Origin of the sequence: Barnesiella sp. An22 (genome assembly GCF_002159975.1) — a bacterium.
Lineage (GTDB): Bacteria > Bacteroidota > Bacteroidia > Bacteroidales > Barnesiellaceae > Barnesiella > Barnesiella merdigallinarum.
The window spans coordinates 230687-288357 of record NZ_NFJR01000003.1; the positions used below are offsets into that span (position 1 = coordinate 230687).

The window sequence follows — 57671 nt, forward strand, 5'->3', positions numbered from 1 at the left end:
GATGATAAAATACAAGGCCATCGTGGTTCTCGAAGACTTGAATGCCGGCTTCAAACGCAGCCGACAGAAGGTAGAAAAACAAGTCTACCAAAAATTTGAAAAGATGTTGATTGACAAGCTCAACTATCTGGTATTCAAAACAGCCGAAGCCGACCAACCGGGCGGACTGCTTCATGCCTACCAACTGACCAACAAATTCGAAAGTTTCAAAAAAATGGGAAAACAAAGCGGCTTCCTCTTCTATATCCCGGCCTGGAACACCAGCAAGATAGACCCGACAACCGGTTTTGTCAATCTGTTTGATACCCGCTATGAAAACGTAGACAAGAGCCGGGCCTTCTTCGGCAAATTCGACTCGATTCGTTACCGCGCCGACAAAGGGACTTTTGAGTGGACATTCGACTACAACAATTTCCATAAAAAGGCCGAGGGAACTCGCTCATCGTGGTGCCTGAGCTCTCACGGGAACCGTGTGCGAACATTCCGGAACCCCGCCAAAAACAACCAATGGGACAACGAAGAGATTGACCTCACCCAAGCTTTCCGAGACCTTTTCGAAGCGTGGGGCATCGAGATAACCTCCAACTTGAAAGAAGCTATCTGCAACCAGTCGGAGAAAAAGTTCTTCTCCGAACTGTTCGAACTCTTCAAGCTGATGATTCAGTTGCGAAATAGCGTGACAGGCACCAACATCGACTACATGGTGTCGCCCGTAGAAAACCATTACGGGACATTTTTCGACAGCCGCACCTGCGACAGCTCCCTGCCGGCCAATGCCGATGCCAACGGGGCATACAACATCGCCCGCAAAGGGCTCATGCTTGCCCGACGCATACAAGCGACTCCCGAAAACGACCCCATATCCCTAACCCTCTCCAACAAAGAATGGCTGCGGTTTGCACAAGGCTTGGACGAAACGACGACCTATGAATGAGCCTATTGCCATCTCGCAGTTGAATGACTTTATTTTCTGTCCGTACTCCATATATCTACACAATGTATATATGGAGTCGGACGAAAGTCTGTATCATGCCTCCCCACAAGTAAAAGGGAAAATTGCTCACGAAACCATAGACGCCCCAAAAGCCTCGGCACAAAACCGCGACATGGTAGCAATAACCGTATGGAGTGAGACTCTGCAAATCTATGGAAAGATAGATATTTACAGAGCCTCGACCCAAACCTTAATCGAGCGGAAATACATTCTGAAACAGATATTTCGAGGACAATTATATCAATTATGGGCGCAGTATTTCTGTATGAAAGAGATGGGCTATGATGTGAAAAGACTGGCTTTTTACGAAAGCTCTACTCACAAAACCTATCCTATAAGCCTTCCCAATGAACAAGAACGAAAAGAATTGGAATATTTTATAGCCTCATTTCGAAGGTTCAATCCCTCACAACCGATTACCGTAAATCCCAACAAATGCCGACATTGCATCTATTGCAGTCTCTGCGACAAAACCAACTTAGGCCATGTATACGAGTAAAGACATAGAAACCCGTACCATCTTTGTAATAAATTGTATCGAACACAATCGCAATATGCGTGTATCCAATGGCGAGCTTTTATTGGAAGAGAAACAAGATGACGTATACCGCACACTCACCAAAATTCCATTCCAAAAACTGTTAGCCCTGTTCATAATAGGTCATATCACAATAACCACCCCCCTGATAGAGAAATGTAAAAAATTCAATGTCGCATTGGTGGTACTCAAACCCAATTTGAGACCGGTTTTTTACTGGGCCAATTCGGCCGAAGCAAACTATCTTTTACGTCAAAAGCAATATGAATACGCCAACAACGATTTATCGATAGCCAAAACCATCATAAAAAACAAAATCCACAACCAACAAATCGCCTTAAAAAAGACCCGAAAAAAAGATACATCGACCACCTCGGCAATAGACTCGTGCCGATTGGCATTAAACACCATCGACGACATTACCGAATACAACCAACTATTGGGCCTTGAAGGTTTTATTTCCAAAAACTATTTCAGCGCATACTATCAAGACCTCGGCTGGAAAAGCCGTATGCCGCGAACCAAACAAGACATCATCAATGTAACACTGGACATCGGCTATACCATTTTATTCAATTACATGGAGTGTTTTGTGCGAATGTTTGGATTCGATTTATACATAGGCGTATACCATAGGGCTTGGTTTAAACGAAAATCACTTATATGCGACTTAATAGAGCCATTCCGATGTATCATCGACCACGCTGTCCTATTAGCGTTTAATCACAAACAATTTGTAAAATCCGATTTTATTTATCGAAAATCGGAGTACCATCTAAAATTGGACTGCTGCGCAAAATACTATAATGTTTTTTATAAAGCGCTTATAGGATACAAAAAAGAGATTTTCTCTTATATACAGGCCTATTACCGCTGCTTTATGCAAAAAAAATCTCAAAAAGAATATCCAATATTTGATTTTGAAAAATGATAATAATAAGTTACGATTTGGCCGACGATTTACTCCGAAGCCGATTTCAAAGAATGCTAACCAAAAACGGTGCCATACGTTTACAGTATTCTGTATACGAGGTTGTTAACACCCGACGAGTTCTCGACAACATAAAAATAAAAATAAATGCCTATGCCAAACATTTCTCTCCGGCAGACAGTGTAATCCTTTTCGAAGTCGACAATAAAAACCTGATAAAATATGGACACGCCATTCACCGCGATACCGATATCGTCTTTTTTTAATCGCTTTATGACGCCATTGACAAGTGTTCGTTTCACCATTTTCGCTATCGAACCCCATAAACGCCTGTTTATCTGCATTATAAGCCCCTAAAAACAAACACATAGAGAAAGAGGGGGGATAAAATAACCCCAAAAAATTTTATGATAATACTTTGATTATTAAAAAATAAACCCGATATTTGTATGGAATAGAGTCTATACAGACACTTTAATTTCTACTATTGTAGATTAGAGATAAGCGGCTTCTCTACATTCCATTGTCTATACAGACACTTTAATTTCTACTATTGTAGATCTCAACCTGCGGCAAGCCATACCGACGTCTATACAGACACTTTAATTTCTACTATTGTAGATATTGTTGTTTTATTAACGATATTTGGCGTTGTCTATACAGACACTTTAATTTCTACTATTGTAGATACGGAACTAGGGTGACACAAAAAGAAAGTCTATACAGACACTTTAATTTCTACTATTGTAGATAATGTTGGGAATTTGTTTTGCACTCATGAGTCTATACAGACACTTTAATTTCTACTATTGTAGATTATGAACCGTCACTTACGGCGATGCGGTGTCTATACAGACACTTTAATTTCTACTATTGTAGATAAGACCGACTGTACCGGCACCTAAATGGTCTATACAGACACTTTAATTTCTACTATTGTAGATTTATATACTCTTTTTCGCACAGGTTTTTCGTCTATACAGACACTTTAATTTCTACTATTGTAGATGCTGTCATTTTGCTTTTTCGCTTTTTCGTCTATACAGACACTTTAATTTCTACTATTGTAGATCAATATGGAAAAAACAACCATCACTACGTCTATACAGACACTTTAATTTCTACTATTGTAGATCAAGCTCCTGCTTTACGGGTATGCTTACAGTCTATACAGACACTTTAATTTCTACTATTGTAGATATAACGTCCACATATTTGTAGGTCTCAGTCTATACAGACACTTTAATTTCTACTATTGTAGATGAGATGATGCTCTGACGGTAACGGGCTTGCGTCTATACAGACACTTTAATTTTTGCTATTGTACTTACGGGAGGGCAGGCGATTTATACGGCACAACCGTTTGCAGCATTCTACACGTAATGCAGGGTTTTTAACGGGCCAAAGAATCTGACCTTGCATTTCTTTTTTACCCCGCATCTGGGGGCTTATGGCTTAACGACAATATTGCCCGATTTTCTCTGGGGAAGAATCTCCCGACAGGGGCATACAGACATAGGGTCAAATAGCGGTATGGCCCCGATATACCGCACCTTCTCCCTTTTATTTCACGGGTACCGTTCTTTGAGGTTTTAAGGAATGTAGTGCAGGCTTTGCAGCACGGCGCGTATCTTCTCGTAGGTGGTGATGCGCGTAGGCACGAGCGGCAGGCGCAGTTTGTTCTCGATGTAGCCCATGGCGTTGAGCAGACACTTCACACCGGCGGGGTTGCCGTCGACGAAGAGCAGGCTGAAGAGCTCGGTGAAGCGGTGGTGTATGGGCAGGGCGTTCTTGAAATCGCCGTTGAGCGCCAGGCGCACCATCTTGCTGAACTCCTTGGGAAAGGCGTTGCCGATAACCGAGATGACCCCAACAGCCCCCAGCGTGAGCAGCGGGAAGGTGATGCCGTCGTCGCCCGAGATGACCATGAAGTCGGCGGGCTTGTTCTTGATGATGTCGTCCATCTGGGTGATGTTGCCCGACGCCTCCTTGATGGCCACGATGTTGGGATACTCCTTGGCCAGCCGCAGCGTGGTCTCGGCACTCATGTTCACACCCGTACGACCCGGCACGTTGTACAGGATGACCGGCAGCCGCGAGGCTTGCGCGATAGCGCTGTAATGTTGATAGATGCCCTCTTGCGAAGGTTTGTTATAGTAAGGTACAACCGACAGGATGGCGTCGTAGCCCGTGAAGTCGTCGTGCTTCAAATGCTCCACAATGCCGCGCGTGTTGTTGCCGCCCAACCCCAGAACCAGGGGGATGCGACCCTTTACCCGCTCTACGACAAAACTCTTGATGGCTGCCTTCTCCTCCTCGGTGAGTGTGGGAGTCTCGGCAGTAGTACCTAAAACAACCAGATAGTCGGTGCCGTTTTGTATCAGATGTTCAATCAGTCGGGAAAGGGCCTCGAAGTCGATACTCTCGTCTTCTTTGAACGGCGTGATAAGTGCCACACCCATTCCGCTTAAATTGATTCTTGCCATATTTCTACCCTCTATTTATTTTCGCTTCCAAAATTACAGATTATTCTCTTTTACGCCAATTTTCTTCCAATAAAAAAGCGCATTCTTCAACAATTCGCCTGCATCGAGGCCTCTTTTCCCCGAAGCCGGAGCATCGCCATCGGCCTCTTTCCCAGGGTGATGAGCGGGTACCAGTATCTGCAGGTGGAAGGGGTTGGCCTCCTCCTTGGGCACCCCTATCTTGAAGGTCGCCCGCGAGTGCACGGCCAGGCAAAGCAGCGGCAGCGACCGGGCGGTAGACACGTCGATGAGCACCTCGCCGTCGTGCCGGTCGAAGTTCTCGAGGAACTGCCGGGTGGGCCTACGCCACAACCACGAACTGCGCAGGGACAACACGGGGTCGCACCCCGGTATGGAGGCGGGAAGCTCGCTTTTGCTGCGCGCATCGACCACCAATGTTATCTTTTTGCCGGCGGCCGCCAGTTCGGCCAGCACGGGCCGTAGCGACGGTATATCGCGCCCCAGTGCCAACATGACCAGCCTATCGGCCTCGTCGAAGGCCCGAAACCTCTCGGGCGCAGGTTGCTGCAACCTGCGCCTCACTCGCCATCCAGTAATCCACGAAAGACACATATCACACGCTGTTTATCGAATCATCTCCAAAAATTCATCTTCCGACAAGATGCGCACCCCCAGCTTGCGGGCCTTCTCGAGCTTGGCCGGACCCATGTTCGCACCGGCCAGCAGATAGGTGGTCTTGCCCGATACCGAGCCGGTATTCACCCCGCCGTGCTGCTCGATCATCGCCTTGTACTCGTCGCGCGAGTGGTGGGCAAAGGTACCGCTGATGACAATCGTGGCACCGGCCAGCTTGTCGGTCCGCTCCGAGAGCCGCTCCTCGGTAATCTGCATCTGCACGCCATAGCCGCGCAGCCGCTCGATGAGCCGCAGGTTGTCGGCATCGGCAAAGTAGGCCACCACGCTCTGGGCGATGCGTTCGCCGATGTCGCCTATCTGGGTAAGCTCCTCGACCGTAGCCTCGCGCAGCCGGTCAATCGAGTGCAGGGCCAAGGCCAACTTCTTGGCTACGGTCTCGCCCACATAGCGTATGCCCAGGGCAAAGAGCACCCGCTCGAAGGGCACCTCGCACGACTGCCGCACGGCATCGACGATGTTCTGGGCCGAGCGTTCGCCCATACGTTCGAGCTCGGCTATCGCCGGGGCTTGCAGGGTATAGAGGTCGGCCACGTCTTTCACCAGCCCGGCGTTGTAGAACTGGTTCACCGTCTCGCTGCCGATGCCGTCGATATTCATTGCCCGGCGGCTGATGTAGTGCTCGATACGGCCCTTGATTTGCGGCGGGCACCCCTTCTCGTTGGGGCAGACCCAGGCGGCCTCGCCCTCGATGCGTTTCAGCGGCGTGCCGCACTCGGGGCAGTTGCGTATGAAGCGCACCTTCTCGCCCACCAGCACGCGGGCCGAGGTATCGACGGCCGTAATCTTGGGTATGATTTCACCTCCCTTCTCGACATAGACCATATCGCCTATGTGCAGGTCGAGGGCGTTGATTATATCTTCGTTGTGCAGCGTGGCCCGCTTGACAATGGTACCCGAAAGCAACACCGGGTCAAGATTGGCCACCGGGGTAACCGTGCCCGTGCGCCCCACCTGGAACGACACCGAGTTGAGCCGCGTGAGCGCCTGCTCGGCCTGGAACTTGTAGGCAATGGCCCACCGGGGCGACTTGGCCGTGTAGCCCAGGTTCTTCTGCTGGCGCAGCGAGTTGACCTTGAACACCATGCCGTCGGTAGCCACCGGCAGATGCTTGCGCTCAGTGTCCCAATAGTTGATATACTCCTTCATCTCGTCGACCGAGTGGAGAATGCGCATGGCGTCGGAAATCTTGAAGCCCCAGGCGCGGGCCCGCTGCAGATTTTCGTAGTGGGTATCGGCCGGCAGATTGTCGCCCAGCAGATAGTAGAGGTAGGCATCGAGCCCCCGGGCGGCCACCACGGCCGAGTTTTGCGACTTGAGGGTACCGGCTGCCGCGTTGCGGGGGTTGGCAAAGAGGGGCTCTTCCTGCTCCTCACGCTCCTTGTTCAGCGCCTCGAATACGGCCCAGGGCATGAGTATCTCGCCCCTGATTTCGAACGAGTCGGGATAGTCGTTGCCCCGCAGTTGCAGGGGAATGCTGCGTATGGTCTTCACATTCTCAGTCACATCGTCGCCCCGCGTGCCGTCGCCCCGCGTCACCGCCTGCACCAGCCGGCCATGCTCGTAGATGAGCGAGATGGAGGTACCGTCGAACTTCAGTTCGCCCACCAGTTCGAACTCCTCGCCCATCAGCCCCGTGCGCACCCGGTCGTAGAAGGCGGACACCTCTTCGATCGAATAGGTGTTGCCCAACGACAGCATGGGGTAGCGGTGCTCGACCTGCGTAAAGGCCCGGTTGATGTCGTTGCCCACCCGCTGCGTGGGCGAGTTGGGGTCGAAATACTGGGGGTAGGCCTCCTCGATCTGCTGCAACTCGTGCATCATCTCGTCGAAGGTGCGGTCGTCGATGGTCGGGGCATTCAACACATAGTAGTTATAGTTGTGCTCGTCGAGCTCCTTGCGCAGGCGAGCTATCTTTTCCTGGGGAGATTCCATGTAACAGTGAGGTTTTTAATTCTACACAAATGTAAGATTTTTACCCAGAAAATCGGGTATAATTTGCCAAGAATGTTATACGCCGATAGCCATAAATAACTTATCTTTGCGGGTAAAATCATCAAGCGCAAAAAAATGCTGCAAACAAAAAATTTGTGTGGAGTGACGCTGCAATACAACGTCGAAGGCGAAGGCCTGCCCGTGATACTGATGCACGGCTGGGGGTGCAACCACACCACCGTGGCCTCGATCGAACGGCTGTTGACGCCTCACTTCAAGGTCTATAACCTCGACTTCCCGGGATTCGGCGGCAGCAGCACGCCGCCGGCCGTGTGGGGCGTAGAGGAGTATACCCGCCTGGTCGAGGCTTTTGCCCGGGCCGAAGGCATCGAACGCCCCATCCTCATCGGCCACTCGTTCGGCGGCCGGGTGTCGATACTCTTTGCCTCGCGCAACGCCACCCGCAAGGTGATTCTGGTCGATGCCGCCGGCGTGAAACCCCGCCGTCCGCTCAAATACTACGTGAAGGTCTATTCGTTCAAACTGTGGAAACGGCTGCTCCCCCTCGTCGTGGGCCGCAAACGGGCCGACGAAACCATCGAGGCCTATCGCCGCAAATCGGGGTCGGCCGACTACAACGCCCTCACCGGCACCATGCGCAACATTCTGGTCAAGGTGGTGAACGAAGACCTCAAGGCGGTGATGCCCCGCATCCAGTGCCCCGTGCTCCTCATCTGGGGCAAGAACGATACCGCCACCCCCCTGCGCGACGCCCGCACCATGGAGCGCCTCATCCCCGATGCCGGGCTCGTGGCCTTCGACGATGCCGGACATTACAGCTTCCTCGACAAGCCCTACGAGTTTAATGCCGTGGTACAAAACTTTTTACAGCCCGATATAAAACAAGAATCATGACTCAGATACTCTCCATCATCACCTTCCTGGCCCTGCTCTTCTACACCGCAACCGAAGTGAAATTCCAGTTGCAGATGATGCAGCAGAACACCTACCGCAACGACCGCTACAACCGTTGGCTCAAAGGCGAATCGTTCGCCTCGGTATCGCGGCTCGTCGACCTGTTTCTGCTCCTGCTGCTCTCGACCAACTTTCTGCCGCTCTTCGTGCAGATTGTCGCCATCACGGTCGCCCTCTACAAGAGCGTGAACCACCTGAAGGCCAAGTACAAAAAGCCGTTGGTATTCACCCGCCGGGCCACCCGCCTCTATGTGGCCGCCCTGCTGCTGACCCTCGTCATTGCCGGCCTTGCTGCCGCCACGACCACGCTCGACAACGGCAGCCGCGCCCTGCTGGCTCTGGCCATCCTGGCCCCCTACCTGATGATGATTGCCAACTGGCTGATGCAACCCGTCGAGAAACAGATCAACCGCAAATATTACAACGAGGTCAAGCAAATACTGGCCCAGATGCCCGGCCTCACCATCATCGGCATTACCGGTAGCTACGGCAAGACCAGCACCAAGCACTACCTCTACCGCATCCTGTGCGAGCGGTACAACGTGCTGATGACCCCCGGCAGCTTCAACACCCCCATGGGCGTGATACGTACCGTGCGCGAGCAGATGAAGCCCTACCACAACGTATTCATCTGCGAGATGGGTGCCAAGCAGATAGGCGACATCAAGGAGATTTGCGACCTGGTGAATCCGCAGATAGGCATCATCACCGCCGTGGGCGAGCAGCACCTCGAGTCGTTCAAGAGCATCGAGAATGTGCAGCGCACCAAGTTCGAGCTGGTCGACGCCCTGCCCGCCTCGGGCTTTGCCGTGGTCAACAACGACTTCCCCTACATCGCCAACCGCCCCGTCAACAACGTGCCGGTGAAACGCTACACCATCGCCGACACCGGTGCCGACTACCACATCGAGAACATCCGCTACGACAGCGACGCCACCCGATTCACCGTGGTGGGCGGCGGCGAGCGCATCGAACTGAGCACGAAACTCATCGGCGAGTGCAACCTGTCGAACCTCATGGCCGCCGTCATCGTGGCCCGGCACCTGCAAGTGCCCGTGCAGTCGATACAATACGGCGTGAGCCGCATCGAGCAGGTGGAACACCGCCTGAACATGAAACGTACGCCGGGCGGAATCTCGATTATCGACGACGCCTTCAACTCCAACCCCGACGGCGCCCGCATGGCACTCGACGTGCTGCGCCGCATGACCCAGGGCAAGCGCATCGCTATCACCCCGGGCATGATCGAGCTGGGCGACAAACAGGTCGAATACAACCGCACGCTGGGCCGCCAGCTCGCCACCGCCTGCGACTACGTGATGGTGGTGGGCCGCTACAACCGCGACGCCATTCTGGCCGGATTGCAGGCCGAGAACTTCCCCGAAGAGAAGCTCTTCGTGGCCGACTCCTTTGCCGAAGCACAGGCCCGCCTCGCCCAGGTAGCCGAAGCCGGCGACACCGTCCTCTACGAGAACGACCTGCCCGACACCTTCAAGTAAACCCGATTATTCACAACACAACAAAACATATCGTTAGCACAGAAAGATTATGAAAACTACCGTTGGTGTTTTTTTCGGAGGCCGCTCGACCGAGCACGAAATCTCCGTCATCTCGGCCCTGCAGGCCATCAATGCCTTTAACAAGGAGAAGTACGAAATCGTCCCCATATACATAACCAAACAGGGCCGCTGGTTCAGCGGCGACGCCCTGCTCACGGTGAAGAACTACCGCGACATGGCCGCCCTGCAAAAGATGTGTACCGAGGTATACATGATTCCCGAATACGGCGACTACAACGTCTACCGCAAGAAGAAACCCCTCTTCGGGAGCGACATCTGGGCCAAACTCGACGTCGTGGTGCCCGTGCTGCACGGCAGCAACGGCGAGGACGGCATCTTCGAGGGAGTGCTCGAGTCGATAGGCATCCCCTATGCCGGTTGCAATACGCTGGCCTCGGCCAACGGCATGGACAAAATCACCATGAAGATGATTATGCAGCAGAGCGGAATCCCCATCGTCGATTACGTGTGGTTCACCGACAAGCAGTGGTTTGCCCAGCGCGACCAACTCATCGCAGAGATTGAATCGAAACTCGGCTACCCCGTCATCGTGAAACCGGCCAACCTGGGCTCGAGCGTGGGTATCTCGCATGCCGACAACCGCGAGGAGCTCATCGCCAAAATCGACGTGGCCGAGAAATACTCGACCCGCATCGTCATCGAAGATATGGTCGAGGAGCTGAAAGAGATCAACTGCTCGGTACTGGGCGACTGCGACGACTACCGCACCTCGGTATGCGAAGAGCCCATCAAGAGCGGAGACATCCTCACCTATGAAGACAAGTACATGGGCGGCGGCAAGTCGAACAAAGGCATGCAGGCTACCCAGAAACGCATCCCGGCCGACCTCACCCCCGAGGAGACCGCCCGCGTGCAGTTCCTGGCCGGCGAAACCTTCCGAGTGCTCTCGTGCCACGGCGTGGCCCGCGTCGACTTTATGATCGACGGCAAGAGCGGCAACATCTACGTGAACGAAATCAACACCATCCCCGGCTCCCTCTCGTTCTACCTGTGGGAGGCATCGGGCATCCCCTTCGACCAACTCATGGACCGTCTGGTCGACCTCGCCCTCAAACGCAAGCGCGAGTCGGCTATGAAGACCGTCAGCTACGACCAGAACATCTTCAACCTGGGCAAAGGGCTCAAGGGCGGCAAGATGGGGGCGAAGTAAGAGGAAAAGACGAAAGTGCCTTCTGGTTTAACAAACTCAACAAGAGGAAATATACACGACAGGAGCAGCCATCAGGATTATTGCTTTGACTTCATTTCATGATATAAAGCAAGTCCTTTGGCCGTCAACAAATATTTCTGTCGAGGATGATGTGGCCTGTCTGGATACAGAGACTTGAGAATACCGGCTTCTAAAGCAGGAGCCATGTAGTTTTCCAAAAACGACGGGCGATGCTTTAGGCCGATTTTCTCCATCAGACTCTTCAAAGACAATTGCTCGTTTGACAAGGCAAGCAATAAAGTACGAACTTGTTCGGATACTTGTACGGTAGGTTGTTCGGTACTTGTTCGGTTCATAGGCTGCACTTGTTCTGCTGCCAGTTCTTCAGGGGCATTGACTACCATATACCTGTTCCGTAACTCGTTGTTTTCGCCCAATAACAAATTACGGAAGAATCGTTCCAGGTATTCCGAATTACGCATAATGCCTTTCTGTACGTTTTGGTAGTTGGCCCGTACCAGTGCATTACGGAAGTACCACGAATGGTTGGCAAACAAGTCGTTCGTTACATCGAAGCCCATAGAACGGAGATAGAGAATTGTAAAAACGGCAGTTGTCCGCGTATTTCCTTCTCCAAACGGATGAATCTGCCACAGTCCCGATACGAATTGGGCTATATGGCTCACCAGACCGTTCCTCTCCACTTTGGAATAGTCAAATTGCCGTTCCTGCTCCAAGTCATATTCGACAGCCTTACGGATATCCAAGGCAGAAACATAGAGCACCGTATCCCCTCGAAGCACCCACTCCTTTTTCGTGATGTTGTAATCGCGTATCTGACCGGCAAATTTGAATACGCCATCGAATATACGACGATGAATCGATGTTAGCCCGACAAACGTAAAGGCAAATGTTTTCTCGGTAAGCAGTCGACGAATATTGGTCGATACCATATCCGCCTCATGCATATCCGCCTCTTCTGGTGTACGTGCTTCTTTCGACAGATAATAACTCTTTATAAGTTGTTCCGCCTCATCGATAGATATTTCGCCCTCAATATCCTTACGAGCCGTTTCAATCAGATAGTCGGATGGTTTAAGTCCATCGACAGCCTGCAAGCCGATGGCCGTCTGCCACGCATAACCTTTCTCACGCTTTTGCGGATCGCCTTGGCGTATATATTCGTCGAAGTTAATCATTCATGTTAATCCGTTATATCAGTTTACAAAGATATAAAAATATCATACGATAAAAAGATAAAAGCGAGGTGATTCTGTAATCGGTATCAGGGAAAAAAATCTCCACTTTAAAACAAAAATTGCCCGAGGTGCAAGACTGATGTCACCCGGGAGACATTGCGTTGAATACCTAAAACACCTATTTTATCTTTTATCGAAAGAGAGTTTCTACATTTTTTGGGCCTGGCCTGCCCGGTCGGTCTGGTTCGGGTTTGAACCGGAAGGGAGCCATCACCTCATCTTCGAGCCTGAGCCACTGCTCATACTGACCCTTGTCGAGCACCTTCTTCAGCTTCTTGTCGCGCTTCTGAGCCGCTTTCGTCAGGTTCTTGGCTATCTTTTCGGGGTCGGGACGGTCGTCACCCCAATCCATTTCTCGAGGAGGCATGGGAGGCCGACCGCCTCCCATACCTTCAAAACCGCCACCTCTGTGCGGTCGGCCGCCTTCCATACGATGGCCCTGGAGCGGCATTTCCCCTAAATCTTTTTCTATACCCCTCTGTGGAGTTGGCTTGTATTTGAATATGGTCTTCTGTTCGACAAGCTGAATCTTGTACACCTTCTTGTACTGCTTTTCGGTAAGCCCCAACCGGCTCTGCATGGCCTCGGTGATGAGGCGGGCATTCCGCTCGGGCGAAGGTATATCCTTGTACGATTTGAGCGGGGCATCGGCCCAGACTGCCATCCAAAGGGTCGACAGCACGACGAGTAAAGCTCCTGTTTTCAATCGACTGTTCATCTTGGTTTTCCTTTTCCTTCGCTACAAAGAAATAACGAGCATACGGCTTTTGAAAATAGTTTAGACAACTGGCTCGATTGTCACGACAAACCGTCCCGGGAAGGCCGCAAAACGGGGAATGAAGCCATTCCCCACACAGGCGCCCAATATAACCAAGAGGGCCGTACCCTCAACATAGGATACAGCCCTCTCGCCCTATTCAACAAAAATTATCTACAAAACCACTTTGACAGTCTGCCGTGCTACTTTTACCAGATACATGCCAGAACCCGGGAGTTCGATATTCGAGGCTTCACCCCGATATACCAACTGGCCACCCAAACTGTACACCTCGACCGGCAGGTTGTCGGCAGCGCCCTCTATGCGAATGCGGTTGCCATCGACTACCACCTGCAGGGCAGCATCGGCGCAATTGTCGATACCCGAGGGATTGTTTACCTGTATATTCTTGAACAGTTTCCAGCCATCGCTTGTCTTGTAGGAGTCTACCGAGCCATCGGGCACAAGCAGCTCGGCGGTGTTGTAAACGGTTTCGTCGAAGGCCGACTCGCTCAACACCGGAGCTGTGGTACTCAGCGATACCACCGATGTGATGGACGGACAACCGGCAAACGCCTCGAAACCGATCGCCGTTATCGTCGAGGGCAACTTAACCGTGCGCAAGCCCGTGCACTCGTAGAATACCGAAAAGCCTACCATGGTCGTACCCTCCGGCAACTCGGCCATGGTCAGTCCGGTACACCCGTCGAAGGCTCCGTCGCTGATTACCTTCACCGTCGAAGGCAGTTTTATCGAGGTAAGGGCCACACAACCCTTGAAGAGTTCGGATGAAATTTCGGTTACTCCCTCGGGGATATTCACGCTTACGAGGCTGCTGCATCCTTCAAAGGCGTGCGCACCTATCGACTGAACGGTTTCCGGAATTTGCAGCGAGGTCAAAGCGCTGCAATCGACAAACATATACGACTCGATTGCCGTAAGCGGTGCCTGAATGTCGACCGATTTCAGAGCGCTGCAACCGTTGAATACCGAATAACCCAGCGAACTTACTCCCTTGGGAATTACAATCGACTCCAACTTCGTACAGTTGGCAAAGGCCGACGCACCGATAGAGGTAACCGTAGAGGGAATCGTTATCGACTCCAGCTTGGAACACCCCACAAACACGTTGTAGCTGATGGTCTCCAGCCCCTCGGGCAGGTCGATGCCGGCCAAAGCCGAACAATTCTCGAGCGACGAATACTCCAGTGACTTTATATGAGCAGGCAAATTGATGGAACTCAGCCGGGTACAACCGTAAAAGGTGTGATGCTCCAGGCTGGTCAGCTGGTCGGGCAGGTCAACTTCGGTCAAAGCGATGCAACCGGCAAAAGCCCAGTTGCCTATCGCCGTCACCTTATCGGACAACTGTATGGATTTCAGACTCCGGCACTCGTAAAAGGCCCACTCGCCAATCGAGGTAACCGACTCGCCCATCTCGACCGACTCCAAACCCGTGCAATAATAAAAGACTTCGTCGCCTATCGAGGTAAGGTTTTCAGGGAGCACAATCGACTTCAAACCGGTGCAATCGTAGAAGGCCGAATTGCCAATGGTTCTGATCGAAGTCGGAAATTCGATTTCTTCCAAACCGCTACATCCGCTGAAGGTAGAGGGGGCAATGTGGGCAATGCCATCGGGGATGCGAAAGGTGGTGAGGCCACTGCAATCCCACAAGGCATACTCGCCTATCGAGTCGACACTGGCCGGGAACACCAGCTCGGTGAGCGAACTACAGCCCGAGAAGGCATAATTACCAATCAAAGAGACCCCGTCGGGTACGGTTACATCCGACAGGTTGCCGCAAAATTCGAACACCGAGTCTTCGATTTTCGATACCGTCGACGGCACGGTCACCTTCGTCAGGCTACTGCAACTGGCAAACATCGAGGTGCTAAGCACTTCGATACCCGTGGGCAAAACAACCTCTTCCAACGCCCGGCAGCTATAAAAGGCCGATGGACCTATCGAGGAGACGGCTGCCGGAATGTCCAGAGAGACCATATTGGTACACCCCGAAAAGGCCGACTCGCCAATCGCGGTAACCGACTCGGGAAGGATGACACCAAGCAACGATTCACAATCTTGGAATGCCGTTGCCCCAACTCCCGTTACCGTATACGTTTTACCCTCGAAAGTAACCTCTTCGGGGATTCGCACAGTTCCGGAATAGGCCGGAATCGGGCCCGGGGCCACTTCTACCGTAAGGTCGTCGGCCGAAAGCACATTGTAATATACACCATCGGTCGAGAAGTCGGACGCATTTACAAAAAATCCGATTGACAGGCAGACAGCCACGGAGAACATTTTCAGAATAGATTTTCGCATAATTCAACAATTTAAGGTGGGTTTAAAATAAAGGGGAAATATCTAGCTGAGGATTAGGTTCATAGTATAGAGATTTAGATTTCAATATTTCAAATTAAAATGTTTAGATGATTATTACTATTCTTTTCGATGCCTAAATCTACAAAAAATTATCGAATTGCAAATAATTTTTGTAAAAAAACTGCATTAAGTCAAAAGAAATATACAATAAGACTAAATAATATGAGACTTTCGGGGCCGTATCGGGTGAAAAAAAGATTGAACAGCCACCCGAAAAGGCCGGCCGGAAAGAGCTGTCTCCACAGGGTGAAGGCAGCCATCGGTCCCCTCAAATCCTCCCCTCCCCCCAAAAACAGTCACGGCGAACCTTGCGGCCCGCCGTGACTTTATGCGGTATATAAAACGTATATTTATGCCATAAACTTGCGATAGCGCACCCGGTGGGGCTCCACATCGCCCAGGCGTTTCTTCTTGTTCTCTTCGTACTCGGAATAGGAACCCTCGAAGAAGAATACCTTCGAATCGCCCTCAAAGGCGAGTATGTGGGTACAGATGCGGTCGAGGAACCAACGGTCGTGCGAGATGACGACGGCACAGCCGGCAAAATTCTCGAGACCCTCCTCGAGTGCCCGCAGCGTGTTCACGTCGATGTCGTTGGTAGGCTCGTCGAGCAGCAGCACGTTGCCCTCCTCCTTGAGCGCCATGGCCAGGTGCAGGCGGTTACGCTCGCCACCCGAGAGCACCCCGATGAGTTTCTCCTGGTCGGCTCCCGTGAAGTTGAATCGCGACAGATAAGCCCGCGCATTCATGTCGCGACCTCCCATGCGGAAGGTGTCGAGACCGCCCGACACTACCTGATAGACGGTCTTGGCGGGGTCGATGTCCTTGTGGGTCTGGTCTACGTAGGCAATCTTCACCGTCTCGCCCACCTCGAACGAACCCTTGTCGCACTGCTCCTGCCCCATAATGAGCTTGAAGAGGGTGGTCTTGCCGGCTCCGTTGGGACCGATTACCCCCACGATGCCGTTGGGCGGCAGCACAAAGTCGAGGTTGTCGAAGAGCAGCTTGTCGCCGTAAGCCTTGGCCACACCGTGAGCCTCGATCACCTTGTTGCCCAGACGGGGACCGTTGGGGATAAAGATTTCGAGCTTCTCTTCGCGCTCCTTCTGGTCCTCGTTCAACAGTTTGTCGTAGGAGTTCAGACGAGCCTTACCCTTCGACTGGCGGGCCTTGGGAGCCATGCGCACCCACTCCAGTTCGCGCTCGAGGGTCTTGCGACGTTTGCTGGCCTGCTTCTCCTCCATCTCCATGCGTTTGGTCTTCTGCTCGAGCCACGAGGTATAGTTGCCCTGCCAGGGGATACCCTCGCCGCGGTCGAGTTCGAGAATCCAGCCGGCCACATGGTCGAGGAAGTAACGGTCGTGCGTGATGGCGATAACCGTACCGGGATACTGGTGCAGGTGCTGTTCGAGCCAGTCGATCGACTCGGCGTCGAGGTGGTTGGTAGGCTCGTCGAGCAGCAGGATGTCGGGCTGTTGCAACAGCAGGCGGCAGAGGGCCACCCGGCGGCGTTCACCCCCCGAGAGGTATTTCACAAGCTGGTCTTCGGGCGGACAGCGCAAAGCATCCATCGCCTGCTCCAGCTTGTTGTCGATATTCCAGGCATCCGAGGCGTCGATATGGTCTTGCAGTTCGGCCTGGCGAGCCATGAGGGCATCCATCTTGTCGGGATCCTCGAGCACTTCGGGGTCGCCAAACGACTCGTTCACCTTTTCATACTCGGCCAGCAGGTCGAGGATAGGCTGCACGCCCTCCTGCACCACCTCCTTCACCGTCTTTTCGGGGTCGAGCTTGGGCTCCTGCTCGAGGTAACCCACCGAGTAGCCCGGCGAGAATACCACTTCGCCCTGGTACGACTTCTCCACCCCGGCGATGATTTTCAGCAGGGTCGATTTTCCCGAGCCGTTGAGACCGATAATACCGATCTTGGCCCCGTAGAAAAACGAGAGATAAATGTCTTTCAATACTTGTTTGTGGGGCGGGAACATTTTGCTCACGCCCACCATCGAGAATATAACTTTCTTGTCGTCGGCCATATAAAAGCAGATAAGAAGATTTTGAAATGAGTTTTATTTTTTGACGGGTGCCGCTTTCACCCGATAGTCGCAACGTACGCGTCCCTTGATGATGTTGACCAGCTTCGACTTGATGAGCTGCTTGCGTATGGGCGAGATGCGGTCGATGAAGACCTTGCCCTCCAGGTGGTCATACTCGTGCTGTACCACACGCGAGAGATAGCCCTCGATCACCTCGTCGTGAGCCACAAAATCCTCGTCGAGCCACTTGAGGTGAATCTTCTCGATGCGGGGCACCGGCTCGTGAATGCCGGGCAGGCTGAGGCAACCCTCCTCGCGGGTCTGCTTGGGACCATCCTCGAGCACCTCGAGCACGGGATTGATGAGGGTCAGCTTCTTGCCCTCGCAGTCGGGGAAGTATTCGGCCATGGGGCTGGCATCGATGACGATGAGCCGTATCGACAGACCTATCTGCGGAGCTGCCAACCCGATACCCTCGGTGGCATACATCGTTTCATACATGTTGGCAATCAGCTCCTTGAGCTGGGGGTAAGAAGCATCGATCTCTTCGGTCTCCTTACGAATGACGGGGTGTCCGTACAGGTAAACAGGTAATACCATATCTTATTGTTTTTTACTTTCCAAATAATCTCTGAGGATAATCGTAGCGCTTATCTCGTCGACAAGCTCCTTGTTGCGGCGGGCCATCTTGGGCAGACCGCCGTCGAGCATGGCCCGATGAGCCAGCACCGAGGTGAACCGCTCGTCGAAAAACTCGACAGGCACCTGCGGGAACAGTTTCTTGAACCGGTTGACAAAGGGGGTGATGTAGCGCATGCTCTCCGACGGCTCGTTGTTCATCTGCCGCGGCAGCCCCACGACCACCCGCTCGACCTCCTCGCGCTGCATGTATTGCGTGAGGAACTCGATGAGTTGCGACGAAGCGACGGTAGTCAAACCGTTGGCGATAATCTGCAGCGGGTCGGTCACCGCGATACCCGTGCGTTTCTTGCCATAATCTATTGAAAGTATTCTGCCCATAATGCTGGTGCAAAGATAGTGAAAGGCGAGAGCAGAGGCAAATGGAAAACAAAGTTTTCAACATTTGACTATGCCGAGCCGAATCCTATCTTATGAAAAGATAGTGAAAGGCGAGCGGAGAATAAAATATCGAAACTCTGTTTCAAATATTTTTTATCCTGAGCCGACTCCTGTTTTCGTGGAACAAAGATAGTGAAAGGAAAAAACTGAAACAAACAGAAATCACCGTTTTCATTTGCCTCGGTTCGTCTCTTTCATTATCTTTGAACACTCGTTTGCGGTTGCCTGCCAAGGGGACGGCCACCCAACGGGTAACCATATCGTACACTTTGCTTATTTATTTGAAAACATACACACAATTATCACGCCATGAAGCGACATTCGATCTATCGTAAATTGTTTTTTATCAGTGCTATCTTCTGCGGGCTTCCGCTATTTGCCAAGTTTTCGCCCGTCGACTATGTGAACCCGCTCGTGGGTACCCAATCGAAATACGAACTCTCTACCGGCAACACCTACCCGGCCATTGCCATGCCGTGGGGCATGAACTTCTGGACCCCCCAAACCGGCGATATGGGCGACGGCTGGACCTACACCTACACGGCCGACAAGATAAAGGGCTTCAAACAGACTCACCAGCCCAGCCCCTGGATGAACGACTACGGACAATTCTCCATCATGCCGGTGACCGGCGGCGTGGTCTTCGACCAGAACCAGCGGGCCAGCTGGTTCTCGCACAAGGCCGAGGTGGCCAAACCCTACTATTACAGCGTCTATCTGGCCGACCACGACGTAACTACCGAGATGACGGTGACCGACCGGGCGGCTCTCTTCCGCTTCACCTTCCCCGAGGAGGCCAACTCGTACGTCGTTGTCGATGCCTTCGACCGGGGTTCGGCCGTGAAAATCATTCCCGAGGAGAACAAAATCATAGGCTACTCGACCCGCAACTCGGGCGGTGTTCCCGAGAATTTCAAAAACTACTTTGTCATCGTCTTCGACAAGCCGTTCAAGTTCACGGCCGTGGCTCTCGACAACGCCATCAAGACCAACCAAAACGAGGCCCGGGGCAACCACGCCGGAGCCATCGTGGGATTCTCGACCCGCCGGGGCGAACAGGTGCACGCCCGGGTGGCCTCGTCGTTCATCAGCCCCGAGCAGGCCGAACTGAACCTGAAGGAGCTGGGCGACGGCAACTTCGACCGCATGGTCAAGCTGGGTAAGAAACGGTGGAACCAGGTGCTGTCGCGCATCGAAATCGACGACACCCGCATCGACGACCTGCGCACCTTCTACTCCTGCCTCTACCGCTCGGTACTCTTCCCCCGCACCTTCTACGAAATCGACGCCGTGGGCCGGGCCGTCCACTACAGCCCCTACAACGGCCAGGTATTGCCCGGCTACATGTTTACCGACACCGGTTTCTGGGACACCTTCCGCTCGCTCTTCCCGCTGCTCAACCTCGTATACCCCTCGATGAACCACAAGATGCAGGAGGGGTTGGTCAACGCCTACCGCGAGAGCGGATTCCTGCCCGAATGGGCCAGCCCGGGCCACCGCGACTGCATGATTGGCAACAACTCGGCCTCGATTGTAGCCGACGCCTACGTCAAGGGCATACGCGGATACGATATTGAGAAACTGTGGGAGGCCCTGAAACACGGAGCCAACGCCCACCTCGAGGGGACGGCGTCGGGCCGCGTGGCCTTCGAGGCCTACAACCGCCTGGGCTATGTGCCCAGCAACATAGGCGTGGGGCAGAGCGTGGCCCGCACGCTGGAGTATGCCTACAACGACTGGTGCATCTACACCTTGGGCAAACGGCTGGGCAAACCCGACAGCGAAATCGACATCTACAAACAGCGCAGCCTCAACTACCGCCAGGTATACAACCCGCAGGAACGGCTCATGGTGGGCCGTGACGACCAGGGCAACTTCAACCCCCAGTTCCAGGCAACCGACTGGAGCGGCGACTTCTGCGAGGGGAACAGCTGGCACTGGAGCTTCTGCGTGTTCCACGACCCGCAAGGGCTCATCGACCTGATGGGCGGTGCCTCCGTCTTCAACCACATGATGGACTCGGTATTCGTCATGCCCAGCTACCTGGGTATGGAGAGCCGCGACATGATTCACGAGATGCGCGAGATGCAGGTGATGAACATGGGCCAGTATGCCCACGGCAACCAGCCCATCCAGCACATGGTCTACCTCTATAACTACTCGGGCCAACCGTGGAAAGCCCAGAGCCGCATCCGCGAAATCATGCACAAGCTCTATGCCGCTACCCCCGACGGCTATTGCGGCGACGAGGACAACGGCCAGACCTCGGCCTGGTACATCTTCTCGGCCCTCGGGTTCTACCCGGTTTGCCCCGGCACCGACCAGTATGTGCTGGGCACACCCCTCTTCAAGAAGGCTCTCCTGCATCTCGAGAACGGCAAAACCCTCACCATCGAGGCCCCGGGCAACAGCGCCGAGACGCCCTACATCCGCTCCATGAAGGTAAACGGCAAGGGCTACGACCACAACTACCTCACCCACGAGACCCTCAGCCAGGGCGGACGGGTGCAGTTCGTCATGGACTCGAAGCCCAATCGCAAGCGGGGAACCAATCCGGCCGATGCCCCCTATTCCTTCTCTTTGGAGAATGAGTAAAATGTCGTATATTTGAACACCAATATTCACATTATGCCAAACCGTATTGTCAAGTGGACGGGAATCGTGTCGGTTCTCGTTCTGGCGCTGGGCCTTTACGGCTGCCAGCCCAAAAGGAGCTGCACGTTTACCGTGGCCTCCTACAACCTGAGAAATGCCAACGCCGGCGACTCAGCTCAGGGCGACGGCTGGGGCCAGCGCTGTGTAGTCATGGCCGACCTCATCCGGTTCCACGACTTCGACCTCTTCGGCACGCAAGAGGGGCTCAAGCATCAGCTCGATACGCTGAAGAACCGCCTGCCGGGCTTCGACTACATAGGTGTGGGCCGTGACGACGGTGGAGAGCAGGGCGAACATGCCGCCATCTTCTACCGCACCAGCCGTTTCGAGCTGCTCGACCACGGCGACTTCTGGCTCTCCCAGACGCCCGACACCCCCAGTGTGGGCTGGGATGCCGTCCTGCCCCGTATCTGCACGTGGGGTCACTTCAAGGATAAGGAGAGCTCGCTCGAGTTCCTCTTCTTCAACCTGCACATGGACCACATCGGCAAGGAGGCCCGCGTCGAGAGCGCCTACCTCGTGCAACAGAAAATGAGGACGCTGGGCCAGGGGCTGCCTGTCATTCTCACCGGCGATTTCAACGTAGACCAGACCCACCGCTCCTACCGGGCTCTCACCGAAAGCGGTGCCCTGCGCGACGCCTTCGAGGCGGCTCGGCTGCGCTATGCCCTCAACGGCACCTTCAACGGCTTTGCCCCCAATAGTTACACCCGCAGCCGAATCGACCACGTGTTCGTGTCGCCCGATTTCCAGGTGCAGAAGTACGGTGTACTCACCGACAGCTACCGCACCATCCGCCACGACAGCGGCAAGGCTCAGGTCGAGGACTACCCCGAGGAGATCGACATCGAGGCCTATCAGGCCCGCACCCCCTCCGACCACTTCCCCGTGATGGTGGTGCTCGAGACACCGGGCCGTCATTAAACGAAATCTCTATTTACTAATCATTATTTTCACTAACCTATTTTTTATGAAAACTATCGCAAAAATAAGCTGCTTGTGCGTAGCCCTCGGTTGCGGGGTATCCTACACCCAGGCAGCCACCGCTCCCGTGGCTGTTGCCCGTCAGGACAACACCCGCGTGCAGTACACCAGCCAGCGCCCGCAAGAGCGTCTGTTCGTGTCAAGTGCCGTAGAGAAACAGATCAAACGGGTGAATGCCCTGCTCACCAACGCCCGCCTCGCCTGGATGTTCGAGAACTGTTTCCCCAACACGCTCGACACCACCGTACACTTCGACGGCAACGACGACACCTTTGTATACACCGGCGACATCCACGCCATGTGGCTGCGCGACTCGGGTGCCCAGGTATGGCCCTACGTACAGCTGGCCAACGAAGACCCGCAGTTGAAGAAGATGCTGGCCGGCGTCATCAACCGCCAGTTCAAGTGCATCAACATCGACCCCTATGCCAACGCCTTCAACATGGGCCCCACCGGCGGCGAATGGATGAGCGACCTCACCGACATGAAACCCGAACTGCACGAGCGCAAATGGGAAATCGACTCGCTCTGCTACCCCATCCGCCTCGCCTACCACTACTGGAAGGTGACGGGCGATGCCTCGGTCTTCGGCGACGAGTGGATCAACGCCATCACCCACATCCTGCGCACCTTCAAGGAGCAACAACGCAAAGAAGGCGTGGGCCCCTATAAGTTCATGCGCCGCACCGAGCGGGCTCTCGACACGATGACCAACATGGGTCTGGGCAACCCCGTGAAACCCGTGGGGCTCATCTGCTCGGCCTTCCGCCCGTCGGACGACGCCACCACCTTCCAGTTCCTCATCCCCTCCAACTTCTTCGCCGTCACCTCGCTGCGGAAGTCGGCCGAGATTCTGCGCACCGTCAACCACAACGAAGCGCTGGCCCGGGAGTGCACCGACCTGGCTCAGGAGGTAGAGACCGCTCTGCAGAAATATGCCGTGTACAACCACCCGAAATATGGTAAAATCTACGCCTTCGAAGTCGACGGTTTCGGCAACCAGCTGCTCATGGACGACGCCAACGTGCCCAGCCTGCTGGCCATGCCTTACCTGGGCGATGTAGACGCAGACGACCCCATCTACCAGAACACCCGCCGCTTCGTCTGGAGCGAAGACAACCCCTACTTCTTCAAAGGTAAGGCCGGCGAAGGCATCGGCGGTCCCCACATCGGCTACGACATGGTATGGCCCATGAGTATCATGATGAAGGCCTTTACCAGCCAGGACGACCAGGAAATCAAAGCCTGCATCGAGATGCTGATGAAGACCGACGCCGGTACGGGATTCATGCACGAGTCGTTCCACAAAGACGACCCCAACAACTTCACCCGTCCCTGGTTCGCCTGGCAAAATACACTGTTTGGCGAACTCATCCTCAAACTGGTGAACGAAGGCAAGGTCGATTTGCTCAACAGCATCGACATCCAATAACTCCACGAAAATGTTAAGAGAAATGTTCCCGACCCCAAAATCGGGAGCATTTCTCTTTCTTTCTTTTAAAACAGAGCTCTTATCTTTAAAAAAGAGTTAAACAGAGAAACTTTTTCGCCAAAAACATGTTGTACAACATATAAAAGCACTATATTTGCACTGTGTTTTTCATGGTATTAGATTTAAGGTTAACAAAGATTGGTTGTCGTGAGACAATCAATTTTTTTTTTGTACCTGCCCCAACGACATTTATCCCTGCACAAATACCCCCCTCTGACCCGAAGCGGCCAGATGCCCTCACCGGGTGATACACCGGTCGTATCATTCTGTTCCCGATACCACATGCTGCAAGAAGATGCAGTTCCCCTTGTCGCCCACCGGTATATCCCGGCACATGCACCTCATCGCATAGACCTACACACCCCATAAAAAAAGAGGGTGACCCAAAAGTCAAAGACTTTAAAGGGTCATCCTCCTATAACATACAAGGGGTATCTCAACTCTCCCCTTCCTCTCTGGTGCGGACGACGGGACTCGAACCCACACGTCGCAAGACACTAGATCCTAAGTCTAGCGCGGCTACCAATTACGCCACGTCCGCAAACGACGGCACAAATATACAAGAAGTTTACCTATTATACAATGAATCGGGTTACAAAGTTTACCCGCAGCAAGGGTGCACCGCCCCTCACGCTCCACCCGTAGCGATATAGGCGATGGCCCGGTCGAGAATGGAGTCGTGCCCCTGGGAGGCCTGTTCCAGATCCATGTCCATCTTGAAGCCTTCGGTAGGAGCCACTCCAAACTCGGTGTGCTCGCGATTCACGTCGTATATGGGCGAGGCCGAGAAGCGGATGCTCCAGCCGTTGGGCAGCTCCGACGAAAAGGGCAACCCGCTGCCGCCGCCGGTAATATCGCCCATGACTACGACATTGGGCAACGCCTTCATCACCGACACGAAGTTGTTGGCCGCACTGAATGTACCCCGGTTGGCCAGTATCACCACCGGCTTTTGGTACCGGATGCGGTTCGAAGGTTTGTATTTGATGGGATAGAGTTCCGAGAAATCCTGATGCCCGGGCCCAGTCTTGTGCGAGATATAGCCCACAAGCGTCTCCTGATTGATGAAGCGCGAGACGAGAGTCTCGACATTCGACAGCGAACCGCCACCGTTGCTGCGCACATCGATAATCAGTCCCGTCGAAGTGGCCAGATAGGCCAGTATCTGGTCGAGGTTACCCTCGCCGATAGCACTCGAGAAGCTGCCGTAGTACATGTACCCCACGTTCTGGGGCAGAATCTTGTATTTGATACCGCTCGTATAACGGTAGTCGAAGTTGAGGTAATACTCGTCGACGAGCCGCTCCTGATAGTTCTCGGGCGAGTTGTTCAGCCAATCCCAATAGCGCGACGTATTGTGGGCCGAAACCAGATTCACATGGCCGTCTTTCAACTCCATGAGCATGTCGCCGCACACGTCGAAGAGCTCTTCCGAGGTCATCCGCTCGGTCAGTTTCTTGCGGTATTTCATGCCCACCTGGCTCCAGTCTATATCCTTATATTCGAAGAAACAGTACCGCTCGTCGAGAATGGTCCACAGCGCATCGAAGTTGCCGTAGGGGTCGTCTTCGAAAACCTCGACCTTGTGGCACGACGAGAGCAGAAGGAGCGAGAGAATCGACAGCAGCAATCCTGTTTTTACCGATATGTGTTTACGTTTCATAACCTATTTTCCTTTTAATAATAGAGCGACACTACCCGACGGGCCGGAGGGGCCGAACGGAATATCTCGCCCGAGATACCCAACACGAACATGTGGTTGAGCACCTGGGTGTCGATGTGGTTGACGTGGGTCGTGCGCATCAACTGCCGGTATCCCAACCGCAGAGCCATCTTGCCCAGGTGAAGGTCTACCGAGAGGTAGTTGCGCAGGTCTACCCGGTTGTGCCACGCCCCGAACTGGACAATACCGCCGGTATTGCCTATGTAGAACATCTCGTAGTAGGATTGACCGAAGGCCGGCGAGAAGTAGGCACCCACCACCGGCAGCGACACCTGATAGCGGAAGGTGAGCGGCAGCCGCCCCACCCGCAGGTGATACGAAGCCATAGCCGTGGCGCCCAGGTCGATAGCGGCCTTGGCCGTAGCCGGATTGTTGGAGTTGCGCTGGTTGTAGAGCCCGCCCAGCGTGAGGGCCGCCTCACCGCCACCGGCCAGCCACAGGCCGTCGAGCAGTTGCCAGCGACGCAACATGGCAAACGAATAGTCGAGGTAGAACGAGAGCATGGAACCACTGCCCGACTCGTTGGTCATCGTGGCAAAATTGGCCAGCACATTGTGACGGGTAAACCATTTTTCGGGAGCGAAACTCGCCGCCCGCAGCCGTTCGTAACCCAACGCCACGTCGAGCCCCCGATAACGGATAGGCGACAGATAGGTATCGAGCGCGCTCTGCCGCCCGATTTCGAAGGTAACGGCAGTCGCTACGGGGCGCAACGGCTCTTCCTCTTGCAGCTTTTCCTGCAACGGTTCCGAGACCGGTTCCCCGGCCCGCAGGCAACCCGGGAATAAAAGCGCGGCCCCCAACAGAGCGCACAAAAGTGACTTACGTGTTGTCATAATCAAAACAGTGACATTTGTCCCGAGGGATTATCCTCCGGAGTATCTACCCGATTTTCGGGGTTGGTTTCGTCGGTCGGGATTTCACCCTCGGCCGTCTCATCCTCCTCGCGACGCAACGGTTCCAGTTCGCGAATCTCGGCCACCGCATAGGTGGTGAGCCGCTTGCCCTTGGCCTTGAAACCCTTCACGGCAATGAAGTCGGTAGCCTCAACCACCAGCGGCTCGCGGAAGGCATCGCCCTCGCCGAAGGTCACCTCGATACGCGGATAGGCGGTATCGGTCATCAGCAACAGACGCGAGGCGGGATTGTCGCCCAGGAAACTCTGCTTGCGGCTGCTCGGCTCGAAAACAAAGCGCTTGAGGTAGGGATACCCCTGCGAAGCGTCGAAGAGCGCCACGGTCCACACCTTGTCGGGCTCGAACTTCTCGATGCGCAGGATATTGGAGTCGTAGTGGTTGGTAGCGTCGGAGGTAGTGGTGCAATACTCGCCGTTGTCCAGCACCACCAGCACCTGGTCGTCGCCGTGGAACTCGCCCAGGTATTCGCCCCGGCCGTCGTAGTTGAGGCGCAGCACGTCGCGGTCGAACCACACCTTGCGGCCGCCCAGCGTAGAACCGCCCCGCTCCTTGAGCGAGATGCGGTGAATCTCGTTTTTGGTCAGGATATTGCCCATCGACTGGCGCCCCTTGATGGCGATTTCGCTGAAATCGCGGTCGACAAAGAGGGTCTTCATGCGAGGCTTGGGCACGAAGGTAACCCGCAGCACTTCGGCCTCGCCGTTGGGATTGGCCGAGAACCACACGACCCGCGACCCGGGCTTGCCCTGCGTGAGGTCATACTCCTTGTCGCGCGTCACGCCCGTCACGGCAAACCGCTTCATGTAGTGGAGCCCCGCCTTGCCATCGCGGTAGACCACGTTGTAGATGGTGCGGTTGTCGTTCTTCTTGAAGACGGCGATATGCAGCAGATTCTTGCCCACAAACATCTTTTCGCTCACCTTCACCACCTTGTACTTGCCGTCGCGGTAGAAGAGGATGATGTCGTCGATGTCGGAGCAGTTGCACACAAACTCGTCCTTCTTCAGCGAAGTACCTATGAAACCCTCCTCGCGATTGATGTAGAGCTTCTCGTTGGCCTCGGCTACCTTGGTCGCCTCGATGGTATCGAAGCTGCGCACCTGAGTGAGACGCGGATAGCGACTGCCATACTTCTCGCGCAACGAGTCGTACCACTTGATGGTGTAGTCGACCAGATGCTCGATGTCGTAGTCGATGCTGGCTATCTGCTCACGCTTGGCGGCAATGAGCTCGTCGGCCTTGTCGGAGTTGAATTTGAGGATACGCGCCATCTTGATCTCCATCAGGCGGAGAATATCGTCGCGCGTCACCTCGCGGATAAACGAGGGTTTGAAGGGTTCGAGCCGGTGGTCGACGTGGGCAATGGCCTCGTCCATCGTGCGGCTCTCTTCGAACTCGCGGTCCTTGTATATGCGGTTTTCGATAAATATCTTTTCGAGCGAAGCAAAGTGCAGCACCTCCTGCGCCTCGCCCTTCTGGATGAGCAGCTCCTGGTGCAACAGCTCCTTGGTATTCTCGACACTGATGCGCAGCAGGTCGCTCACGCTCATGAAGTGCGGCTTGTCGTCGTTGATGACGCAGCAGTTGGGCGAGATGCTCACCTCGCAGTCGGTGAAGGCGTAGAGGGCATCGATGGCCTTATCGGACGAGGTGCCGGGAATGAGGTGTACCAGAATCTCGGCGTGCTGCGCCGTGTTGTCGTCGACCTTGCGGATTTTGATTTTGCCCTTCTCCTGCGCCTTGAGTATCGAATCGATGAGCGACGAGGTGGTTTTGCTGTACGGAATCTCGACAATCGAGAGGGTGCGGTTGTCGATTTTCTCGATTTTGGCGCGCACCTTCACGCTGCCACCCCGCTCGCCGTCGTTGTATTTGGTCACATCGATGTAGCCGCCGGTCTGAAAATCGGGGTAGAGATGGAACTCCTCGCCCCGCAGATAGGCCACGGCCGCCTCCAGAATCTCGTTGAAGTTGTGAGGCAGAATCTTCGACGACAAACCTACGGCAATACCCTCGGCCCCCTGGGCCAGCAGCAAGGGGAATTTCACCGGCAGTGTCACCGGCTCCTTCTTGCGGCCGTCGTACGAGAGTTTCCACTCGGTCGTCTTGGGATTGAACACCACGTCGAGGGCAAACTTCGAAAGGCGCGCCTCGATGTAACGGGGAGCTGCGGCCGAGTCGCCCGTGAGGATATTACCCCAGTTTCCCTGGCACTCGACAAGCAGATCCTTCTGCCCCAATTGCACCAGCGCATCGCCGATAGAGGCATCGCCGTGGGGGTGGAACTGCATGGTATGGCCCACGATATTGGCCACCTTGTTGAAACGCCCGTCGTCGAGCAGTTTCATGGAGTGGAGGATACGCCGCTGTACCGGCTTCAGACCATCGGACAGGTGCGGAATGGCCCGCTCGAGAATGACGTACGAGGCATAATCGAGGAACCAGTTCTGAAACATGCCCGAGAGTTGGAATTTGGTATCGGGCTTGTCCGGTGTAGGTACTTTGTAAGTCGAGTGCGACGCTGTCGAATCTTCGTTTTCGCCAGCGGGTACTTGGGGCATATCTTCTTCCTGCGGTGTGGTTATATCGTCGCTCATGGGCAAATTTTGGATTTTGAAACGGGGAAAGCGCATGCTCAAGTGCATGCCCTTTTTATTTTTTAAAGAAATGTATTGCTACATTCCCCTGCAAAAATACAAATTTAATCGAAAAAAATCATTTACTTTGTGCTCTAAAATAGCCCGATTAAGCGATAAATCGAGCCAAAAAATGCAAAGATAACACGAAAAGCAAGCAATAAACCTACAAAGAAATGGCACAAGAAGACGTTTTCAAAAAATTGGTATCACACTGTAAAGAGTATGGTTTCGTATTCCCCTCGAGCGAAATATACGACGGTCTGGCCGCCGTGTATGACTACGGTCAAATGGGAGTAGAACTGAAAAACAACATAAAGAAATACTGGTGGGACAGCATGGTGCTGTTGCACGAAAACATCGTGGGCATCGACTCCGCCATCTTCATGCACCCCACCATCTGGAAGGCCTCGGGTCACGTCGATGCCTTCAACGACCCTCTGATTGACAACAAGGATTCCAAGAAGCGTTATCGCGCCGACGTCCTCATCGAAGATTGCATCGCCAAGATGGACGAGAAAATCGAGAAAGAGGTCGAGAAGGCTGCCAAACGGTTTGGCGACTCATTCGACGAGAAGCTCTTCAGAGAGACCAATCCCCGCGTGCTCGAGCACAAAGCCAAACGCGACGAGCTGCACGCCCGCTATGCCAAGGCGATGAACGACGTCGACTTGAACGAACTGCGTCAAATCATCCTCGACTACGATATTGTGTGCCCCATCAGCGGCACGAAAAACTGGACCGAGGTACGCCAGTTCAACCTGATGTTCTCGACCGAGATGGGCTCGACAGCCGACGGTTCGATGAAGGTCTACCTGCGTCCCGAGACGGCTCAGGGTATCTTCGTCAACTTCCTGAACGTACAAAAGACGGGCCGCATGCGCATCCCCTTCGGTATTGCCCAGATAGGCAAAGCTTTCCGTAACGAAATCGTAGCCCGCCAGTTCATCTTCCGCATGCGCGAGTTCGAACAGATGGAGATGCAGTTCTTCGTACGTCCCGGCGAAGAGCTCAAGTGGTTCGAGCAATGGAAACAGACCCGTCTGAAATGGCACAAGGCTCTGGGCCTGGGCGACCAGAAATACCGCTTCCACGACCACGAGAAGCTGGCCCACTATGCCAACGCCGCTACCGACATCGAGTTTGAGATGCCGTTCGGGTTCAAGGAGGTAGAGGGTATCCACTCGCGCACCAACTTCGACCTGAGCAACCACGAGAAGTTCTCGGGCAAGAAGATTCAATATTTCGACCCCGAACTGGGCGAATCGTACACCCCCTACGTCATCGAGACCTCGATTGGCGTAGACCGCATGTTCCTGAGTGTGATGGCCGCCGCCTACTGCGAGGAGCAGCTCGAGGGTGGCGACAGCCGCGTAGTGCTGCGCCTGCCGGCCCCGCTGGCTCCCGTGAAAGCTGCCGTGATGCCGCTGGTCCGCAAGGACGGTCTGCCCGACAAGGCCCGCGAAATCATCAACTCGCTGCGCTTCGACTTCAAGTGCCAGTACGACGAGAAGGACTCGATCGGTAAGCGCTACCGTCGTCAGGATGCCATCGGTACTCCCTTCTGCATCACCGTCGACCACCAGACTCTCGAAGACAACACCGTGACCGTACGTTTCCGCGACACCATGGAGCAACAACGTGTGGCCATCGACCAGCTGCAGAGCCTCATCGGCGAACAGGTGAGCATGAAATCGTTATTGAAAAAAGTAGCAGAATAAACTATAAAATTGTTGAATATGAGAAATTTCATTCGAGCCATTTTTGCCATCGTCATCGTTGCCTCGTTCTCGTCGTGCAGCTACAACAGCATAGTCGAAGCCGACGAAAACATAAACGCGCAATGGGCGAAAGTAGAGAACCAGTATCAACGACGTGCCGACTTGGTGCCCAACCTCGTCAACACCGTCAAGGGATATGCCTCTCACGAAAGCGAAACGCTCGAAGCCGTGATTGCTGCCCGCGCCAAAGCGACGCAAGTCACCGTCGACCCGGCCAACCTCACCGAAGAGAACCTGCAAAAATACCAGGCCGCTCAAGGCGAGTTGTCCAGTGCATTGGGTAAACTGCTGGCCATCACCGAGAACTATCCCGACCTGAAGGCCAACCAGAACTTCCTGGAACTGCAGGCCCAGCTCGAAGGCACCGAAAACCGCATCGCCACCGAGCGGTCGCGCTACACCGATGCCGTGAACGCCTACAACCAGAAGATTCGCAAATTCCCCGCACTCATCACCGCCAAGCTCTTCGGGTTCGACCCCAAGCCGCAGTTCAAGGCCGAAGAGAGTGCAGCCCAGGCACCTGTCGTAGAATTTTAATCAATAGCTCTAAATATTCATTATGAAGAAGTTACCTGTTTTTCTATTACTCGCTCTCCTTGTGGGAATTATCTCGTGTAAGGAGACCGAGGACTATTGGACCCAGTATGAAACGTGGCGCAACAACAACGACGCCTGGTTCATCGAACAGCTCGGGGCCAAGGATGAAGCCGGAAACCCCGTCTACACCAAGGTGGTGCCCAGTTGGGACCGCAGCATCTACGTGCTGATGAAATACTACAACGACACGAGCCTCAACCGCGACGCCCAGTCGCCCTACCAGACCAGCACGGTCGACGTCATCTACAAGGGCATGCTCTACAACGGCACTCCCTTCGACTCGTCGTACCAGCAGACCGACAGCATCTACCGCACCCGCGTAAACCAGAACATCAAGGGATGGATTATCGCGCTCGAACAGATGAAGGTGGGCGACAGTTGCCGGGTAATCATCCCCCAGACACTGGGCTACGGTTCGCAATACATGTCGTCGCTGATTCTCCCCTACTCGACGCTGGTCTTCGACATGAAGCTGGTAGCCATCCCGGGGTTGGAGAAACCGGTGTACGACGACTACGAGTAAAGGCAACCCTTTTTCGCCATATGAAAAACGGCTGTCTCTTTTCCGGACAGCCGTTTTCTATTTGCTCCGTTTTGTCATATATTTGTAAAACCGATGTAACGAGGAGGAAACAACAACCGCTTTTCTTTGTTCCATTAAACAGATTATCAACACTTACGTCTAATATACTACCATCATGATATACATCGAAAAAGAACTCGACGACCTGAAAAAAGAGGTTCTCGAAATGTGGGACTTGGTAAACTCGCAACTCAACCGTGCCGGCGAAGCCCTGCTCTCCATGGACAAGGAGCTGGCCCACGAGGTCACTTATCGCGAGAAGAGAGTCAATGCCTTCGAGCTGAAAATCGACAGCGACTGTGAAGACATCATCGGCCTCTACAACCCCGTAGCACTCGACCTGCGCTTCACGCTGGCCATGATGAAGACCAGCAACAATCTGGAACGCATTGCCGACTTCTGCGACGGCATTGCCCGCTTCGTCATCGACTACCCCGAGGTAAACATCGAGTCGGAACTCTTCGAAAAGACCGGCATCAAAGAGATGCTCGACATCGTGAAGGCCATGATGACCCAGGCCGAAAACGCCCTCATCGAGGAGAAGTCGTCCGAAGCCATCGCCGTCTTCAACAAAGACAACCGGGTCGACGAGCTCAACCACGCCGCCGTGCCCATCATTGCCGAGTATCTGCAACAGTTCCCCGAGCGGGCCATCGAGTGCCTCAACCTCATCAGCATCATCCGCCGGCTCGAGCGCATAGGCGACCACTGCAACAATATCGCCGAGGAGATTGTATTCTACCTCGATGCCAAGATCTTGAAGCACGCCGGCAAACAGGGCTGATTCAGCCCCTGCACACGCGGGGAGTGGTACAGGCTGTAAAATGTTTTATCATCTTTTACGGTAAAAAATCGACCTATTGTCGAAAGAAAAGGTTATCTTTGTCTATCAGAATGAGCCCGATGCCTCACTCTGATAGACAAAACATATATCGCCCGGGCCGGGCGAAGGGGCTACGGCCCACCAGCTAATAAATCGTAAACGATGAAACATTTTTACGCCATACTCATATACCTGCTCGGGTTGAGCGTTCTGCCGCTCAGCGCGGCCGAGACACACCCGTACGAAATCCCCGATATGGAGAAAATCGAAGAGGCCGTGCGCGACAGTCGGTCGCCCTACTACTACCCCGACCTGCTGAAAAAATACTTCAGCAACGACACCACCATGACTTTACAGGAGTTTCGCCACCTCTACCTGGGATATGCCAGCCAGGAGGATTACAACCCCTACCACACCATCGAGGTGCCCAACCACATCGAGCAGATGTATCTGCAAACGGTACACACCGAGTCGGAGTGCGACTCGCTCATCAAGTATGCCCGCAAGATTCTGGCCGATGTCCCCTTCGACCTGCGGCAAATCAACTTCCTCGTCTACGGTCTGCGCCAGAACGGCAAGAACCGAGAGGCCGACCTGTGGGAATATAGGCTCAAAGGCATTATCAATGCCATCCTCTCGACCGGCGACGGCAAGGCTCCCGAAACGGCCTGGTTCGTGATAAGCCCTACCGACGAGTACAACATCGTCAACCGGCAGGGATTCACCGCCACCGAATTTATCTTTGTCGAGCCCTACTTCGACTACATCTCCATCGAGAGCAACCCCCTCAAAATCGAGGGCTTCTACTTCAACGTCAAGAAACTGCTCAAGGAGTATAACCGCAAGTTCTACGACCGGTAGGCCCGCGAGTGGTTATCTGGATTCCCAACCGACAAATATCTAACCATTTAATCGATACAAAACCTTATGGAAATTAAACCCGGTAAATTTGTGGTTCTCACCTACGACCTCTATGCAGGCGCAGGCGAACCTGAAGAGACTTTGATGATGCGTGCCACCGACGAAATGCCCGACCAGTTCGTTTACGGTGTGGACCAAAATATCCTCCCGGCCATGCTCAAACGGCTCGACGGCCTGAAAGAGGGCGACAAGTTCGACTTCGTGCTCACCAGCGACGAGGCTTTCGGCGAGCGTAACGAAGAGCATGTAATCGAGCTCGACAAAGAGATTTTCATGGTCGACGGCAAGTTCGACGACCAGACCGTATTCGAGGGCAACACCGTGCCCATGATGACTGCCGAAGGCTACCGCATCAACGGCTCGGTACTGAAGGTCTCGGACGACAAGGTGCTCATGGACTTCAACCACCCGCTGGCCGGCGAAAACCTGCACTACGTAGGTGTAGTGAAACTGGTACGCGACGCCACCGACGAGGAGCTGCACCCCCGCCACAGCTGTGGCTGCGGTTGCGGTCACGACCACGGAGGTTGCGGCGACGGCTGCGGCGATTGCTGCGACGGCTGCCACTAACCGGCACCCGCATCCAACCCTAACACGAGGGGGAGAACCCGCCAACCGGCCGGTCTCCCCCTCGTTGTATCTCTATCGCGCCTCGCTGCCTAATCCACAAACGGGTAAATGAGAGCGACGCCGATTACCGTAAAAAACAGCAGATAAAGCACCGCGGCCCACAGGGTGCGCCTCAGGGTTATCCAGAACTTGTCGGGGAAGAGCGAATAGGCGGCCCAATAGGTAGGAATCAGACTGAGCACCATACTGCCCCACTGATAGGCCAGATAATACGAAGCATCCAACACCCACCCGACCGGTATCAACACCAGCGAAAGCAGAATGTACAGCACCGACAGGTAGCAGCAACCCAGCAGATACTCTACCCAGTTGTACCTCGCCGAGCCGGCCTTGCGGAAGGCTATCTTCACAGCCAACACCATGAACGGCACCGTAGCGATGGTGAGCAGGGTATAATGCTCGACGATCCAGTTGTGCATGGCCGACGTCTCAAGGGTCGAGATGCTCCCGGGCAACCCCTTGATGTGTCCGAAAAAGAGCAGAATCACACACCACACCGCCAGCAGCGGGATGGGAGCCATATATCCCTTGCGACGCCCCTCGAAGTAGTCGCTCAGCAGCCGGTCGGGGTGGACAATCAACATGCGCGTGGTCTTGACAAAAGTATTGTCGACATGGAAAATACCGTGCAACAGGTTATCCCACACACTCTTCCAGGTCAATCGTCCCACCGTGGCCTTCTGCCCGCACTGGTTGCAGTAGTTTCCTTCGAACTCGGTTCCGCAGTTTTTGCAAATCATCGCTCTATCCAGATTAAAATCAGTGCACAAAGATACATCATCCCTCCCTGCCCGCCAACAACCTCAAGCCCGAAGTTTCAAAAATAGTTCGTCGGGCGATGCGGGCGGCGGTTGCGGGCCAGCCCGATGTCGCTCTTGACGGCCGACAGGGCACCCTCGTACTGCAACTGCCGGCGGGCACTCTCGTCGGGCAGCTTGGTGGCAAACCATTGCGCCAGCACATGGTGCACGATGGCCCGCTCGAGCTGGTGGCAAATGGACTCGTCGAGCCCCTGCGCCCGATGCTCGGGCAACACGATGGCAAAAACCACCCGGTTGTCGGTCGAGGCAAACTCGCCCGACAGGTAGGCCGACAGGGAGCGCGTCATCGCGTCACGGGCATCGGAAAGCCAGCGGTCGAGAAACAGCCGGTCGTCCTCGGTCACAACAATCGAGCGACTCCACCCCGGTTGCAACTCGGCAGTGCCGACCAGACTCTTGGCCACATACGAACTCTCGGCTGTCAGCTCACGCAAAATCTCATCTCCGGAAAACGAAAACAGTACCGTCTCCCACACTTTTTTCTCATCTTTCATCTCTCTCATCTCCTTTTTATTATGATGTAAATAATCGATAGAACTACAACGATTGCCCCGACCAGCCCCAGAAGCGACAGGCCCGGGGTGCGGGTTTGGCGCGTGTCATGCGCAGACTGCTCGCTCCGCCCCTGCACCTGCCCCTTCGACCGCACGGCCAGCGAGTCGCCCACCGCACACTCACGACGGGCCGCTACCGAGGCCGTGCGGGTGAGGCGGGTCACCCGCAAGCGAGGGGCAGTTGCGTCGGGACGCACGGTATCGAGCGAACAGTCGAGTTGCGTCCACTCCCACCGGGTGCTCCCCTCCAGTTCGTAGCGAAGCACCGAGTCGACCACGGCCGTCAGCTCACGCTCGACCTCGCCCTCCCACTGCGCCTGCTGCGACGCCGTGCTTTGCCGGACACTCTTGCACCCGGAAGCCTCGGCCAGCAAAATCAGCAGGCACACGCAACGGACCAGGCGCCTCATGAGGCACCTCCCCTCTGCATGCGGTAAATGATAAGCAGGGCCGACCGCTCCGACAGATAGAAACGGGGTGCAGGCTTCTCGGCCAACACCGCGCAGAGCGCTTCGTTGAACGTAGCCCGGGGCCGACGGCGCAGGTAGCTGGCCAGCAGGTTGGCCAAGTCGTTGTACATCGCAATGCGGACAGCCGAGGCACAACGAGGCGACTGCCCGCTGAAGATGCGCTTCACATTGCGGCGAGCCTCTTCGTAACTGATGTAGAATCGGGGGGCTACCGAATAGACCACCCGGCGGATTACCTTCTCGCGAGGGGTATCCAGGGCGGCTTTTCCCAGCGACTTGAGGGCGGCATTGTAGGCCCGGTACAAATCGCGATCTCGTTCTTCCTTGTAATATAATTCCATACTCTCTTATATTGCAGGAAGAGCTACAAACGGGGGCGCTTCACACGCACCCGGCAAAACAGGTAGTGCAAATATAATTCAATTTTGGTATTTTTACAAGAATAATGTGGTTATTTTACCATCATGTTATATTTTTTTATTTTTTCAGATGTTAAAACAGTGTGTATATCGGTAAGAAAATAACTATTTTTGAAATTAAAAATCGAGCGAGAGTTATGAATTTCAGAACCGTCATCGACCCGCCGCGACACCTCGGCTATCTGGACCACAGGCAACACCTGTTGCTGCTGGGTTCGTGCTTTGTCGAGAATATGGGTGCGTGGTTGCAACAGCGCAAATTCGATGTCGACATCAACCCGTTCGGCACACTGTACAATCCCGAGTCTATTGTCCGCAACTGGGAGCGCATGGTCTCGGGCGCACCCTTCACAGCCGACGACCTGTTCCTCTCCGGCGGGTTGTGGCACAGCTACGACCACCACTCCCGCTTCTCGAGCCCCGACCGCGACAGCGCACTGGCACACATCAACCGCCGCCTGGCTGCGGCACACGACCGTTTGCCGGCAACCGACCGCATCGTCGTTACCTGGGGCAGCGCCTACGTCTACCGGCTCAACGCAACCGGCCAGGTAGTGGCCAACTGCCACAAGCAACCGGCCTCGACCTTCACGCGCGAACTCCTCGCGGTCGACGACATCGTGGCCCGCTGGCTCCCCATCGTGCGCTACATCGAGAGCTCCCTGCCTCAATGCCGCCTGCTCTTCACGGTGAGTCCCATACGCCACCTCAGCGACGGGGCACACGGCAACCAGCTGAGCAAGGCCACCCTGCTGCTGGCCATCGACCGGTTGCAACGCGAGAGCCGCATTTGCGACTACTTCCCCTCCTACGAAATCCTCATGGACGACCTGCGCGACTACCGCTTCTACGACACCGACATGACGCACCCCTCGGCCTCGGCCATCGCCTACATCAGCGAGGTGCTCACCGAGTCGTACCTCACCCCCGAGAGCCGCGAGATAGCCACGCAATGGTACAAGATATACACCGCTCTGGCCCACCGCCCCCTCACCGGCGACACCGAGGGCTACCGCACGTTCCTGCAAAAGACGCTCGACCGGGTCATACGCTTCCATCAAGCCTATCCCTACATCGACGTCTCCCATGAAATCGAAGAATTAAAAACAAGAATCAAACAGATATGAACTACACGACTACCGAAATAGCCACAATCGTCAAAGCCCAGAAACGGGACTATCGGGATCATATCATCACCGCCCTGCTCACCGACAGCCGGTCGCTCACTTTCCCCGAAGAGACCCTCTTCTTCGCCCTCGTGACCGAACGTAACGACGGCCATCGCTACATCAAGGACCTCTATCGCAAAGGAGTTCGCGACTTTGTAGTCGAACATTCCATTCCCGGCGAAGAGGAGATGGACGATGCCAACTTCATCGTCGTAAAGGACACGCTCGACGCCCTGCAACAACTGGCTGCCGCACACCGCCGCCACTTCCAGATACCGGTGATAGGCGTCACGGGCAGTAACGGCAAGACCACGGTCAAGGAGTGGCTCTACCAACTGCTCCAGCCCGACTACAATACCGTGCGCTCGCCCCGCAGCTACAACTCGCAAATCGGTGTTCCCCTCTCGGTATGGCAAATCGGTCCCAAGACCGAGATGGCTATCTTCGAGGCCGGTATCTCCCAACCCGACGAAATGGTACACCTCGAGGAGATTATCAAGCCCACACTGGGTCTCATCACCAACATCGGCGAGGCTCACCAGGAGGGGTTCCAGACCATACAGCAGAAATGCCTCGAGAAGCTCATCCTGCTGAAAGCCTGCGACTGCATCATCTACGACGGCGACAACGAGCTCATCGGCGAGTGCGTCGAGAAGCTCTGCTTCGGATGCCGCGAAATAGCCTGGTCGCGCAAAGACCGCGACAAACCGCTCTACATCTCGAAGATTACCAAGGGCAGCGACTCGACCCGAATCGAATATACCTACCTGCAATACCATTGCAGCTTCACGATACCGTTTGTCGAGGATGCCTCGATCGAGAATGCCATACACTGCCTGGCCGTGATGCTCTACTTCAACCGGCCGCCCGAAGTCATTGCCGAGCGCATGGCCCGGCTTACCCCGGTGGCCATGCGTATGGAGGTGAAAGAGGGGATAAACAACTGTCTCATCATCAACGACAGCTACAACTCCGACATCAACTCGCTCACCATCGCCCTCGATTTCCAGAACCGCCGCGCCGCCGCCAAGGGCATGCGCCGCACCCTCATCCTCTCCGACATCTACCAGACGGGGCTACCCCCCGCCAGCCTCTACCGCAAGGTGGCCGACATCGTCCTGCACAAGGGCATCGAGCGGCTCATCGGCATCGGCCCTGTCATCTCGGATAACGCCTACCTCTTCAACCTCAAGAAGGAGTTCTACCCCTCGACCGAGAGTTTCCTCGCGCAACTCGACCCGGCCGACTTCCACAACGAGCTGATATTGATTAAGGGGGCCCGTGAGTTCCACTTCGAACTCATCTCCGAAACCCTCGAGCTGAAACAGCACGAGACCATTCTCGAGGTGAACCTCGACGCCATCGTACACAACTACAACCTGTTCAAATCGAAGTTACGCCCCGAGACCAAGGTTATCTGCATGGTCAAAGCCTTCGGCTACGGGGCCGGCTCCTACGAACTGGCCAAGACCCTGCAAGACCGCGGGGCCGACTTCCTGGCCGTGGCCGTGGCCGACGAAGGGGCCGAGCTGCGCAAGGCGGGCATCACCATGCCTATTCTGGTGATGAACCCCGAGATGAGCAGCTTCCGAACCCTCTTCAGCTACTACCTCGAGCCCGAGATTTACAGCTTCGAACTGCTGAAGGCCATCATTGCCGAGGGCGAAAAGCTGGGCCTGGCCGGCTATCCCGTGCACATCAAAATAGACTCGGGCATGCACCGTCTCGGCTTCGAAGAGAAAGACATGCCCCGCGTAGTCGAGATTCTCAACGACCAGACCGTAGTGCTGGCCCGCTCGGTATTCTCGCACTTTGCCGGCAGCGACGAACCCCGCTTCGACGAGTTCTCGCACCAGCAGATCGACACCTTCACCCGCTGTGCCGACTACCTGCAACAGCACTCCAAACACAAGATACTGCGCCACATACTCAACACGGCCGGTATCCTGCGGTTCCCCGAGTACCAGATGGACATGGTGCGCCTGGGCATCGGCCTCTACGGCGTGTCGCCCATTGCAGAGCCCTGCGGACTGGAGACCGTGAGCACCCTGAAGACCACCATTCTGCAAATCAAGTCGCTGCCTGCCGGCGAAACCGTGGGCTACGGCCGCAAAGGCGTGCTCTCCCGCGACTCACGCATCGCCGCCATTCCCATCGGCTATGCCGACGGACTGGACCGTCACCTGAGCAACGGCAAAGGGTGCGTGGTGGTGAACGGCAAACGGGCCCCCATCGTGGGCAACATCTGCATGGATGTGTGCATGATCGACGTGACCGACATCGACTGCCAGCCCGGCGACCGAGTAGAGATATTCGGCGAACAGTTGCCCGTCGACGAGATTGCCGAGACCTTGGGAACCATCCCCTACGAGATACTCACCTCGGTATCGACCCGTGTCAAACGCATTTATTACCGGGAATAGACGAGACCGTTCGTCTACTCCCCCGGCCCTCCTTCCCCCGACGGCCCTGCAGCACCCCTGCGGGGCTGTCTTTATATCCGCCCAAATCCACCTACGCGGCACAGATAGCCCCTCCCAAACAAGAGAACCAACCGCCCTGCCTCCCGCACAAAAAAAAGAGAGCCCGCCGTCAGGCGAGCCCTCTCACAACCGGGAGACCCGAACGGGTCTCTCATTTCTTGATTTCAATCTCTTCTTTCAGGTCAATCTCGTTTTTCTCGGCATCGAAGAACTTATATTCGAGATAAGCGAGCGACTGATTGGGTATCACCTTCATCTGGAAGGTATATTTGCAGCGCCATTTCATCTTCAGCGAGAAGACTCCCTGATTGATGTAAGCAGCTACGAAAGGATGCACGTGTAAAGTGAATTTTCTGATTTTCAACTTGTACACCAAATAATGGATTTTCGACTCCAACAAATCGGTAAAGAGCAAGGAGGGAGGAATAGTGCCTTTGCCGTGGCAAGTCGGACAATCTTCGCTGGTAATGATATCGAGGGCCGGACGTACCCGCTGGCGGGTAATCTGCATCAACCCGAACTTGCTCAAGGGCAAGATATTGTGACGGGCACGGTCGTTGGCCATCAGTTCGCGCATGCGATCATACAGTTTCTGACGATTCTCGGCCTCGTCCATATCGATATAATCGATCACGATAATTCCGCCCATATCGCGCAACCGCAGTTGCCGGGCAATTTCTTCGGCAGCGTTCATGTTTACATCGAGGGCATTGCTCTCCTGGTCGGAGGAGGCTTTGGAGCGGTTGCCGCTGTTCACGTCGATTACGTGCAACGCCTCGGTATGCTCGATGATTACATACGCTCCGCTTTTGAAAGATACGGTCTTTCCTAACGAAGATTTAATTTGTTTCGTAATGGCAAAGTTGTCGAAAATCGGTAATTCGCCCTCGTAGAGTTTGACAATATCCTTGCGTTCGGGAGCGATGAGACTCACATAGTTGTGAATCTGCTTGTAGGTCTCCTTGTCATTCACATAGATATTCTCGAACGAAGGGCTGAAAATATCGCGCAGCAGCCCCACGGTACGCCCGGTCTCTTCGTAGACGAGCGAGGGGAGTTGCGCCTTCTGCAACTTCACCAGCATATCTTCCCAACACTTCACCAGAGTCTTGAGCTCGTTGTTCAACTCGGCCACCCGTTTGCCCTCGGCCACCGTGCGCACAATCACCCCGAAGTTGCGGGGCTTGATGCTCTGTATCAACTGGCGCAGGCGCAGCTTCTCCTCGTTCGACTTGATTTTTTGCGATACCGAAACCTTGTCCGAGAAAGGAATCAGCACCAGAAAGCGGCCCGCAAAGGAGATTTCGGCCGTCAATCGCGGGCCCTTCGACGAAATAGGTTCCTTGGCAATCTGTACCAGAACCTCCTGGCCCACCTTCAAGGCATCGTTTATCGTGCCGTCCTTTTCAATATCGGGCAGCAGATTGAACTTGGGGAGCGACAACACCCGCTTGCGGTCGGCAAGCGACTGTTTCAAGAACTTGGCACTCGAGTTGAATTGAGTACCCAAATCGAGATAGTGCAGGAAAGCATCCTTTTCGTAACCTACATCGACAAACGCAGCGTTGAGTCCCGGCATCAGCTTCTTGACCCGACCCAAATAGATGTCGCCCACCGAAAACGATATGTTCCGAGCCTCCTTCTGGAGCTCGACCAACCGTTTGTTCTCGAGCAGTGCAATAGAAATCTCTTTGGGTTGTACATCTACTACAAGTTCGCTGGTCATAATTTGTGATTTATAGATTACTGTTAGTTCGGCGGGGGTACCGGCAGACTGCAAACCGCCCGGTCTTTCCGCCCAAAAAATTTCAACAAGCCCCTTTCGCACATACGACGAACGGGGCCGATAAAGCAGAAAGAACAAATCCAATGCCTCCTCGAAACGAAACGCATCAAATTTGTTCTTTATGTGCTGTCATTCATTGAGAGCAGACAGACATTATTTCTTCTTATGTCTGTTTTTTCTCAATCTTTTTTTGCGTTTGTGAGTAGCCATCTTGTGGCCTTTTCTTTTCTTTCCACTCGGCATAACGATATGTTTTAAAGATTAGTATTTAATTGTGTTTGTGTCGTGCTTTATTTTACCTCGCCCATGAATGTTTTAGCAGGCTTGAAAGCGGGGATGTTGTGAGCCGGGATGATAATCGTCGTATTTTTGGAAATATTGCGAGCTGTCTTTTGGGCTCTTTTCTTTACGATGAAGCTGCCGAAGCCTCTCAGATATACGTTTTCACCCTTTGCCAAAGAACCTTTTACGGTTTCCATAAATTTTTCAACGGTTTCAAGAACCACAGCTTTTTCGATACCTGTGTTTTTAGAAATTTCGTTTACGATGTCAGCCTTTGTCATTTTTGTATAAATTATAATTATGTACTAATATATTGTTTTTAATTTTTTGGACTGCAAATATATAGCTTTTTGCCCATCTAAAAAAGCAAAAGCCTCTTTTTTTCTCAAATAAACACTTCTTGAGGGAGCCTCTCCGGTTTAGTGGTGCAAATATCGCACTTATTTTTCATTTTCGCTTCATCGTTTACCATTTAATTCTTTCGAATCTGCTGTTTTTCACTCATCAGAGGTTGCGGCAACCGCTGCGAAGCTGCCTTCGGAGAATCAACAGGGAGACAGAAATAGCCAATTTAACTAAATAAAATTAAAAATAAATTCCTACCCTCATATTCCTGCCGCATTCCCATATATATTTTGTATCTTCGACCTGTAATTTTTTAATTCTCACATGGAAATCTTTATCATAGTACTCCTCATTCTTTGTAACGGAGTGCTCTCTATGTCCGAAATCGCCTTGGTTTCGGCCCGAAAAGTCAAACTCGAAAACAGTGCCAAAAAGGGGAGCAAGGCCGCACAGTCGGCCCTGAAACTCTCGCAAGACCCCGACCGATTCCTCTCCACCGTACAAATAGGCATCACCCTCATCGGTATCCTCACCGGTCTCTACTCGGGCGATGCTCTGGCCCAAGACCTGGCCGGCGTATTGGCTCAAAGCCCGGTGCTGGCCCCCTATGCGCTGGTTGTCTCCAAAGCGATTATCGTCATAGCCGTTACCTACCTCACCCTCATCATCGGCGAGCTGGTGCCCAAGCGCATCGGTATGGTTGCAGCCGAGCGGGTTGCCAAAATCGTATCGCGACCCATGTCGTGGCTCTCGCTCATTGCCGCTCCTTTCGTATGGGTACTCACCAAGAGTACGGCAGGGGTATGCAAGTTTCTGGGTCTCTCGTCACAGAAGGAGGCTATCACCGAAGACGAAATCAAAGCCATCGTGCGCGAAGGTACCGAGGACGGCAGCGTGCAGGAGGTCGAGCAGGATATTGTCGAACGGGTATTCAACCTGGGCGACCGTAACATCTCGTCGATCATGACCCACCGCAGCGACCTCGTCTGCCTCGACATACAGGACGACAACGCCACCCTCAAGTCGAAAATCATCCACGACCTGCACGCCGTCTACCCCCTCTGTGAGGACAGCCTCGACGACATCATCGGCATCGTGTCGCTGAAGGAACTCTTTGCCAAAATCGACGACCCCACCTTCAACATCAGGGAGGCGGCCGAGACTCCCTACTTCTTGCCCGAGAACATGAGCGTATATACTGCCATGGAACGGCTGCGCAACGAGAACCACCGTTACGGTCTGGTGACCGACGAGTTCGGCAGCATCGAGGGTATCGTCACCATCAGCGACATTCTGGGGGCCCTGGTGGGCTCGGCCTCGGCCGGACCTTCGGCCGACATCGTCACCCGCGAAGACGGCTCGTGCCTTATCGACGGACAGTGCTCGTTCTACGACTTCCTCGACCACTACGACATGACCGACCGCTACCAGGAGTTCAACTACAACACCCTGAGCGGCCTCATCCTCGACCTGCTCCAGCACATCCCCACCGAGGGCGAAAAAATCGAGTGGCTCTGCTTCTCGTTCGAGATTGTCGACATGGACGGGGCACGCATCGACAAAGTACTGGTACACAAACACGAAGAGCCCAAACCCGAAGAGTAACCGACTCACAATCGCCATACCCACAACCGAGGGGTGAACCGCGGCCTCACACCGGGATTCGCCCCTCGTGTCGTATCCGGGGGGCACCCGACCGACAACACATCCTCGCTACCCCTCCCGACAAACCGGTTTGCGAATGTGCAAAAAAGTCGTACCTTTGCAGCCGAAATTTTTGCAGAACCTGTGAGGCGGACCTGCGTGCGCCTCCCGTGTGCTTGAACACCACGTAAAAAACAAGACCTATGAACCGTACCGTATCTCTGCCCTTTCTCGTGATGGGCATCGTATTTTGTGTGTGCCTCATCTGCTCCAACCTGCTCGAGGTGAAAATGGTTTCGCTCGGAGGCATCACCGCAACCGCCGGACTCATCGTCTTCCCCATCTCCTACATCATCAACGACTGCATCGCCGAGGTGTGGGGTTACCGCAAGGCGCGGCTCATCATCTGGATGGGCTTCCTCATGAATCTGCTGGCGGTCATCTTCATCCAGCTGGCCATCGTCCTGCCCGCCGCCCCCTTCTGGGAAGGCCAGGATGCCTTCGTGGCCACCTTCTCGTCCACCCAGCGCATCCTGCTGGCCAGCTTCATCGCATTCCTGGCCGGCTCGTTCCTCAACGCCTATGTGATGAGCAGGATGAAAATCTCGAGCGGAGGCAAACACTTCTCGCTGCGGGCCATCGCCTCGACCGTCGTAGGCGAGAGTGCCGACTCGCTGCTCTTCTTCCCCATCGCCTTCGGCGGGGTAGTCCCGGTCAAGGAGCTGGCCGTGCTCATCGTCACCCAGGCCTGCCTCAAGACCGCCTACGAAATCATCATCCTGCCCGTGACCGTACGGGTGGTGCGCCTGGTCAAGCGCATCGACGGCAGCGACGTGTACGACCGTCAGGTATCGTACAACATCTTCAAGATAAAAGATTTACAATAATTCAATCTTATGGAATCGAAAGAACCTCAACTTACTTTGCTGGGGCATAAGACTACCTATCGGCAAGACTATGCCCCCGAGGTGTTGGAAACCTTCACCAACAAACACCCCGAAAACGACTACTGGGTGCGCTTCAACTGCCCCGAGTTTACCAGCCTCTGTCCCATCACCGGACAGCCCGACTTCGCCACCATACAGATCGACTACATTCCCGGCGAGCGTATGGTCGAGAGCAAGAGCCTCAAGCTCTACCTCTTCAGTTTCCGCAACCACGGAGCCTTTCACGAAGATTGCGTCAACATCATCATGAAAGACCTCATCCGCCTCATGGAGCCCAAATACATCGAGGTAACCGGCTTCTTCACCCCCCGCGGCGGTATCAGCATCTACCCCTACTGCAACTACGGACGCCCCGGCACCGAGTATGAGCAGATGGCTCGCCAACGGTTGCAAAACCACCAGTAACACAAGACCTCCCGCCTGGTCGGGAGTCCCTACCCTGTATACACGTGTAAGCCCTATCGGTTGCCTTTACAGCTCCGACAGGGCCCACACGTTATGAAATTTGACCGGTTGTCCTCCTGCTCTCCAGGACAGCAACTGGTCGTCAAAAAAATACTATCTCACCATCTTCCCCACAGGCCTACCGCCAACACAAACCACATAGACGCCACTCGAAAGGCCCGACAGCGATACGACCGTTTCGGCCTCATCCGTAGCACCGGTGGCCACCATACGGCCCGACAGGTCGAACACGCGATAGAGGTCACCGGCAACGGTTCCCCGTATATACAGTGTCTCGCCCGTCATACTCAGCGAGAGGGCCGAGTCGTTTGCGACATTCTGAACCGCCGAAACCGCTACAAACCGATAGCGGGGCGAAATCATCGACGACAGATTGGCGCCGCCATAGAGGCTGTTCATCGCATACCAGCGGCCCTGATAGTTGGCATAAGCCGTGCAGTCGTCTTGGGTACGGCTCTTCGTCGAAACCAACCCGAGCATATTGTCGGCATCGGGTGTAATCTCGGGGAATTCCAGCACCACGAAGAAACTGCCCGTCACCTCTACGGCCGGGAAGAATGCCGTACAGAACTGGCCCACCGAGTTTTCACTCCCGAAGAGTTCGCCCAGGCGCCCCGAGAACGAAGCGACAGCTTCGCCCGGCAGACCGTCGGGACCCTCGTCATAGATACTCAAAATCAAACTCTTCTCCTGGTTCGCGGCATCCAGAGCATAGAGGTAGGTATAGATGACCACCTCGTCGACCTCGCCCCGGGCATTGTCGGGGAGGGTAAACTTCTCGGCAATCGTCGTGTAATTCGAGTTCAAGCCCAGCATGAAACCATACTCGCTCACCTGATAGGTCATCAGCTCGTCCGATTTCCGACGGTTGCACACATAGTCCATCACGGCAGGCGACAGGTGCACGACCCCGGTCTCCAGCGTATCGCTGGCCGTCCCGTTCTCATTGGTGGCTGTCACTACACCCTGTTTCACCCCATCGGTGACATACACGACCGAGGCCGAGGCTGCCTGTACCGACGCGGGAGTGGCATCGGTACCGAACTCCCAGCTGTACGAATCGACGTTCTGCCCGGTAGCCCCGTAGTTCAACGGCTCCGAATCGCCCACATAGACCGTATCGGCCGTAAACGACCAGAGGCCGCCCGTATAGTAGGCCTCGACCGACGGCAACTCCACGAGAGGTTCACTCGATACCGTAAAGTCATCGAAGCCGACCGCATTGCCCTGCGTCCCGGCCGGGGTACAATGGTGTATGGCAAAGTAATACTCGCCCGCCGTCTCGGGGGTAAATACCCCTTCTACCTTGGTCCACTCGGTACATATCTCGGCCTGCTCGCCGGTGCGGTCGAGCAGGCGCTGCGTCTGCGCGGCTGCCGAAGCCTCGGAGCCCACCGTAATCTCAAACTGGTCGGCCACACCTTGGTAACCGGGGGCAAAACAATACAAGGCAATATAATACGGCTTGCCCGCCTCCAGACTCAAGGCCGGCGAAAAGGCCCAGGCATCCCGGGCATTCCCGCGACTGTCGGGACCCGAAACCAGATAATACTTGCCCGAGTGTGCCGTAATTCCGCTCAACGCATTTACCTGTATGGTGAACGCCGCGGTAGCACTCGCGTCGGATACGCTCCAGCCCGCGGGCAAAACGGTCGACACATCGGGGGTGTCGAAATTCTCGGTATACGGCAGGGTGGCACCCGCCGTCGAATAACAGATGACTTTCGAATCCAACGGACGCTCCCGGAGCAACGTGTTTATCCGGGGCAACTCATACATCGGTTGTGCCGAAACTCCCAGGCTCAACGCCATGGCGAGCCCTGCAAAACAAAACTTATTCATGCGAAAATCCAATTAAATACGAGAGGGGCATGCCTGTGAGAGTATCCCCCTCTCTTGCTTAGTTATCTGAAATTATGGAACAAGTATCTTTCCCGAAATTACCCGGTTGCCGGTAAGCAGTCGGACAATATAGACTCCGGACGAAAGGCTGCTCAAATCGATAATCGACTCGTCGCGATAGGTACCCATCGCAACACCCCGACAGTCGTAGAGCGCCACCTCCGTATAGTCGCCCACGATGTGAAGCCGCTCGCCATCGAAGAAGAACGAGGCTGCATCGTTGTTCACATCCTCCACACCCGATACGGTATGAGTGCGCTCCATATCGAAGGCGTAGATGCGCATCAGGGTAGCCGAGAACTCCGGCGGGCAATCGGCCTTCACACCAAAGTAGTAGATGCCGTCGTGAGGAATGCAAACCGTACCCGATACCTCGCTGCGTTCGTCTATCACATCGCCCTCAGCCACCAGCGTGGTATAGGAGTCGGGGGTATCTTTGTCGGCCATGTAGATCTTCAGGTTCTGCCCGTGGTTGCTCGAGGGGTCGTCGATCATAATCATGTAATCCATCGTCACCTTCACCGAATCGCCGGCCGACAAGGCCACCGAGGGAGCCACCAGCAGACCCGGCAGCGCATTCGACTCCACGTCGTAGTCGTACCAGATATACATCGACTCCATGAAGGTCTCGTCGCCCTCGGTCTGGGCCGACCACTGCTCGATGTTGGAAGCCGGGCTGTAGTGGTACCACTCGTCTTCGTGTGTCAGGAAGTCCGAGCTGTACGGGAGAGTCGTCTGGGCCCCCGTGGCGGGCTTCAGTTCAATATCGTCGAGGTAGAGACAACCGTTACCCTTGGGCGAATAGCAGTTGATGACGATATAATAGTTACCGTCGGCAGCCACCGTCACCGGTACCAGCAGCTTGGCATAATACTTGTCTTTCACGATTACGCTGTCGTTGTCATACAACAGCGTGGCCTGAGACATGTCGTCGGGGTCGGTCGTCAAATAGACTCTGAATCTCTGTACATAAGACAGAGGGCTATCCGGCGACGAGGGTTGATTCAACATCGTACGATAGAACATCGAGAACTCATATTCGCCGGCCGGTATCTCTATGCACTGCGACCGGGCCCAGGCATCGACATCGGCACTCATCTGATCGGTGCATCCCAGCAATCCCATTCCATCGTAGGCCGAACCCGAGCCCCACTGGGAATGAGCAATCACCAGAGTGGCCGACGTAGACGAATGCAGGCTCCAGTACTGGTCGGTTGCGGTATCTTCGAAATCCTCCTTGTACGGCAGGGTAGCATTGGGCCAATTCTGCAAGGTAGCACTCGGCAGAGCATCGTTGTAGCTGTCGGTATCGGCCGAACTCTTCGCCGAGCAGGTAAAGACGTAGCTTCCCTTGGCCGAAATATCGGCCTTTTGGGTAAAGGTATAGGTGGCCGTGTCGCCCGGAGCCAACGGACCGGCAAACAGTTCCGACACGGAGGTCTCGCTGTTATTGACCGTATACGAGACCTTCACGTTCTCCTGAGGCGAAACACCCGCATTGACGAAGCGCATGGTCACGGCTGCCTCGCTCAAGTTGAACCCGCTCTGGCAGTCGAGCGAAACCGAGGTCATGGCTATATCCTCGGCCGCATCGATGCGCACATCGTCGAGAATCACATTGCGGCCCGTACCTTCGTTGTAGAAAGCGAAATAGTAATTGCCGGCCTCGGGTATATCGAAACTGGCATACCCGTAATGATATTGCCCGGCCACATCCAGCGGATACGAGCACAAGAGCGTGGTCATCTCGTCGGGGTCGTCGCTGCGTCCCATATAGACCTTCAGTGAGCTTTCGCCCGTCGTGTAGACGGTTGCATAGTAGAACGAAATGCGGGCTTTTCCCTGCGGCATCGCAATGGCCGGACTGATGTACCAGTCGTTGTGCGTGATGCCTGCAAAAGAATCGATGTAACCTATACCGCTCCCCTCTTTGGGCAAACCTTTCGTGGCATTCAATACGGGTTCCCAGTAAACCCCGTCCTGGTCGGGATTATACGACGACCAGTAAATCACGTCGGACGAGTCGTCGTTGAATCCCATATCGTGCGGGAAGGGGCGCGCCGTATATACCTCCACGCGGGTAGAGACGGTATCATTCGTCAAGTCACCATCGGCAGCCATGGCCGACCATACTTTCACCACCTTCTCGCCCGGGGTGCTCCAGTCGCACGTAGTTTCAAATACATACTCCTTGCTTTCGTTGGCAGCCAACTGGTCGATCTCGCCCGATACGATTTCACCGTTGTCGACCTGGAAATAGACCGGGATATGGCTTTGTGCCATCTTGCCGCCATTCTTGAACCGGGCCGCAACCGTCACCTGGTTGTTGACCAGCTTGGCCGACAGCTTGGGCGAGGTGATGCGCTCGGCGATAATATCTTCGTAGGGGTCTTTTATCTGGATATTCTTCACGACAACCTGAGCCTCGGTGTTGGCCTGCAAAGCCAGCGAAACCAATCCGGCCTCTTCGATCGAGCAGACAATCGCCGCTTTGGCAAATTCGGTTTCCGATGCCGGCAACTTGTCCGATACACCCACCTCGACATACTCTTTCTTTACGAAATAGCCGGTCTTGACCGACATGGTAAAGTCGAGACTCGACATGTATTCAAATTCGACCCGCACACTCCCGGCCGGCAGCGAGATACAGTTGCTTCTCAACAACGCCGTGTTGCCTTTATACGGTACCGAAACCCAACCTTCGTTCTCGACACTGTATGCCCAATAGGCCGATCGCATGGAGGGTGTACTGGAACTCGAGAAATCGGTCGTGGCATTCTCGGTATTCATCTCATACGGGTACTCAATCGACGGTCTCACCTCAATCTCGGTCGAAAGGGTATCGTTCTCGACATTCAAGTCGTTCGAAACACCATCGACCCAAGCCGTTATCACACTCGTCTCATTTTCTACACACAGAGCTTTCAGGGCAAAGAGATACGTTTTATGTTCGCCGGAAAGCAACGGCTCCGTCACTACCTCCGAAACCACGTCGCCATCGCCTACCCGATAGTTCAGCCGATACGAGGTGACCGACAAACCGGTATTGACAACTTCGACTTGGACAGGGTGTTCCGTATCGCAGGATGTGCCCAACCCCTCTACCACGTAGATAGCCATGTCGGCACCCGGATTTCCATCGATGTTCACATCGTCTACATAGGTCAAATTGGAAACAAAAGAGTATCCTCCGTGACCTCTTTCATGGAATGCCACATAGATAGACTTGCCGGCATACTTCGACAGGTCGAACACATAGGCGCCCCACGGCAATAAATTCTGCGGCGAGATGCACATCAGGGTATCGGTAAAATTGACTCTTGCCGTATCGGACTGGGAAACAAGCACCTCAAACGCCCGCTCTTCGGACTCAATACCGGATGCCCAATTGGCACCCAACATGAAGTGCAAATACTCTCCCGCTTTGATTTCGACTTGAGGGGTCACCAGCCACGAGTCGGTCTCCAGTCCTTCGCCGAAACCTCCCGATTTGGAACAGGCTGCATAGCCGCCGGTGGTGTATCCCAATACAAACGGATCGATATCTGCGGTCGAACTCCATCGAGGATAATCGTTCAGCGTACTCGGTATGCAAGTCGTTGTCCAACCCTCTGGAGGGAATGTTCCACCATCGAAAGTCTCGTGCAATTCGGCAAACCCAAGGTTTACATTCAATAGCACAAGTAAAACAATCAGTAAACTCTTTTTCATAAAAACAACCATTTAAAAAAACAAATTCTTATTGCCTACATCATATATACGGGGATATACAAAACGTAATCATACCGATTCGTTAGCTCTTTACAAATGAAAACAAAATCTCACAGACCGTAAAGTTTTGTTCCCCCAGCCAACTACTGCAATCCGGGACCAAACGTAGAAAACACTACGGCATTAGCCCGTATATAGATATAAACCAATTGTTTAGCAATCCTTTTAAAATAGCATTTTCAAGTAAGAAAAATTATTGTCAGCCCCGAGAGAGGTAAAAATCTATTTTTCACACCCCGAGTAAAATAATAAATTATAAATATTTCGTATCTTTGTCATACACATTCAAAGTGCTATGGTCATGAGAGAGCCTTGTCGAAACCGTCTTTTTCTGAAAATTGTCTTATGCGGAGTCCTATTCATAGGTCTTGCCTCCAACTACTGCCTGGCTCGAAACTACTCATCCAACCTGAAACAGTTTCTCCAAGAGACCCAACAAATATATACAGCCGGAAACCTCAAAGACAAGAGTCATGCCTCTCAGAACCAAGCCTATATCGACTCAACAACACACCTGTTGCAAACGGCATCGCTCCCCGACTCGACTGCGATAGCCACCCTGTACGACATGGCGGTCAAGCTCAGTGAGAGCCGACTTTACAACCCCACCATCGAATACACCAAACTGGCCCGGCGCTTCCTGCAGGAGAACTTTTCCGACGGGCTCGACAAGGAGAAGGCCATCGTCAATCTGGCTCTTATCCAGGCTTCGGCCTATCAGTCGTTGGGCATGTCGACCCCGGCCATCAACATCTACTTCAACACCCTCGAAGAGACCAAAAAGTATCGCATGGACGATATGACGGCCATCATCTACAACAACCTGGGCAGCACGTTTCAGCATCAAAAAGAGTATGCTCAAGCCGATACCTTTTTCAACAAGGCGATACAACTCAACGAGGCTCATAAAGACAAGCAGAAACTGTTTGTCAACTACAACAACCTGGCTATCACCTACGCCAAACAGCAAAATCACGACAAGGCCCTGGAATACGCCTTCCTGGCCATACACCAGCTCGATGCCGAGAAGGACAAAGACATGATTATGCTCATGCAACAGAGCATTGCCTCGATCTATCTCAATCGCAACGAACCGCTGCTGGCTCTGAAAATCATACAAGAGGTGGAGAAATACCAGCTTCAAAAGGGGCAAAGTCCCTTTCTCATCTATACCTACCGGCTGCTGGCTCAAATATACCTGCAGCTCAACCGCACCGACGCGGCACTGGAGGCCCTGCAAAAGGCGAAACAACAAGCCGACCTCTGCCACAACGACAAGGAACTGGTTCCCCTGCTGAACCTGTTTGCCAAAATCTATGCCGAGAAAAACGAATATGCCAACGCCTACCGCAACCTGGCCCGGGCCGTATCGATCAAAGATTCCCTGTCCGACATCGAGAACCGACACCAGGTTACCGATATTGAAGAGATGTATCTGGCCGGGCAGGAGCGCAACCGGCAAGAGGCAATGGCGGCCGAGCAGGCGCGAGAAAGAAATATTATCGTCTACACGCTGTTGGGAATCATTATCGCCGTGATGGTGGTCGTTCTGCTCCGTTACCGAACCAACTTGGCACACAAACGAGCCGACAAAGAGGCTTCGATACAAAAGACTCACCAACAGTTCAAGAGCGAATTGCAACAGAAAGAGGGCGAAAAGGAGCAGTTGGAAGAGCAGATTGCCATCCAGGACGAACAGTTGATGCAACTGAAAAAAGAGCTGACCTCGCTCTCGATTCAATCGGTACAGAACGAAAACTACATCGAGAAACTAAACGAAGAGATGAAGAGACTCCTACTCGAAATCAATGTCAAGGAGACCGAAAAACGGAAACACATCAAAGAGATTATCTCGAAAATCAATCAATACAACACCCAAAGCAGCTGGGAGGAGTTCCGCTACCGATTTGAAAACGTACAAGACTCGTTCTTCCAAAAGCTGTCGGCTCAATACCCCGACTTGACCACCAACGACCAGCACCTCTGTGCCCTGCTGAGGCTGGGCCTCTCGACCAAGGAGATTGCCGCCATCACCTTCAAGGAGGTGCGCAGCATCGAATCGGGCCGAAACCGGTTGCGCAAAAAGCTGGGACTCTCCGAAAAAGAGGACCTGGTCAAATTCCTGACCCGGTTTTAATCTCGCGGCTATTCACACACCCTCCTCGCACAGGCGTCCCTGCCAGGTATCGCGTTCGCGCATGCGACGCAACAGACGGGCGGTAAACTCGTGGTTCTTAAGTCCCCAGTTGGGGGCAATGAGCAGCGAGGCAGGCGACTGCGACACAAACCGCTCGATGGCGATGCGGGGCGACAGCCGTTCGGCAAAGTCGATAGCCAGGTCTATGTACTCGTCGACCGCATAGAGGTGGAAATCCTGCGGCCGCTCCTCATACTCGCGAGCCATGCGGGTGTGCCTGATGAGCTGCAACTGATGCAGCTTGAGGGTATCGAGAGGCAACTGCGACATGCGGCGGGCATGGTCGAGCATCTGTGCCCGGGTCTCGCCCGGCAATCCCAATATCAGGTGGGCACCCACAAGCACCCCGGCAGCCGCAGTGCGACGAATGGCATCGGCCGAGGCGGCAAAGTCGTGTCCGCGGTTGATGCGTCGCAGGGTCTCGTCGCAGGTACTCTCCACCCCATACTCCACCAGCACGAAGGTGCGGTGCGACAGCTCGGCCAGATAGGCGAGCAGGTCGTCGGGCATGCAGTCGGGGCGCGTACCGATGATAATGCCCACCACACCGGGGTGAGCCAGCGCCTCCTCGTACTTGCGTTTCAGCTCCTCAAGTTCTCCATACGTATTGGTATAGGCCTGGAAATAGGCCAGATAGCGCATATCGGGATATTTACGGGCAAAAAAGGCGATACCCTCGTCGATCTGGCAGGTAATGCTCTTGCCCGTATGGCAATAGTCGGGGCTGAAAGTCTGGTTGTTGCAATAGGTGCACCCCCCTACCCCGATAGTGCCGTCGCGGTTGGGGCAGGTAAAGCCGGCATGCAACGAGATTTTCTGCACCTTGCCGTCGAAGCGAGAGCCCAGGAAATCGGCAAAATCGCGATAGCGCTTCCGCTCCATCATCCTCAATGCCCGAAACGGTTATAAAACTCGGTCACGGCCACGATACCCTTCTCGTACATCTCCATGAGGAAGTTCTCGTTGGGCGAGTGGGTGGCGTCCGACTCCAGGCCGAAGCCCATCAAGACCGATTTCACGCCCAGCACCTTCTCGAAGGTGGCGATAATGGGGATACTGCCTCCGCGACGCACGGCCAGCGGCTGTTTGCCGAAAGCCAGCGTATAGCCCTGCTCGGCAGCCTTGTAGGCCGGCAGGTCGATGGGACATACATAGCTCTCGCCACCGTGCATGGGAGTAACCTTCACCTTCACGCTGCGGGGAGCCACCGACTCGATATAGTCGATAAACATCTGCGAAATCTTCTCGTGGTTCTGGTGGGGTACCAGGCGGCACGACACCTTGGCATAGGCTTTCGAGGGGAGCACCGTCTTGGCACCCTCGCCCGTATAGCCGCCCCAGATGCCGCAAATGTCGAACGTGGGGCGAATGGCCGTACGCTCCAGCGGAGAGAATCCAACCTCACCGGCCAGCTCGTCGACATCGATGGCCTGCTTGTATTTCGTCTCGTCGTAAGGCACGGCACCCAGCATGGCCCGCTCTTCGGCCGAGACATTCTCTACATCGTCGTAGAAGTGCGGGATAACGATACGTCCGTTGCCGTCGACCACCCCGGCCAGCATCTTGCACAGCTCGTTGATGGGGTTGGCCACCGTACCGCCGAAGATACCCGAATGCAGGTCGCGGTTGGGACCGGTCACCTCGATTTCCCAATAGGCCAGACCGCGCAACCCCGTCGTAATCGACGGCGTTTCGAGCCCCACCATACTGGTGTCGGAGACCAGAATCACGTCGCACCGCAACAGGTCGAGGTGCGTTTTGCAAAACTCCTCGACACCGGGCGAGCCAATCTCTTCGCCACCCTCGATCAGGAACTTCACGTTGCAGCACAGCAACCCTTCGCGCACGGCAATCTCGAAGGCCTTCAGCTGAATGAAGCCCTGCCCCTTGTCGTCGTCGGCACCACGGCCCCACAGGCGCCCCTCCTTGATGACCGGCTCGAAAGGCTCGGTGTGCCACAACTCCAGCGGCTCGACGGGCATCACGTCGTAGTGGGCATAGACCAGCACCGTGGGATAAGACGGGTCGACCAACTTCTCGGCAAAGACCACCGGCGAGGCCGACGTAGGCATCACCTCGGCCCGGTCGGCACCGGCTTCGAGCAGCAACTCGCGCCACCGCTCGGCGCAGCGCAGCATGTCGTCCTTATGTTCGGGCAAAGCGCTTATCGAAGGGATGCGCAACAACGAAAACAGCTCGTCGAAGAAGCGATCGCGATGATCGGCTATATACTTTCGTGTATCCATATCGGTTATGTTTTTATAGTTTATGACTTTGTGCCAACAGATAGTAATCGAGCATCACCATGGCCGCCATGGCCTCGACCACGGGCACGGCCCGCGGCAGCACGCAAGGGTCGTGACGCCCCTTGGCCTTCAACACCGTGGGGGTTCCCTGCACGTCGACCGTCTCGATGTCGCGCAACAAGGTAGCCACCGGCTTGAATGCCACCCTGAAGTAAATATCCTCGCCGTTGGAGATACCCCCCTGGATACCCCCCGAGTAATTGGTGCGTGTGGCGATGTGGCCGTCGTGCGACTCGAACACGTCGTTCACCTGCGAACCCCGGCATTTCGCCCCGGCGAAACCCATGCCATACTCAAACCCCTTGGCGGCATTGATGCTGAGCATGGCACTGCCCAGAGCAGCGTGCAGCTTGTTGAAAACCGGCTCGCCCAGCCCCACGGGCACATGACGGATAACCCCGGTGATGACTCCGCCCACGGTATCGCCCTGCGACTTCACCTCGGCAATCAGCTGCTCCATCTGCCGAGCCATCCCGGCATCGGGGCAACGCACGGCATTCCGCTCAATCTCGGCCGGGTCGTAATCGCGATAGTCGCCAGACAGCGCCAACTCGCCCACCTGCGAGGTATAGGCCCACAACTCGATACCCAACTGCTTGAGCACCAACTTGGCCAGAGCCCCGGCCACACAGCGGGCTATCGTCTCGCGGGCCGACGAGCGGCCTCCGCCCCGGTGGTCGCGCACCCCATACTTGCGGGTATAGGTATAATCGGCATGCGAGGGGCGGAAGAGCTCCCGCATGTTGTCATAGTCGGAGGAGTGCTGATTCTCGTTCCACACCACAAACCCGATAGGGGCACCGGTGGTCTTTCCCTCGAAGATTCCCGACAGGAATTCGACCCGGTCGCTCTCCCGGCGGGGAGTCACCAGAGCCGACTGTCCCGGACGACGCCGGTCGAGCTCATGCTGTATAAAATCCATATCGACCGATATACCGGCAGGCATACCGTCGACAACGCCCCCGATGGCCGGGCCGTGCGACTCGCCGAACGAGGTGAGCGTGAAAAGATTTCCTATCGTATTCATCTATCCGTCTATGCTGGTTATACATATATGCTATACAAAGATAGAAAAAAAGTCCGAATAGATAATGCTCCGACAAAATTCAACAACCCGAAACCACCATTTCTCTCTCTCCGCAAGCTACAGGCAGGGCAACCGATAAAAGAAGGCGGGGACTGCCTCATCGAGAGGAGCCCCCGCCCTGTATGCGATACCGCTGTTATCCCGGCGGATGTTCATTACTCTACATCACCAAAAGCCTGCTTCCAGATATCCTGGCGCAAGTCGACCAGAACAAGCGCCGTGATAAGAGACGTTCTCCGCGACCCGCCAAAAGGTTTAGGCAATTGAATGGTATAAGCCACGTCGCCCATGGAAGGGATTGCCGGATTCTCATCATAGGTAATACCAAGTCGGATAATGGCGGCCCCGTTGGCATCCTGATCGACCAGGTTGTTGTCGCAATAGTAGATGTGCGACACATATCCCTCCTCGTCGAACTCGGCACCCCAGATGGTCATGGCATGCAGACTCTCTCCTCCGGTGGTAAATTTATAGGCCGT

Annotated in this window: 44 protein-coding genes, 1 tRNA gene, 1 pseudogene and 1 CRISPR repeat array (2 of these 47 running past the window's edge); of the genes and pseudogenes, 21 read left to right on the forward strand and 25 right to left on the reverse strand. The window is 54.5% G+C overall.

All coding sequences use genetic code 11. The features are described from left to right. The 3 genes from cas12a to B5F38_RS04995 form a co-directional block, all read left to right on the forward strand. Window positions 1-934, forward strand: partial view of a type V CRISPR-associated protein Cas12a/Cpf1 gene (gene cas12a, locus B5F38_RS04980; protein ID WP_087408205.1) — the final stretch only. Its footprint begins 2819 nt before the window's first position; only the last 934 of its 3753 coding nucleotides appear in the window; its start codon lies off the left edge, out of view; the stop codon is at window positions 932-934. A 545-nt stretch (window positions 935-1479) separates the two neighbouring features. Further along, window positions 1480-2463 (forward strand): type V CRISPR-associated endonuclease Cas1, encoded by a 984-nt coding sequence (cas1, locus tag B5F38_RS04990; protein ID WP_087408207.1) that lies wholly within the window; start codon window positions 1480-1482, stop codon window positions 2461-2463. A 53-nt stretch (window positions 2464-2516) separates the two neighbouring features. Next, on the forward strand, window positions 2517-2729 hold the full coding sequence (locus B5F38_RS04995) for a CRISPR-associated endonuclease Cas2 (RefSeq protein WP_241147810.1): 213 nt from the start codon (window positions 2517-2519) through the stop codon (window positions 2727-2729). Between the two features lie 193 nt (window positions 2730-2922). Next, window positions 2923-3792: direct repeats of the CRISPR family, unit length 36 nt; unit sequence GTCTATACAGACACTTTAATTTCTACTATTGTAGAT. Between the two features lie 263 nt (window positions 3793-4055). Here B5F38_RS04995 and dapA read toward each other — a convergent pair. Genes dapA through ligA form a run of 3 tightly spaced genes read right to left on the reverse strand, consistent with a single transcriptional unit; the run spans window position 4056 to window position 7577 of the window. After that, window positions 4056-4949 carry a 4-hydroxy-tetrahydrodipicolinate synthase gene (dapA, locus tag B5F38_RS05000; RefSeq protein ID WP_087408209.1) on the reverse strand — a complete coding sequence of 298 codons (894 nt, stop codon included), beginning with the start codon at window positions 4947-4949 and terminating at the stop codon, window positions 4056-4058. 33 nt (window positions 4950-4982) lie between these two features. Next, window positions 4983-5561 (reverse strand): hypothetical protein, encoded by a 579-nt coding sequence (locus B5F38_RS05005; protein WP_143240912.1) that lies wholly within the window; start codon window positions 5559-5561, stop codon window positions 4983-4985. 12 nt (window positions 5562-5573) lie between these two features. After that, window positions 5574-7577 carry an NAD-dependent DNA ligase LigA gene (ligA, locus tag B5F38_RS05010; protein WP_087408211.1) on the reverse strand — a complete coding sequence of 668 codons (2004 nt, stop codon included), beginning with the start codon at window positions 7575-7577 and terminating at the stop codon, window positions 5574-5576. 135 nt (window positions 7578-7712) lie between these two features. Here ligA and B5F38_RS05015 point away from each other — a divergent pair, with 135 nt between their 5' ends. Genes B5F38_RS05015 through B5F38_RS05025 form a run of 3 tightly spaced genes read left to right on the forward strand, consistent with a single transcriptional unit; the run spans window position 7713 to window position 11282 of the window. Further along, on the forward strand, window positions 7713-8492 hold the full coding sequence (locus B5F38_RS05015) for an alpha/beta hydrolase (protein ID WP_087408212.1): 780 nt from the start codon (window positions 7713-7715) through the stop codon (window positions 8490-8492). Further along, window positions 8489-10051, forward strand: a complete 1563-nt coding sequence (murF, locus tag B5F38_RS05020) for a UDP-N-acetylmuramoyl-tripeptide--D-alanyl-D-alanine ligase (protein WP_087408213.1) — start codon at window positions 8489-8491, stop codon at window positions 10049-10051. Before B5F38_RS05015 ends, murF begins: the two co-directional genes overlap by 4 nt. A gap of 49 nt (window positions 10052-10100) precedes the next feature. Next, on the forward strand, window positions 10101-11282 hold the full coding sequence (locus tag B5F38_RS05025) for a D-alanine--D-alanine ligase family protein (RefSeq protein WP_087408214.1): 1182 nt from the start codon (window positions 10101-10103) through the stop codon (window positions 11280-11282). Window positions 11283-11359: 77 nt separating this feature from the next. Here B5F38_RS05025 and B5F38_RS05030 read toward each other — a convergent pair whose 3' ends face one another. The 6 genes from B5F38_RS05030 to ruvX all read right to left on the reverse strand — a co-directional run bounded on the left by B5F38_RS05030 (window position 11360) and on the right by ruvX (window position 18742). Continuing rightward, window positions 11360-12481 carry a Fic family protein gene (locus B5F38_RS05030; RefSeq protein ID WP_087408215.1) on the reverse strand — a complete coding sequence of 374 codons (1122 nt, stop codon included), beginning with the start codon at window positions 12479-12481 and terminating at the stop codon, window positions 11360-11362. Window positions 12482-12671: 190 nt separating this feature from the next. Beyond that, a complete protein-coding gene (locus B5F38_RS05035) occupies window positions 12672-13259 on the reverse strand; it encodes a hypothetical protein (RefSeq protein WP_087408216.1) in 588 nt (195 codons plus the stop codon). Window positions 13260-13472: 213 nt separating this feature from the next. Then, the gene (locus tag B5F38_RS05040) at window positions 13473-15626 is read right to left on the reverse strand and encodes a leucine-rich repeat domain-containing protein (RefSeq protein WP_087408217.1); all 2154 of its coding nucleotides are present in this window, start codon (window positions 15624-15626) and stop codon (window positions 13473-13475) included. A 410-nt stretch (window positions 15627-16036) separates the two neighbouring features. Then, entirely contained in the window at window positions 16037-17722 is a 1686-nt protein-coding gene (gene ettA, locus B5F38_RS05045) for an energy-dependent translational throttle protein EttA (RefSeq protein WP_087408218.1), read from the reverse strand. Window positions 17723-17755: 33 nt separating this feature from the next. Next, window positions 17756-18322 carry a peptide deformylase gene (gene def / locus B5F38_RS05050; protein WP_087408219.1) on the reverse strand — a complete coding sequence of 189 codons (567 nt, stop codon included), beginning with the start codon at window positions 18320-18322 and terminating at the stop codon, window positions 17756-17758. A gap of 3 nt (window positions 18323-18325) precedes the next feature. Beyond that, complete coding sequence (gene ruvX, locus B5F38_RS05055; protein ID WP_087408220.1) at window positions 18326-18742, reverse strand: Holliday junction resolvase RuvX; 417 nt, start codon at window positions 18740-18742, stop codon at window positions 18326-18328. A gap of 369 nt (window positions 18743-19111) precedes the next feature. Between ruvX and B5F38_RS05060 the strand changes: the two genes are divergently transcribed. From B5F38_RS05060 to B5F38_RS05070, 3 genes and pseudogenes are all read left to right on the forward strand, one after another. Further along, complete coding sequence (locus B5F38_RS05060) at window positions 19112-21397, forward strand: GH92 family glycosyl hydrolase (RefSeq protein ID WP_087408221.1); 2286 nt, start codon at window positions 19112-19114, stop codon at window positions 21395-21397. Between the two features lie 33 nt (window positions 21398-21430). Then, window positions 21431-22381 (forward strand): endonuclease/exonuclease/phosphatase family protein, encoded by a 951-nt coding sequence (locus B5F38_RS05065; RefSeq protein WP_087408289.1) that lies wholly within the window; start codon window positions 21431-21433, stop codon window positions 22379-22381. A gap of 175 nt (window positions 22382-22556) precedes the next feature. After that, window positions 22557-23873: pseudogene (locus tag B5F38_RS05070) on the forward strand (glycoside hydrolase family 125 protein); the annotation flags it as partial. 516 nt (window positions 23874-24389) lie between these two features. Here the strand turns inward: B5F38_RS05070 and B5F38_RS05075 are convergent. From B5F38_RS05075 to B5F38_RS05090, 4 genes are all read right to left on the reverse strand, one after another. Then, a tRNA-Leu gene (locus tag B5F38_RS05075) sits at window positions 24390-24474 on the reverse strand. A gap of 87 nt (window positions 24475-24561) precedes the next feature. After that, window positions 24562-25596, reverse strand: coding sequence for a S41 family peptidase (locus B5F38_RS05080; RefSeq protein WP_087408223.1), 1035 nt, complete (start codon window positions 25594-25596; stop codon window positions 24562-24564). A 14-nt stretch (window positions 25597-25610) separates the two neighbouring features. Beyond that, window positions 25611-26492: a DUF3316 domain-containing protein gene (locus B5F38_RS05085; RefSeq protein WP_087408224.1), complete on the reverse strand. Its 882-nt coding sequence runs from the start codon at window positions 26490-26492 to the stop codon at window positions 25611-25613. 2 nt (window positions 26493-26494) lie between these two features. Beyond that, complete coding sequence (locus B5F38_RS05090) at window positions 26495-29170, reverse strand: DNA gyrase/topoisomerase IV subunit A (protein WP_087408290.1); 2676 nt, start codon at window positions 29168-29170, stop codon at window positions 26495-26497. Between the two features lie 215 nt (window positions 29171-29385). Between B5F38_RS05090 and B5F38_RS05095 the strand changes: the two genes are divergently transcribed. The 6 genes from B5F38_RS05095 to B5F38_RS05120 all read left to right on the forward strand — a co-directional run bounded on the left by B5F38_RS05095 (window position 29386) and on the right by B5F38_RS05120 (window position 34484). After that, window positions 29386-30930, forward strand: a complete 1545-nt coding sequence (locus B5F38_RS05095; RefSeq protein WP_087408225.1) for a glycine--tRNA ligase — start codon at window positions 29386-29388, stop codon at window positions 30928-30930. 18 nt (window positions 30931-30948) lie between these two features. Then, complete coding sequence (locus B5F38_RS05100) at window positions 30949-31527, forward strand: LemA family protein (protein WP_087408226.1); 579 nt, start codon at window positions 30949-30951, stop codon at window positions 31525-31527. 22 nt (window positions 31528-31549) lie between these two features. Then, window positions 31550-32110 (forward strand): FKBP-type peptidyl-prolyl cis-trans isomerase, encoded by a 561-nt coding sequence (locus tag B5F38_RS05105; RefSeq protein ID WP_087408227.1) that lies wholly within the window; start codon window positions 31550-31552, stop codon window positions 32108-32110. Window positions 32111-32282: 172 nt separating this feature from the next. Further along, window positions 32283-32954: a phosphate signaling complex protein PhoU gene (gene phoU / locus B5F38_RS05110; RefSeq protein WP_162611673.1), complete on the forward strand. Its 672-nt coding sequence runs from the start codon at window positions 32283-32285 to the stop codon at window positions 32952-32954. 201 nt (window positions 32955-33155) lie between these two features. Then, entirely contained in the window at window positions 33156-33854 is a 699-nt protein-coding gene (locus tag B5F38_RS05115; RefSeq protein WP_087408229.1) for a DUF4919 domain-containing protein, read from the forward strand. Between the two features lie 66 nt (window positions 33855-33920). Continuing rightward, window positions 33921-34484, forward strand: coding sequence for an FKBP-type peptidyl-prolyl cis-trans isomerase (locus B5F38_RS05120; protein ID WP_087408230.1), 564 nt, complete (start codon window positions 33921-33923; stop codon window positions 34482-34484). A gap of 89 nt (window positions 34485-34573) precedes the next feature. On the opposite strand, the gene B5F38_RS05125 is transcribed toward B5F38_RS05120, so the two are convergent. From B5F38_RS05125 to B5F38_RS05140, 4 genes are all read right to left on the reverse strand, one after another. Continuing rightward, window positions 34574-35284: a DUF3667 domain-containing protein gene (locus B5F38_RS05125; RefSeq protein WP_087408231.1), complete on the reverse strand. Its 711-nt coding sequence runs from the start codon at window positions 35282-35284 to the stop codon at window positions 34574-34576. 77 nt (window positions 35285-35361) lie between these two features. Beyond that, window positions 35362-35859 carry a hypothetical protein gene (locus B5F38_RS05130; RefSeq protein WP_087408232.1) on the reverse strand — a complete coding sequence of 166 codons (498 nt, stop codon included), beginning with the start codon at window positions 35857-35859 and terminating at the stop codon, window positions 35362-35364. 5 nt (window positions 35860-35864) lie between these two features. Beyond that, on the reverse strand, window positions 35865-36329 hold the full coding sequence (locus B5F38_RS05135) for a hypothetical protein (protein ID WP_087408233.1): 465 nt from the start codon (window positions 36327-36329) through the stop codon (window positions 35865-35867). Next, window positions 36326-36730, reverse strand: coding sequence for a hypothetical protein (locus tag B5F38_RS05140; RefSeq protein WP_143240913.1), 405 nt, complete (start codon window positions 36728-36730; stop codon window positions 36326-36328). The genes B5F38_RS05135 and B5F38_RS05140 overlap by 4 nt, the downstream gene beginning before the upstream one ends. A 215-nt stretch (window positions 36731-36945) precedes the next feature. Between B5F38_RS05140 and B5F38_RS05145 the strand changes: the two genes are divergently transcribed. Next, complete coding sequence (locus B5F38_RS05145) at window positions 36946-37935, forward strand: GSCFA domain-containing protein (protein ID WP_087408235.1); 990 nt, start codon at window positions 36946-36948, stop codon at window positions 37933-37935. Next, complete coding sequence (locus tag B5F38_RS05150) at window positions 37932-40400, forward strand: bifunctional UDP-N-acetylmuramoyl-tripeptide:D-alanyl-D-alanine ligase/alanine racemase (RefSeq protein WP_087408236.1); 2469 nt, start codon at window positions 37932-37934, stop codon at window positions 40398-40400. Before B5F38_RS05145 ends, B5F38_RS05150 begins: the two co-directional genes overlap by 4 nt. 211 nt (window positions 40401-40611) lie before the next feature. Here the strand turns inward: B5F38_RS05150 and B5F38_RS05155 are convergent, their stop codons facing one another. Together B5F38_RS05155 and B5F38_RS05160 are read right to left on the reverse strand one after the other, a co-directional pair. Then, on the reverse strand, window positions 40612-42186 hold the full coding sequence (locus tag B5F38_RS05155; RefSeq protein ID WP_087408237.1) for an Rne/Rng family ribonuclease: 1575 nt from the start codon (window positions 42184-42186) through the stop codon (window positions 40612-40614). 350 nt (window positions 42187-42536) lie between these two features. Further along, window positions 42537-42809, reverse strand: a complete 273-nt coding sequence (locus B5F38_RS05160; RefSeq protein ID WP_025278206.1) for an HU family DNA-binding protein — start codon at window positions 42807-42809, stop codon at window positions 42537-42539. Window positions 42810-43197: 388 nt separating this feature from the next. Here B5F38_RS05160 and B5F38_RS05165 point away from each other — a divergent pair, with 388 nt between their 5' ends. The 3 genes from B5F38_RS05165 to queF all read left to right on the forward strand — a co-directional run bounded on the left by B5F38_RS05165 (window position 43198) and on the right by queF (window position 45869). Beyond that, window positions 43198-44478, forward strand: coding sequence for a hemolysin family protein (locus tag B5F38_RS05165; protein ID WP_087408238.1), 1281 nt, complete (start codon window positions 43198-43200; stop codon window positions 44476-44478). Between the two features lie 242 nt (window positions 44479-44720). Then, window positions 44721-45404 carry a queuosine precursor transporter gene (locus B5F38_RS05170; RefSeq protein WP_087408239.1) on the forward strand — a complete coding sequence of 228 codons (684 nt, stop codon included), beginning with the start codon at window positions 44721-44723 and terminating at the stop codon, window positions 45402-45404. A gap of 9 nt (window positions 45405-45413) precedes the next feature. After that, window positions 45414-45869: a preQ(1) synthase gene (queF, locus tag B5F38_RS05175; protein ID WP_087408240.1), complete on the forward strand. Its 456-nt coding sequence runs from the start codon at window positions 45414-45416 to the stop codon at window positions 45867-45869. A 153-nt stretch (window positions 45870-46022) separates the two neighbouring features. Here the strand turns inward: queF and B5F38_RS05180 are convergent, their stop codons facing one another. Continuing rightward, window positions 46023-47771, reverse strand: a complete 1749-nt coding sequence (locus B5F38_RS05180) for a choice-of-anchor J domain-containing protein (RefSeq protein WP_143240914.1) — start codon at window positions 47769-47771, stop codon at window positions 46023-46025. A gap of 72 nt (window positions 47772-47843) precedes the next feature. Beyond that, window positions 47844-51542 carry a choice-of-anchor J domain-containing protein gene (locus B5F38_RS05185; protein ID WP_158096843.1) on the reverse strand — a complete coding sequence of 1233 codons (3699 nt, stop codon included), beginning with the start codon at window positions 51540-51542 and terminating at the stop codon, window positions 47844-47846. Between the two features lie 361 nt (window positions 51543-51903). On the opposite strand from B5F38_RS05185, the gene B5F38_RS05190 reads away from it, so the two are divergent. After that, entirely contained in the window at window positions 51904-53739 is a 1836-nt protein-coding gene (locus B5F38_RS05190) for a tetratricopeptide repeat protein (RefSeq protein ID WP_158096844.1), read from the forward strand. Window positions 53740-53751: 12 nt separating this feature from the next. Here the strand turns inward: B5F38_RS05190 and B5F38_RS05195 are convergent, their stop codons facing one another. The 4 genes from B5F38_RS05195 to B5F38_RS05210 form a co-directional block, all read right to left on the reverse strand. Then, window positions 53752-54684 carry a TIGR01212 family radical SAM protein gene (locus B5F38_RS05195; protein ID WP_087408244.1) on the reverse strand — a complete coding sequence of 311 codons (933 nt, stop codon included), beginning with the start codon at window positions 54682-54684 and terminating at the stop codon, window positions 53752-53754. Between the two features lie 2 nt (window positions 54685-54686). Next, window positions 54687-56045 carry a dipeptidase gene (locus tag B5F38_RS05200; protein WP_087408245.1) on the reverse strand — a complete coding sequence of 453 codons (1359 nt, stop codon included), beginning with the start codon at window positions 56043-56045 and terminating at the stop codon, window positions 54687-54689. 13 nt (window positions 56046-56058) lie between these two features. Further along, window positions 56059-57132 (reverse strand): chorismate synthase, encoded by a 1074-nt coding sequence (gene aroC / locus B5F38_RS05205; RefSeq protein ID WP_087408246.1) that lies wholly within the window; start codon window positions 57130-57132, stop codon window positions 56059-56061. Between the two features lie 215 nt (window positions 57133-57347). Then, window positions 57348-57671: the 3' portion of an IdeS/Mac family cysteine endopeptidase gene (locus tag B5F38_RS05210; protein WP_087408247.1), read on the reverse strand. The gene runs 66 nt beyond the window's last position; only the last 324 of its 390 coding nucleotides appear in the window; its start codon lies beyond the right edge, outside the window — the gene reads right to left on this strand; it ends in the stop codon at window positions 57348-57350.

Coding starts and splice junctions, on each gene's coding strand:
- B5F38_RS05065 (WP_087408289.1), top strand. CDS start 21,431: ATGCCAAACCGTATTGTCAAGTGGACGGGAATCGTGTCGGTTCTCGTT.
- B5F38_RS05125 (WP_087408231.1), bottom strand. CDS start 35,284: ATGATTTGCAAAAACTGCGGAACCGAGTTCGAAGGAAACTACTGCAAC.
- B5F38_RS05015 (WP_087408212.1), top strand. CDS start 7,713: ATGCTGCAAACAAAAAATTTGTGTGGAGTGACGCTGCAATACAACGTC.
- B5F38_RS05030 (WP_087408215.1), bottom strand. CDS start 12,481: ATGATTAACTTCGACGAATATATACGCCAAGGCGATCCGCAAAAGCGT.
- B5F38_RS05185 (WP_158096843.1), bottom strand. CDS start 51,542: ATGAAAAAGAGTTTACTGATTGTTTTACTTGTGCTATTGAATGTAAAC.
- aroC (WP_087408246.1), bottom strand. CDS start 57,132: ATGAATACGATAGGAAATCTTTTCACGCTCACCTCGTTCGGCGAGTCG.
- B5F38_RS05005 (WP_143240912.1), bottom strand. CDS start 5,561: ATGTGTCTTTCGTGGATTACTGGATGGCGAGTGAGGCGCAGGTTGCAG.
- B5F38_RS05145 (WP_087408235.1), top strand. CDS start 36,946: ATGAATTTCAGAACCGTCATCGACCCGCCGCGACACCTCGGCTATCTG.
- B5F38_RS05140 (WP_143240913.1), bottom strand. CDS start 36,730: ATGGAATTATATTACAAGGAAGAACGAGATCGCGATTTGTACCGGGCC.
- ettA (WP_087408218.1), bottom strand. CDS start 17,722: ATGGCCGACGACAAGAAAGTTATATTCTCGATGGTGGGCGTGAGCAAA.
- def (WP_087408219.1), bottom strand. CDS start 18,322: ATGGTATTACCTGTTTACCTGTACGGACACCCCGTCATTCGTAAGGAG.
- B5F38_RS05095 (WP_087408225.1), top strand. CDS start 29,386: ATGGCACAAGAAGACGTTTTCAAAAAATTGGTATCACACTGTAAAGAG.
- B5F38_RS05035 (WP_087408216.1), bottom strand. CDS start 13,259: ATGAACAGTCGATTGAAAACAGGAGCTTTACTCGTCGTGCTGTCGACC.
- murF (WP_087408213.1), top strand. CDS start 8,489: ATGACTCAGATACTCTCCATCATCACCTTCCTGGCCCTGCTCTTCTAC.
- B5F38_RS05170 (WP_087408239.1), top strand. CDS start 44,721: ATGAACCGTACCGTATCTCTGCCCTTTCTCGTGATGGGCATCGTATTT.
- B5F38_RS05200 (WP_087408245.1), bottom strand. CDS start 56,045: ATGGATACACGAAAGTATATAGCCGATCATCGCGATCGCTTCTTCGAC.
- dapA (WP_087408209.1), bottom strand. CDS start 4,949: ATGGCAAGAATCAATTTAAGCGGAATGGGTGTGGCACTTATCACGCCG.
- B5F38_RS04995 (WP_241147810.1), top strand. CDS start 2,517: ATGCTAACCAAAAACGGTGCCATACGTTTACAGTATTCTGTATACGAG.
- B5F38_RS05160 (WP_025278206.1), bottom strand. CDS start 42,809: ATGACAAAGGCTGACATCGTAAACGAAATTTCTAAAAACACAGGTATC.
- B5F38_RS05080 (WP_087408223.1), bottom strand. CDS start 25,596: ATGAAACGTAAACACATATCGGTAAAAACAGGATTGCTGCTGTCGATT.
- B5F38_RS05105 (WP_087408227.1), top strand. CDS start 31,550: ATGAAGAAGTTACCTGTTTTTCTATTACTCGCTCTCCTTGTGGGAATT.
- B5F38_RS05150 (WP_087408236.1), top strand. CDS start 37,932: ATGAACTACACGACTACCGAAATAGCCACAATCGTCAAAGCCCAGAAA.
- B5F38_RS05115 (WP_087408229.1), top strand. CDS start 33,156: ATGAAACATTTTTACGCCATACTCATATACCTGCTCGGGTTGAGCGTT.
- B5F38_RS05085 (WP_087408224.1), bottom strand. CDS start 26,492: ATGACAACACGTAAGTCACTTTTGTGCGCTCTGTTGGGGGCCGCGCTT.
- B5F38_RS05155 (WP_087408237.1), bottom strand. CDS start 42,186: ATGACCAGCGAACTTGTAGTAGATGTACAACCCAAAGAGATTTCTATT.
- B5F38_RS05120 (WP_087408230.1), top strand. CDS start 33,921: ATGGAAATTAAACCCGGTAAATTTGTGGTTCTCACCTACGACCTCTAT.
- B5F38_RS05180 (WP_143240914.1), bottom strand. CDS start 47,771: ATGAATAAGTTTTGTTTTGCAGGGCTCGCCATGGCGTTGAGCCTGGGA.
- B5F38_RS05040 (WP_087408217.1), bottom strand. CDS start 15,626: ATGCGAAAATCTATTCTGAAAATGTTCTCCGTGGCTGTCTGCCTGTCA.
- B5F38_RS05195 (WP_087408244.1), bottom strand. CDS start 54,684: ATGATGGAGCGGAAGCGCTATCGCGATTTTGCCGATTTCCTGGGCTCT.
- B5F38_RS05165 (WP_087408238.1), top strand. CDS start 43,198: ATGGAAATCTTTATCATAGTACTCCTCATTCTTTGTAACGGAGTGCTC.
- B5F38_RS05130 (WP_087408232.1), bottom strand. CDS start 35,859: ATGAAAGATGAGAAAAAAGTGTGGGAGACGGTACTGTTTTCGTTTTCC.
- ligA (WP_087408211.1), bottom strand. CDS start 7,577: ATGGAATCTCCCCAGGAAAAGATAGCTCGCCTGCGCAAGGAGCTCGAC.
- cas1 (WP_087408207.1), top strand. CDS start 1,480: ATGTATACGAGTAAAGACATAGAAACCCGTACCATCTTTGTAATAAAT.
- B5F38_RS05090 (WP_087408290.1), bottom strand. CDS start 29,170: ATGAGCGACGATATAACCACACCGCAGGAAGAAGATATGCCCCAAGTA.
- ruvX (WP_087408220.1), bottom strand. CDS start 18,742: ATGGGCAGAATACTTTCAATAGATTATGGCAAGAAACGCACGGGTATC.
- queF (WP_087408240.1), top strand. CDS start 45,414: ATGGAATCGAAAGAACCTCAACTTACTTTGCTGGGGCATAAGACTACC.
- B5F38_RS05100 (WP_087408226.1), top strand. CDS start 30,949: ATGAGAAATTTCATTCGAGCCATTTTTGCCATCGTCATCGTTGCCTCG.
- B5F38_RS05135 (WP_087408233.1), bottom strand. CDS start 36,329: ATGAGGCGCCTGGTCCGTTGCGTGTGCCTGCTGATTTTGCTGGCCGAG.
- B5F38_RS05060 (WP_087408221.1), top strand. CDS start 19,112: ATGAAGCGACATTCGATCTATCGTAAATTGTTTTTTATCAGTGCTATC.
- B5F38_RS05190 (WP_158096844.1), top strand. CDS start 51,904: ATGAGAGAGCCTTGTCGAAACCGTCTTTTTCTGAAAATTGTCTTATGC.
- B5F38_RS05025 (WP_087408214.1), top strand. CDS start 10,101: ATGAAAACTACCGTTGGTGTTTTTTTCGGAGGCCGCTCGACCGAGCAC.